This is a genomic window from Microtetraspora fusca (genome assembly GCF_001570365.1).
In the GTDB taxonomy this organism is placed as follows: Bacteria; Actinomycetota; Actinomycetes; order Streptosporangiales; family Streptosporangiaceae; genus Microtetraspora; species Microtetraspora fusca.
Genome location: NZ_BBYK01000055.1, coordinates 1 through 55,204, shown reverse-complemented (window position 1 = coordinate 55,204; position 55,204 = coordinate 1). Strand labels below are relative to the sequence as shown.

59 protein-coding genes (1 of these 59 cut by a window edge) are annotated in these 55,204 nt (G+C 70.3%); 29 read left to right on the top strand and 30 right to left on the bottom strand.

All coding sequences use genetic code 11. The features are described 5' to 3' along the window. The 7 genes from AWQ68_RS24485 to AWQ68_RS24460 form a co-directional block, all read right to left on the bottom strand. On the bottom strand, positions 1–284 hold the 5' portion of the coding sequence (locus tag AWQ68_RS24485; RefSeq protein ID WP_066944081.1) for a hypothetical protein. 190 nt of this gene lie to the left of the window's left edge; 284 of the gene's 474 nt are visible here — the first part of the coding sequence; the start codon lies at positions 282–284; its stop codon lies beyond the left edge, outside the window. A gap of 536 nt (positions 285–820) precedes the next feature. Next, positions 821–1,063 carry a tyrosine-type recombinase/integrase gene (locus tag AWQ68_RS44330; RefSeq protein WP_218007009.1) on the bottom strand — a complete coding sequence of 81 codons (243 nt, stop codon included), beginning with the start codon at positions 1,061–1,063 and terminating at the stop codon, positions 821–823. Between the two features lie 201 nt (positions 1,064–1,264). After that, positions 1,265–2,764, bottom strand: a complete 1,500-nt coding sequence (locus AWQ68_RS44325; protein WP_066944079.1) for an aKG-HExxH-type peptide beta-hydroxylase — start codon at positions 2,762–2,764, stop codon at positions 1,265–1,267. 91 nt (positions 2,765–2,855) lie between these two features. Continuing rightward, positions 2,856–3,059, bottom strand: a complete 204-nt coding sequence (locus tag AWQ68_RS24475) for a hypothetical protein (protein ID WP_157545655.1) — start codon at positions 3,057–3,059, stop codon at positions 2,856–2,858. 51 nt (positions 3,060–3,110) lie between these two features. Continuing rightward, on the bottom strand, positions 3,111–5,735 hold the full coding sequence (locus AWQ68_RS24470; RefSeq protein WP_066944075.1) for an AfsR/SARP family transcriptional regulator: 2,625 nt from the start codon (positions 5,733–5,735) through the stop codon (positions 3,111–3,113). Positions 5,736–5,944: 209 nt separating this feature from the next. Next, a complete protein-coding gene (locus AWQ68_RS24465; protein WP_157545653.1) occupies positions 5,945–6,163 on the bottom strand; it encodes a hypothetical protein in 219 nt (72 codons plus the stop codon). Positions 6,164–6,583: 420 nt separating this feature from the next. Then, positions 6,584–7,012 carry a hypothetical protein gene (locus tag AWQ68_RS24460; protein WP_066944296.1) on the bottom strand — a complete coding sequence of 143 codons (429 nt, stop codon included), beginning with the start codon at positions 7,010–7,012 and terminating at the stop codon, positions 6,584–6,586. Positions 7,013–7,123: 111 nt separating this feature from the next. Here AWQ68_RS24460 and AWQ68_RS24455 point away from each other — a divergent pair, with 111 nt between their 5' ends. After that, a complete protein-coding gene (locus AWQ68_RS24455; protein ID WP_066944071.1) occupies positions 7,124–8,173 on the top strand; it encodes an NAD-dependent epimerase/dehydratase family protein in 1,050 nt (349 codons plus the stop codon). A gap of 63 nt (positions 8,174–8,236) precedes the next feature. Here the strand turns inward: AWQ68_RS24455 and AWQ68_RS24450 are convergent, their stop codons facing one another. Beyond that, on the bottom strand, positions 8,237–8,599 hold the full coding sequence (locus AWQ68_RS24450; RefSeq protein ID WP_066944069.1) for an MmcQ/YjbR family DNA-binding protein: 363 nt from the start codon (positions 8,597–8,599) through the stop codon (positions 8,237–8,239). Positions 8,600–8,882: 283 nt separating this feature from the next. On the opposite strand from AWQ68_RS24450, the gene AWQ68_RS24445 reads away from it, so the two are divergent. After that, complete coding sequence (locus AWQ68_RS24445; RefSeq protein ID WP_066944067.1) at positions 8,883–9,755, top strand: aldo/keto reductase; 873 nt, start codon at positions 8,883–8,885, stop codon at positions 9,753–9,755. A gap of 70 nt (positions 9,756–9,825) precedes the next feature. Here the strand turns inward: AWQ68_RS24445 and AWQ68_RS24440 are convergent, their stop codons facing one another. After that, positions 9,826–10,506 carry a DsbA family protein gene (locus AWQ68_RS24440; protein ID WP_157545651.1) on the bottom strand — a complete coding sequence of 227 codons (681 nt, stop codon included), beginning with the start codon at positions 10,504–10,506 and terminating at the stop codon, positions 9,826–9,828. Positions 10,507–10,703: 197 nt separating this feature from the next. Here AWQ68_RS24440 and AWQ68_RS24435 point away from each other — a divergent pair, with 197 nt between their 5' ends. Continuing rightward, complete coding sequence (locus AWQ68_RS24435) at positions 10,704–12,155, top strand: MFS transporter (RefSeq protein WP_066944063.1); 1,452 nt, start codon at positions 10,704–10,706, stop codon at positions 12,153–12,155. A gap of 9 nt (positions 12,156–12,164) precedes the next feature. Here AWQ68_RS24435 and AWQ68_RS43660 read toward each other — a convergent pair whose 3' ends face one another. Further along, the gene (locus AWQ68_RS43660; protein WP_066944061.1) at positions 12,165–12,614 is read right to left on the bottom strand and encodes a hypothetical protein; all 450 of its coding nucleotides are present in this window, start codon (positions 12,612–12,614) and stop codon (positions 12,165–12,167) included. 95 nt (positions 12,615–12,709) lie between these two features. On the opposite strand from AWQ68_RS43660, the gene AWQ68_RS43655 reads away from it, so the two are divergent. Beyond that, on the top strand, positions 12,710–12,967 hold the full coding sequence (locus AWQ68_RS43655) for a cell division protein SepF (protein ID WP_066944059.1): 258 nt from the start codon (positions 12,710–12,712) through the stop codon (positions 12,965–12,967). A 95-nt stretch (positions 12,968–13,062) separates the two neighbouring features. Here AWQ68_RS43655 and AWQ68_RS24420 read toward each other — a convergent pair whose 3' ends face one another. After that, a complete protein-coding gene (locus AWQ68_RS24420) occupies positions 13,063–13,512 on the bottom strand; it encodes an ASCH domain-containing protein (RefSeq protein ID WP_066944057.1) in 450 nt (149 codons plus the stop codon). Positions 13,513–13,644: 132 nt separating this feature from the next. Between AWQ68_RS24420 and AWQ68_RS24415 the strand changes: the two genes are divergently transcribed. From AWQ68_RS24415 to AWQ68_RS24405, 3 genes are all read left to right on the top strand, one after another. Continuing rightward, on the top strand, positions 13,645–14,541 hold the full coding sequence (locus AWQ68_RS24415; protein WP_066944056.1) for an MBL fold metallo-hydrolase: 897 nt from the start codon (positions 13,645–13,647) through the stop codon (positions 14,539–14,541). Between the two features lie 126 nt (positions 14,542–14,667). Further along, complete coding sequence (locus AWQ68_RS24410) at positions 14,668–14,931, top strand: dsRBD fold-containing protein (protein ID WP_066944054.1); 264 nt, start codon at positions 14,668–14,670, stop codon at positions 14,929–14,931. Positions 14,932–14,933: 2 nt separating this feature from the next. Continuing rightward, entirely contained in the window at positions 14,934–15,212 is a 279-nt protein-coding gene (locus AWQ68_RS24405) for a dsRBD fold-containing protein (protein WP_066944052.1), read from the top strand. Positions 15,213–15,404: 192 nt separating this feature from the next. Here the strand turns inward: AWQ68_RS24405 and AWQ68_RS24400 are convergent, their stop codons facing one another. Then, entirely contained in the window at positions 15,405–15,668 is a 264-nt protein-coding gene (locus AWQ68_RS24400) for a hypothetical protein (protein ID WP_066944050.1), read from the bottom strand. 325 nt (positions 15,669–15,993) lie between these two features. On the opposite strand from AWQ68_RS24400, the gene AWQ68_RS24395 reads away from it, so the two are divergent. Together AWQ68_RS24395 and AWQ68_RS24390 are read left to right on the top strand one after the other, a co-directional pair. Next, positions 15,994–16,797, top strand: a complete 804-nt coding sequence (locus tag AWQ68_RS24395) for an SDR family NAD(P)-dependent oxidoreductase (RefSeq protein ID WP_066944048.1) — start codon at positions 15,994–15,996, stop codon at positions 16,795–16,797. 278 nt (positions 16,798–17,075) lie between these two features. Then, a complete protein-coding gene (locus AWQ68_RS24390) occupies positions 17,076–17,495 on the top strand; it encodes a hypothetical protein (RefSeq protein WP_066944046.1) in 420 nt (139 codons plus the stop codon). A gap of 219 nt (positions 17,496–17,714) precedes the next feature. On the opposite strand, the gene AWQ68_RS24385 is transcribed toward AWQ68_RS24390, so the two are convergent. The 5 genes from AWQ68_RS24385 to AWQ68_RS45200 form a co-directional block, all read right to left on the bottom strand. Continuing rightward, a complete protein-coding gene (locus AWQ68_RS24385; RefSeq protein ID WP_066944044.1) occupies positions 17,715–18,659 on the bottom strand; it encodes a ribose-phosphate diphosphokinase in 945 nt (314 codons plus the stop codon). A gap of 147 nt (positions 18,660–18,806) precedes the next feature. Beyond that, a complete protein-coding gene (locus AWQ68_RS42690) occupies positions 18,807–18,974 on the bottom strand; it encodes a hypothetical protein (protein WP_157545649.1) in 168 nt (55 codons plus the stop codon). Between the two features lie 228 nt (positions 18,975–19,202). After that, the gene (locus AWQ68_RS24380) at positions 19,203–19,502 is read right to left on the bottom strand and encodes a PadR family transcriptional regulator (RefSeq protein WP_066944042.1); all 300 of its coding nucleotides are present in this window, start codon (positions 19,500–19,502) and stop codon (positions 19,203–19,205) included. Positions 19,503–19,642: 140 nt separating this feature from the next. Further along, a complete protein-coding gene (locus AWQ68_RS42685; RefSeq protein ID WP_157545647.1) occupies positions 19,643–19,930 on the bottom strand; it encodes a hypothetical protein in 288 nt (95 codons plus the stop codon). A gap of 145 nt (positions 19,931–20,075) precedes the next feature. Then, entirely contained in the window at positions 20,076–20,201 is a 126-nt protein-coding gene (locus AWQ68_RS45200; RefSeq protein WP_373281541.1) for a LuxR C-terminal-related transcriptional regulator, read from the bottom strand. A gap of 249 nt (positions 20,202–20,450) precedes the next feature. Here AWQ68_RS45200 and AWQ68_RS24375 point away from each other — a divergent pair, with 249 nt between their 5' ends. Further along, positions 20,451–21,401, top strand: coding sequence for an RNA ligase family protein (locus tag AWQ68_RS24375; protein ID WP_066944040.1), 951 nt, complete (start codon positions 20,451–20,453; stop codon positions 21,399–21,401). 115 nt (positions 21,402–21,516) lie between these two features. Here the strand turns inward: AWQ68_RS24375 and AWQ68_RS24370 are convergent, their stop codons facing one another. Together AWQ68_RS24370 and AWQ68_RS24365 are read right to left on the bottom strand one after the other, a co-directional pair. Beyond that, entirely contained in the window at positions 21,517–21,966 is a 450-nt protein-coding gene (locus AWQ68_RS24370) for an archease (RefSeq protein ID WP_066944038.1), read from the bottom strand. A gap of 4 nt (positions 21,967–21,970) precedes the next feature. Beyond that, positions 21,971–23,368: an RtcB family protein gene (locus AWQ68_RS24365; RefSeq protein WP_218007008.1), complete on the bottom strand. Its 1,398-nt coding sequence runs from the start codon at positions 23,366–23,368 to the stop codon at positions 21,971–21,973. A gap of 402 nt (positions 23,369–23,770) precedes the next feature. Between AWQ68_RS24365 and AWQ68_RS24360 the strand changes: the two genes are divergently transcribed. From AWQ68_RS24360 to AWQ68_RS24315, 10 genes are all read left to right on the top strand, one after another. Next, positions 23,771–24,337, top strand: a complete 567-nt coding sequence (locus tag AWQ68_RS24360) for a hypothetical protein (RefSeq protein ID WP_066944034.1) — start codon at positions 23,771–23,773, stop codon at positions 24,335–24,337. Positions 24,338–24,532: 195 nt separating this feature from the next. After that, the gene (locus AWQ68_RS24355) at positions 24,533–26,191 is read left to right on the top strand and encodes a DUF885 domain-containing protein (protein ID WP_066944033.1); all 1,659 of its coding nucleotides are present in this window, start codon (positions 24,533–24,535) and stop codon (positions 26,189–26,191) included. Positions 26,192–26,747: 556 nt separating this feature from the next. Beyond that, a complete protein-coding gene (locus tag AWQ68_RS24350) occupies positions 26,748–28,259 on the top strand; it encodes an NAD(P)/FAD-dependent oxidoreductase (RefSeq protein WP_169808979.1) in 1,512 nt (503 codons plus the stop codon). Further along, positions 28,256–28,531 carry a phosphopantetheine-binding protein gene (locus tag AWQ68_RS24345; protein WP_066944029.1) on the top strand — a complete coding sequence of 92 codons (276 nt, stop codon included), beginning with the start codon at positions 28,256–28,258 and terminating at the stop codon, positions 28,529–28,531. The genes AWQ68_RS24350 and AWQ68_RS24345 overlap by 4 nt, the downstream gene beginning before the upstream one ends. Positions 28,532–28,538: 7 nt before the next feature. Continuing rightward, entirely contained in the window at positions 28,539–32,378 is a 3,840-nt protein-coding gene (locus tag AWQ68_RS24340; protein WP_066944027.1) for a non-ribosomal peptide synthetase, read from the top strand. Beyond that, the gene (locus AWQ68_RS24335) at positions 32,368–32,556 is read left to right on the top strand and encodes an MbtH family protein (protein ID WP_066944025.1); all 189 of its coding nucleotides are present in this window, start codon (positions 32,368–32,370) and stop codon (positions 32,554–32,556) included. The genes AWQ68_RS24340 and AWQ68_RS24335 overlap by 11 nt, the downstream gene beginning before the upstream one ends. Next, entirely contained in the window at positions 32,553–34,037 is a 1,485-nt protein-coding gene (locus AWQ68_RS24330) for an amino acid adenylation domain-containing protein (RefSeq protein WP_066944023.1), read from the top strand. Before AWQ68_RS24335 ends, AWQ68_RS24330 begins: the two co-directional genes overlap by 4 nt. 12 nt (positions 34,038–34,049) lie before the next feature. Continuing rightward, a complete protein-coding gene (locus AWQ68_RS24325; protein WP_066944021.1) occupies positions 34,050–35,318 on the top strand; it encodes an ATP-grasp domain-containing protein in 1,269 nt (422 codons plus the stop codon). Continuing rightward, entirely contained in the window at positions 35,315–36,535 is a 1,221-nt protein-coding gene (locus AWQ68_RS24320; protein WP_066944019.1) for an MFS transporter, read from the top strand. Before AWQ68_RS24325 ends, AWQ68_RS24320 begins: the two co-directional genes overlap by 4 nt. A gap of 175 nt (positions 36,536–36,710) precedes the next feature. Continuing rightward, complete coding sequence (locus AWQ68_RS24315) at positions 36,711–37,673, top strand: phosphotransferase (protein WP_066944017.1); 963 nt, start codon at positions 36,711–36,713, stop codon at positions 37,671–37,673. A gap of 214 nt (positions 37,674–37,887) precedes the next feature. Here AWQ68_RS24315 and AWQ68_RS24310 read toward each other — a convergent pair whose 3' ends face one another. The 3 genes from AWQ68_RS24310 to exaC all read right to left on the bottom strand — a co-directional run bounded on the left by AWQ68_RS24310 (position 37,888) and on the right by exaC (position 42,061). Then, positions 37,888–40,002: a propionyl-CoA synthetase gene (locus AWQ68_RS24310; RefSeq protein ID WP_444543175.1), complete on the bottom strand. Its 2,115-nt coding sequence runs from the start codon at positions 40,000–40,002 to the stop codon at positions 37,888–37,890. Positions 40,003–40,040: 38 nt separating this feature from the next. Beyond that, a complete protein-coding gene (locus tag AWQ68_RS24305) occupies positions 40,041–40,451 on the bottom strand; it encodes a DUF779 domain-containing protein (protein WP_066944015.1) in 411 nt (136 codons plus the stop codon). An 86-nt stretch (positions 40,452–40,537) separates the two neighbouring features. Next, positions 40,538–42,061 (bottom strand): acetaldehyde dehydrogenase ExaC, encoded by a 1,524-nt coding sequence (gene exaC / locus AWQ68_RS24300; RefSeq protein ID WP_066944013.1) that lies wholly within the window; start codon positions 42,059–42,061, stop codon positions 40,538–40,540. A gap of 168 nt (positions 42,062–42,229) precedes the next feature. On the opposite strand from exaC, the gene AWQ68_RS24295 reads away from it, so the two are divergent. Next, positions 42,230–43,882 (top strand): GAF domain-containing protein, encoded by a 1,653-nt coding sequence (locus AWQ68_RS24295; protein ID WP_218007007.1) that lies wholly within the window; start codon positions 42,230–42,232, stop codon positions 43,880–43,882. Positions 43,883–44,074: 192 nt separating this feature from the next. Here the strand turns inward: AWQ68_RS24295 and AWQ68_RS24290 are convergent, their stop codons facing one another. The 4 genes from AWQ68_RS24290 to AWQ68_RS24270 form a co-directional block, all read right to left on the bottom strand. Beyond that, a complete protein-coding gene (locus AWQ68_RS24290; protein WP_066944011.1) occupies positions 44,075–44,299 on the bottom strand; it encodes a hypothetical protein in 225 nt (74 codons plus the stop codon). A gap of 328 nt (positions 44,300–44,627) precedes the next feature. Continuing rightward, the gene (locus AWQ68_RS24280; protein WP_066944007.1) at positions 44,628–45,392 is read right to left on the bottom strand and encodes an NUDIX domain-containing protein; all 765 of its coding nucleotides are present in this window, start codon (positions 45,390–45,392) and stop codon (positions 44,628–44,630) included. Then, positions 45,389–45,766, bottom strand: a complete 378-nt coding sequence (locus AWQ68_RS24275; protein ID WP_218007006.1) for a hypothetical protein — start codon at positions 45,764–45,766, stop codon at positions 45,389–45,391. Before AWQ68_RS24275 ends, AWQ68_RS24280 begins: the two co-directional genes overlap by 4 nt. Before the next feature lie 47 nt (positions 45,767–45,813). Next, on the bottom strand, positions 45,814–46,599 hold the full coding sequence (locus tag AWQ68_RS24270) for a DeoR/GlpR family DNA-binding transcription regulator (protein ID WP_066944003.1): 786 nt from the start codon (positions 46,597–46,599) through the stop codon (positions 45,814–45,816). Positions 46,600–46,853: 254 nt separating this feature from the next. On the opposite strand from AWQ68_RS24270, the gene AWQ68_RS24265 reads away from it, so the two are divergent. Continuing rightward, positions 46,854–47,726, top strand: coding sequence for a metallophosphoesterase family protein (locus AWQ68_RS24265; RefSeq protein WP_066944001.1), 873 nt, complete (start codon positions 46,854–46,856; stop codon positions 47,724–47,726). 48 nt (positions 47,727–47,774) lie between these two features. On the opposite strand, the gene AWQ68_RS24260 is transcribed toward AWQ68_RS24265, so the two are convergent. Further along, on the bottom strand, positions 47,775–48,383 hold the full coding sequence (locus AWQ68_RS24260) for a chloramphenicol phosphotransferase CPT family protein (RefSeq protein WP_066944294.1): 609 nt from the start codon (positions 48,381–48,383) through the stop codon (positions 47,775–47,777). An 80-nt stretch (positions 48,384–48,463) separates the two neighbouring features. Between AWQ68_RS24260 and AWQ68_RS24255 the strand changes: the two genes are divergently transcribed. Beyond that, positions 48,464–48,646, top strand: a complete 183-nt coding sequence (locus tag AWQ68_RS24255) for a hypothetical protein (protein ID WP_066943999.1) — start codon at positions 48,464–48,466, stop codon at positions 48,644–48,646. Between the two features lie 187 nt (positions 48,647–48,833). Here AWQ68_RS24255 and AWQ68_RS24250 read toward each other — a convergent pair whose 3' ends face one another. The 3 genes from AWQ68_RS24250 to AWQ68_RS24240 form a co-directional block, all read right to left on the bottom strand. Then, positions 48,834–49,406 (bottom strand): hypothetical protein, encoded by a 573-nt coding sequence (locus AWQ68_RS24250; protein ID WP_218007005.1) that lies wholly within the window; start codon positions 49,404–49,406, stop codon positions 48,834–48,836. Between the two features lie 34 nt (positions 49,407–49,440). After that, positions 49,441–49,737, bottom strand: coding sequence for a response regulator transcription factor (locus tag AWQ68_RS45195; RefSeq protein WP_373281540.1), 297 nt, complete (start codon positions 49,735–49,737; stop codon positions 49,441–49,443). Positions 49,738–50,076: 339 nt separating this feature from the next. Continuing rightward, positions 50,077–50,286, bottom strand: a complete 210-nt coding sequence (locus AWQ68_RS24240; protein WP_066943993.1) for a heavy-metal-associated domain-containing protein — start codon at positions 50,284–50,286, stop codon at positions 50,077–50,079. A 147-nt stretch (positions 50,287–50,433) separates the two neighbouring features. On the opposite strand from AWQ68_RS24240, the gene AWQ68_RS24235 reads away from it, so the two are divergent. The 6 genes from AWQ68_RS24235 to AWQ68_RS24210 form a co-directional block, all read left to right on the top strand. Then, positions 50,434–51,654 carry an NAD(P)/FAD-dependent oxidoreductase gene (locus AWQ68_RS24235; RefSeq protein ID WP_066943991.1) on the top strand — a complete coding sequence of 407 codons (1,221 nt, stop codon included), beginning with the start codon at positions 50,434–50,436 and terminating at the stop codon, positions 51,652–51,654. An 87-nt stretch (positions 51,655–51,741) separates the two neighbouring features. Next, complete coding sequence (locus AWQ68_RS24230) at positions 51,742–52,017, top strand: heavy-metal-associated domain-containing protein (protein ID WP_066943989.1); 276 nt, start codon at positions 51,742–51,744, stop codon at positions 52,015–52,017. Positions 52,018–52,202: 185 nt separating this feature from the next. Then, positions 52,203–53,630 (top strand): MFS transporter, encoded by a 1,428-nt coding sequence (locus tag AWQ68_RS24225; protein ID WP_066943987.1) that lies wholly within the window; start codon positions 52,203–52,205, stop codon positions 53,628–53,630. Between the two features lie 105 nt (positions 53,631–53,735). Next, positions 53,736–54,017, top strand: coding sequence for a metal-sensitive transcriptional regulator (locus AWQ68_RS24220; RefSeq protein ID WP_066944293.1), 282 nt, complete (start codon positions 53,736–53,738; stop codon positions 54,015–54,017). Positions 54,018–54,054: 37 nt separating this feature from the next. After that, positions 54,055–54,264: a heavy-metal-associated domain-containing protein gene (locus AWQ68_RS24215; protein WP_066943985.1), complete on the top strand. Its 210-nt coding sequence runs from the start codon at positions 54,055–54,057 to the stop codon at positions 54,262–54,264. Continuing rightward, positions 54,264–55,204: DUF8832 domain-containing protein (locus AWQ68_RS24210; protein WP_066943983.1), on the top strand; the 941-nt coding region annotated here is incomplete at its 3' end. The genes AWQ68_RS24215 and AWQ68_RS24210, both read left to right, overlap by 1 nt.

Here is a 55,204-nt window from a genome sequence, read left to right as displayed (position 1 = left end):
AGTCCCAGCACGGCGGCGCCGTCACGGGTAACCGTGATGATGGCTTGATAATGTTCGCGACCTCGTAGGTATAGCGTGAAGGCATCGTCGGCGGGGTCGAACCGGAGTTCGTTAACCTCCTCGGCGTCGGCCTCGCTTCCGGTTCCTATGACGTGCAACCGTGTGAAGGCGTGTAACCGGTCGTCCCCAGGATCAGCGGCGTTGACGTAGCTTTCGATGAACCGCATGAAAGTCTCAGGTCTGCGCTCGGATATCCAGACGTAGACGTCGAGGCAGGGGTACATGAGCCAAGGGTAGGGCTCAGCTCCACACTGCGCAGTAGGGCTGAGTGACGAACTGGGTGACAACCGCAGCGCACAAGCCCGAACGTGTGCGGACTCAGGCGGACTACGTGTCCAGGCCAGATGCTTTCCCACCGCAGTAGGGATTCAGTGGTAGGTGGCTTCGCATCGAAGGGGTCTGGGGTTCAAATCCCCATAGCTCCACCAGGCCGAAGGCCCGCCAGGTGAATCCACCTGGCGGGCCTTTCTACTGCTCAAGCGGCGTGCAGGTCGTCGGTGGCCGGGATCATGCGGCGTGGTGTCCGCTGAGGGCTCCGGGGCCGGAGCCAGCGAAAAGTCAGCGGATCTCCTCGGAGTGGGTGAGCCGCTGCACCGTGACGAGGAGGCTCGCCGGTGACCGGGTCAGGCATCAGGGTTGTTGAGGATGACGACGGGTGCGTCCTCACATCCAGCCATTCACTCTCCAGGCCCATGCCGGTGGCCGCTAGATGAAGGCCCGACTCCAGATGGTGGAGTCGGGCCCTCTGTCTGATCAGGAACTATGCGGTTGGTTCTGCAGAAGTGGACGGTTCGGCTGTTGTCGCTTTCTCCGTGGTCGGGTTGAGGGAGAAGCCGGCGAACACCGCCCGAGCGCGGCCGTTGCGGTCGCGGGAGGCGTGTGTGTAGCGGTTGAGCGTGGTCGAGATCTGCTCATGCCCGATGAGCCCCGCCACGTCGTTGACGGGGACTCCCTCGGAGACGAGCCAGTTGGCGTAGCAGTGCCGTAGGTCGTGGAACCGCAACCCCTCGCCCGCGTGCTGGGCGGATGGGAGACGGCCTCTTCCCAGGCCGGGAACCGCTTGCTGGTGCCTGTCTTGTCGGTCCAGGTGCCGAGGAAGTCGTTCCCGAGATCGGTGACCGAGCCGAGCAGGCCAGCCCGGACGAGGGACGGCCACCAGGCACGGGGCTCCCTTTGAACCTGCTGGAATGCCGGGCTGTTGCCCTCACGCGGGCACGATGAGTCCCGCGGACACCAGGGCCGCAAGGCCCGTTTCCAGACGTTCGTCCGTGACGTCCCCCGTCGTCGCGCGGTATCGGCTCCGGATGGAGTCAATGTCTCCGCCATCGCAGAGGGCGTAGATGAACCAGGCATGCTCGTTGAGCCAGCGGAACCGCGGGGGATCCGGAGAGAACGCGAGCAGTTGCCGGTGCTCGGGAATCGGGCACACGGAGACCGGCTCCGCCTTCCGGTATCCCGAAACCGCCGGGACCGGTTCGTCTGCCATCGGGTGCCGAGCCGGTTCCAGGAGCGCTGCGTCGGCCGCGTCCCCGGGCTCCTCCGTTCCAGCGGCCACCGTGGGTTCGCTCGCTGATTCGGGCCTCGGCGTGAGGGTGTCCAGCGCCGCCAGCAGCCAGTCCACGAACCGCCTGCCCTCGGCGGTCAACCGCTCGCGATGCGTCTCGGCCGCCTGCTGGCCGAGGTACCGCGCGCGCTGCAGGCTGGTGAGGAAATCGCCTGTCTCCGCCGCCTCGCTCCCTTCGGTCGGCGCGTCGACGACCTCGGTCGCCGGCGGCTCGCCGTACCGGCCGCGCAACTCGGCCGAAGCATCGGTCGCCGCCGCGCGGAAGAGCACCATGTGGACATACACATGCAGGGCGAAGAGCACCCGGGTCAGGGTCCACGAGGTGATCCGCCACGGAATGGGCACCAACTGGTCGGGGTCGCGCACCAGGGAACACGTCCGCAAGACGTCGAACAGCTTGAGATGCAGGCCCTCGTGGAGCAGGATCTCCGCGGTCATCCACGGATCGCCGAGCCGTTCCGGCGTCATGAGGACGGCGGACGGCAGCGGGTCGCCACCCGCGAGCGAGTTGAACGGACCGTCCGCCATCTCGCCGCGCGCGAATCCCACGAGCGAGATGTGCGGGAAGATTCCGGCGGCCGCGTTGGGCAGGAGATCGGCCAGTAGCGCCCGGCCCCGATGGAGCGCCGCGAGCATGCCCTCATCCGGGACGACCCTGCCGGCGTCACGGGCGTCCGCGAAAGACCCGGCGAAGAGTTCCTCCAGCCGGTCCGCCACGGCCTGTTCGGCCGGGGAGGACGGCCGCAGCTCGGTCCACACCCACGCGATGCCCTGGCCAGGGGACAGTCGGACCGCAGGGGTGGTCAACCGCTCGCACGGCCCCTGGCCGTCAGCGGAGACGTCCAGACCGAGGGCGAGGTAGTGCGCGAGCGCGCCGGGCTCGGCGACCCCGTTCTCCAGAGCGGCGACGTCATCCTCGAAGGCGTTCCGCAGGACAGGGTCGTACATCATCGGGCGCAGTCCCGCGTCGTCCATCTCGGCGAGCTGCTTGAAAAGCGGCGCGGCGTCGGGTACGCGTCGTCCGGCCAGGACGGCCAGTCCCAGGCGGTAACGGGCGATGTTCTTGGCTTCGATGACGGTGCTGGCCCCGAACTGGGGGTCGGATGCCAGCGCCAGGTCGGCCTGTTCGGTGAGGTTCAACGTGCCGCACGTCCTCCGGAGCTTGCCAGGGTGTTCTGGGACGGCGGTACGGGGATGCCATACCGCCGCCGATTGAGTCGTTTCTGGCGGGCTACTGCTGCGGCGACGCCGGCGCCCAGTAGGCGGGCACCCAGGCACGCTCATACGAGGAGTCGGTCAGCACGATCGGTCGTCCGTCAGATCTCAAGGGGAAGGCAGGCAGGTTCACGATCTGGGTGGGCATGGTTCCTCCGTCGGTATCGGTGCGGACCACGGTCGCCGCACCGTGTTCCCGGTGCGACTTGGCCAGGCTCACCCACCGGCGCATAACGGGCGCATAGCCTCATGCTGGCTCAGACGGCCGCTATCAACGCCCCGACCGCAGGACGGCGACAGCCTGCTCGAAGTAGCTCAGAGCGTCGCCGGGCCGCCGCAGGCCCTCGTGCGCCTTTGCCATGCAGTCCAGGCTGTAGCCCTCTCCCCGCGGATCCTCGATCGCGCGCCAGATATCGAGCGACTCGCGGGACCAGCGGAGTGCATCCTCGAACTCGTTCTGATCCAGGCACACGTACCCCAGGTTGACGAGCGCCGAGGCCTCGCCGTACCGATCCTCGTCCGTTCGTACCTGGGCGAGTGCCTCATAGAGCCGTTCTTTAGCCTCGTCATAGCAGCGGATCTGAATATAGGTGATCGCCAGTCCGATAATCGCTCTCCCCGAGGCTTCTCCTTCTCCCATGCTCCGCTGGAGGTCGATCGCCCGTCGGATGGCGTTGATGGCCTGGCTGTATTTCCTTCGCTCGCGCAGCGCGCTCCCCATTGCGATCAGGATCGCCGCCTCGTCGGAGCCTCGACCGCTGCGGCGCGCGGCGTCGGTGCCGTTCCGATAGACCTCCATCTGCTCCGCCCAACGACTCTTGATGTAGAAGTAGTCGAGCATGTTGCGCGAAAGCAACGAGACGAGCGTGAGATGCCCGACCTCGACGCCCGTGCGCACCGACGCCACGAGGTTCACTCGTTCGAGCTCGTACCAGGCCAGCGCTTCCTCGCGGGTGGTGAAGACGAGGGCCGGGCACCGGCCGGGCTTGCCATCGGGAAGACGTCGCTGAGCGTCGGGGGTGAGCATGGATCTTCCTGCGGCCGCCGTGCGCAGGTACCAATCCAGGAGCCGGTGGGTGGCCGCCGCGCGCTCGCTCGGCTCGTCCTGCGCCATGCTGTGGGCGGCGTAAACCCGTACCAGATCATGGAATCGATAACGGCCGTCATGAGTGACTTCAAGCAGATGGCAGTCGGCCAGCGCATCGACGAGCGGCCCGGTCTCATCCGGAGTCAGATCACAGAGGGCTGCGGCTGCTTCAAGGCCGAACTCGGGGCCGGGGTGGAGGCTCAGAAGCCGGAACATCCTGGCGGCTTTCGTGGGGAGCGCCCGGTATGACCAGGAGAGAACGGCGCGGATTGAGGTGGCGCCGTCATCGTCGACCTCGAGTACGTCGAGGCGATTGCGCTCGTCGGCCAGATCGTCGGCCAGAGCCGTGAGGGACAGCCTGGAATCGATCATGGCCCTCTCGGCCGCGATCCGTAGCGCCAGCGGAAGATGGCCGCACAGTCGAGCGATGCGGTGCACGGCGGCGGGCTCGGCGTCCAGCCGATCTCCGCCGATGATCCTGCCGAGAAGTTCCACGGCCTCAGCCGGCGACAGCGCGCCAAGGGTCAGGCGGTGTGCGCCGTCCCGGGCGACGAGGCCCGCCAGGCGGTTGCGGCTGGTCACCACGGTCAGGCAGCCCGGTTTGCCCGGCAGCAGCGGGCGGACCTGCTCCGCGTCGACGGCGTTGTCGAGGACCACGAGCATCCGTTTGTCCGAGAGGAGACTGCGGTAGAGGGCGGCGCGCTGGTCCTCCTGCTCGGGGATCTTGCCGGAGTCGACTCCGAGAGCCTGGAGTAGGTACTCCAGGGCATCGCCGGCGGACGTCGGCGGACGGGACGGGTCGAAGCCGCGCAGGTTCACGAAGAGCTGCCCGTGTGGGAATCGCCCGACAGCGTGGTGCCCGAAGTGGACCGCCAAGGCGGTCTTGCCCACCCCGCCGCCTCCGGCGATCGCAGAGATCACCACAGTGCCCGCGTCGATCCGCCCTGCCACATCGGCGAGCCGGTCCAACTCGGCGAGATGGTCTGCTCTCCCGGTGAAATGGCTGACCGCTCTCGGCAAATGCCAGGGCGCCGCGACGTCCTCTTGCTTCCGCGGAGTCGGACGCGGTCCCGGCAACCCCGATTCGGCGGCCAGGATGCTCATGTGCAGCTCCTGGAGCTCCACGCCGGGGGCGATACCGAGCTCTTCCGCCAGTGTTCTGCGGGCCTGAAGGAACGCTTTCAGAGCGTCGCCCTGCCGTCCGGCCTGGCACAGGCCCCGCATCAGGAGACCCCACAGGCGTTCCCGTAGCGGGTGCTCGACAACCTGGGCGCGCAGCTCGGGCAGAACGTCTTCGTGGTGGCCCAGGCTCAGCCGGGCATCGAACCACTCCTCCAGTGTGGCGATCCTGTACTCGCGGAACCGCGTGGCCGCGGCCGTGAAGATCGGGTACGGAAGAACATCCTGCAGGGGTTCGCCCCGCCAGAGCGCCAGCGCCTGGCTGAGCAGGTCGACGACCTCCTCGGGCTCGGCCCGCCCCCGGGCCTGCTGGACGAGGCCGGTGAAGACGTCCAGGTCGAGCTCTCCCGGTCGGACCTCGATCAGGTATCCCCGGCCAGGCCGCCCGACGATTCGCGACGCCTCAGTGCCCAGCCTTCGGCGCAGCGCCGTCAGATGTTGGCGAAGGTTGGGCCCGGCGGATGCGGGTGGTTCCTCACCCCAGACGGCATCGACCAGATGGTCCACCGTGATGGGGCGATTCGCCGACAACAGCAGCGCGGCGAGCAGCGCCCGCTGTCTTGGTCCAGGTAAAGGTACGGTCGCGCCGTCGATGAGGACTTCCGTCTGCCCTAGTAAACGAAACTGCATCGCCCGTTCCTCCGATCAATTGCGCCTGCAGACGGATGGCACCGCACGTTGACGGCACGACTGATCGCCGTGGTGGTCTGAGTGCTTGCGCTTCAACACACGGCCCTGCGCGGTCACCCCCGGCGCGACGCGGTCGTTTTCGCTGCCCGGAACACAGATTTCGGACTGGTCTATTGGCCAAGACAAGATATGGTCCTTACGCCACTTGATCAATCGTCTTGGCGCGCACCGGATCTGCGGTCGACGTGCTCCTGCTCATCGGCCGCACTGTCGTGAACGGTTGCGGCGCCCGCCGCAGACGGGCCGGTATCAGGGGAGGTCAGCGCGCCGCCCCAGGCATCACGGATCACGGACTCGCGGGCGCTCGCGTCGCCGGTGAACAGCAGGTTCAGCACGAGCCGCGTCGGACCGTCGGCATACCGTTCCACGGATCCACTGGCCGACAACTGGTCGGGGTGATCGGCCGGGCACGTCCTGCTGTGGTGTCATCGCACTTCGCCATCTTGCGTGTTGAGGTCGCATGAAGACGGTCACCACGCTCGCCCATGCCCTTGACGCGCCTAATGTTTGGCTCTGCTCCTCCAGGAAATCAACCAGCTCATCCTCTACGACGAACGGCAAGGGATGGTCCCCGGCGACCGCGATCGGCTCACCGCACTCGTCGAGGCGTTCGCTCGGTGCACGAGTGACTCCTGCCGCTTTGCAAGCTCCACGCTCACCGGAGCCCTCGCGTCGTCGGACGGCAGGTCGCGCATCCTCCGAAGCGGTGAGAAGACCGACCACGGCTGCGCCGGCAGGCCGTCGAGCGCGGTGATCCAGAGCACGCCGCGCGTCTTCCCGAGCGGACCTCAGGGGCGGATGAGGTGGTTGACCGTGGCCACGAGGACCGTTCCGTACAGCACGTGGCCGGCGGCGAGCACGGCGGCGCGGCAGGAGTCGTCGCGGGTGTCCGGCGGCAGGATGCCGATGCGCGGCACCCAGCCGCGCTGGCTCGCGGCCCAGGCCGCCAGCGCGTACCCGATGCCCAGCGGCAGGTTGGCGCGCCCGCGCGACAGGGCGCAGAACACGGCTCCGGACGCCACGCCGAACCCGAAGTGGGCGAGGGACTCGCTGGGCCGAGCCCGGTGGCGCACATGTCGGGGAGGCGGGCCCGGAACGACGCGTCCGGACGGCCGGTCACGCATGACCCCGGCCTGATCTCCGGCCAGCGACACCGCGGTCAGTGCCACGGTGGCGAGGGCGCCCCCGGCAGCACCGCGTACCAGCATCCTCAGCATGATCACCCTTCTTCCCCAGAGATCGGCTCATGCCCGTACACGGCGCGCGGGAAACGGGTGACTCCGCAGGCAGGAGGGTTTTGACGGCCTTCCCTCGGGCAGCGGGGGCGCATGCGAGTAGTCGTGGTCGGAGCGACCGGCAACGTAGGGACGAGCCTGGTCTCCGCGCTGGAGTCGGACCCGGGCATCAGCTCGATCGTGGGCGTCGCCCGGCGGTTTCCCGGGTGGCGGCCCGGCAAGACGGAGTGGCGGGAGGCCGACATCGCGACGGCGGACCTGGCCAAGATCTTCACCGGCGCCGACGCCGTGGTCCATCTGGCCTGGCTGTTCCAGCCGACCCATGATCCGGTGACGACCTGGCGGGTCAACGTGATGGGCAGCGAGCGGGTGTTCCGCGCGGCCGGAAAGGCGAGGGTGCCCACGCTGGTCTACGCGTCGTCCGTCGGGGCGTACTCGCCGGGGCCGAAGGAGCAGGCCGTCGACGAGACCTGGCCGACCCACGGCTGGCCGGACGCCGCGTACGGACGGGAGAAGGCCTACGTCGAGCGGCTGCTGGACATCTTCGAACGGGACCACCCTGACATCCGGGTCGTCCGGATGCGGCCGGGCTTCATCTTCAAGCGCGAGGCGGCCAGCGAGCAGCGGCGGATCTTCGCGGGCCCGCTCGTGCCGGGGCGGCTGGTCCGTCCGGGGCTGGTTCCGTTCGTGCCGGACATCCCGGGGCTGCGGCTCCAGGTGCTGCACACCGAGGACGCGGCGGAGGCCTACCGGCTCGCGGTGACCCGGCCCGTCATCGGCGCCTTCAACCTCGCCGCCGACCCGGTCATCACGCCGCGGATTCTGGCGGACATCTTCGGTACGCGTGCCGTGCCGTTGCCCGCCCGGCTGGCGAGGACGGCGCTGGCGGCCGGCTGGCACCTGCGCCTGGTGCCCGCCTCGCCCGGCCTGCTGGAGATGGCGCTGAAGATCCCGCTGATGGACGTCTCCCGGGCCCACGACGAGCTCGGCTGGCACCCGCTCAGGAACGGGCGGCAGGCGCTGGAGGAGTTCCTCGAGGGCCTGCACCAAGGTGGAGGGATGGACACGCCCCCGCTCGCACCCGAGGAGGGCGTGGCGGGCCGCGTCAAGGAGCTCGCCAGCGGCGTCGGACAACGCCCCTGACCCGCCTGACACCCGGCGACGTTCCCGCCGACGGCGGGAACGTCGTGGGATCGCCGAGCAGGCTCACCTTCCGGCTTCGTACTCCTCGACCAGGCGCCGAGGGGCGGTGAGGCACCACGCTTCGGTGACGAGTTCGGCCAGCTCGTCCGGCGGCACCCTGTCCAGCCGGATCTCCACCCAGCCGAAGCTGTTCGACGTGTAGGAGCGGGTGAAGACCTCCGGGGCCTGCCCGACGAGCGCCTCCTGCTCTTCCAACGTCGCCTTCACCATCGCGACGCCCGTGTCCTCCTTGAGATAGGCGAACCCCTTGCCGCGTACCTTCACACCGACGTGAGTTCCCGGGGCGCCAAGCTCGGCCTCCGGAAGCCCCCGCACGATCCGCAGGAACTCCTCCACACCGGCGGCCTGATCAGCGAGACTTTCCATGCCGCAGGTCTACCAGTCGGGACCGACATTCTTCCCGCCACGGATCGGCGGGCGTGGGCACAGCCGGTCCCGCCCGCACCCATGAGGCAAGCGGCGGTGCCGGGGTGCCGCCGCCCGGTCCCCGTCGAACGTGATCTGCCTGACCGCCCGCGTCCCCGGTGCCTCACCCGCTGCCCCGCCGGTCGCCGCCGAGACCCGGTCTCCGCCGGGGGCTCCGGCATGTCCGTTTCGGGGCACACGGAGACTGGTGGGGAACGTCTTACGACCTTCTTGGGGGTGGCACATGGCAGGACAGGGGGAGCGCCTTCCGGCGCAACGCAGCGGCACCTTCCGTCTCGGCGGGGATCTGCCCGTGGTCCGGCTCGGATACGGCGCGATGCAGCTCACCGGTCCGGGCGTCTGGGGCGAGCCGCGCGATCGGGGCGAGGCGCGCGCGGTGCTGCGCCGGGCCGTGGAGCTCGGGGTCGACTTCATCGACACCGCCGACTCCTACGGCCCCTACGTCAGCGAGGAGATCATCGCCGAGGCGCTGTATCCGTACGGCGACTCGCTGGTCATCGCGACCAAGGCGGGTCTCGTACGCACCGGTCCCGGGGAGTGGCACCCGGTCGGCCGGCCGGAGTACCTGCGGCAGGAGGTCGAGATGTCGCTCCGCCGGCTGCGGCTGGAGCGGATCGACCTGCTGCAACTGCACCGGATCGACCCGGAGGTGCCGGCCGCCGACCAGATCGGCGTGCTGGCCGACATGAAGGCCGAGGGCAAGATCCGGCACATCGGGCTGTCCGAGGTCTCGGTCGACGAGATCGAGCAGGCCAGGTCCATCACCGAGATCGTCTCGGTGCAGAACCTGTACAACCTGGCGAACCGCAAGTCGGAGGCGGTGCTGGAGTACGCGGAGCGGCAGGGGCTGGGCTTCATCCCCTGGTTCCCGATCGCGACCGGTGAGCTGGCCAAGCCGGGCGGCCCGCTGGCGAGCATCGCCCAGGAGCACGGCGCGACTCCCGCCCAGCTCGCGCTGGCCTGGCTGCTGCGCCGTTCGCCCGTGGTGCTCCCGATCCCCGGCACGTCACGCGTCGCGCACCTGGAGGAGAACGTGGCGGCGGCGGAGGTCGAGCTGACCGACGACGAGTTCGAGAGCCTCAGCAAGGCTGTCTGAGGGGCGCTGTCCTCTCATGGGGGAGACCACGGCGGCCGCTTGACGGCGCTCTCCGCGGAGCTGTGCTCCGTCACGCCTGCTGTACGGGCGCGGCCCAGGGCCTGGTCCAGTCGAGGTCGCGCCCTTCCAGGCGGATCGTCGGCGTGCCCTGCACCCCGCGCGCGAACGCGAGCCTCGACAGCGCGTCGGCGCGGGCGGAGGCCTTGTCCGAGTCCAGACAGGCGGCGAACTCCTCCTCGGCGAGGCCGACCCCCTTGGCGTACCGCACCAGTTCCGCGACGGGGAAGCCGCCTTCCTGCGTCTCCTCGGGCTGGTGGGCGTACAGCTCGTCGTGATAGGCGAGCCACTTGCGCGGGTCGGTGACGCACAGAGACGCCATGAGCGCCCGGCGCGAGTTGTCATGGGTCACGCCGGAACTCTCGCCGAACACCGTGAAGGGGTGGATGACCAACGCGACCTTGCCCTGCGCCGCCCACTCCCTGGCGACGCCGCCGTTGAGCCGCTCGAAGTCGCGGCAGTACGGGCACTGGTAGTCCTCGTACACCTCAAGGACAGGGGAGGTCACACCGGGGAGCGCCATGAGGATGGTCCCGTCGGGGCGGAACGAGATGAGATCGGATGGGGAGACGGCGCCTCCCTCCCGGCGGCCTTCCGGCGCCAGCGTGATGGCGCCCAGCACGATGAGGGCCACGGCCGCGACGGCCAGTTTGACCATGCGCGTACGGATCGCCTGGAGGCGGGAGGTTTCCACGATCGATTGCCCCTAAGAACGGCGCACGGCTGCGCTGTTGATCGTATCGGCGACCGGGGGCCGGTCTCGCTGAGTGAGGCCCGCCTGAATCCTGACATGAGCGATTGTGCATGATGCATATGACATGTACGACCGAGACTGCGGTGTCGGGATATAGGCCCCTCCGCCGGATTCGCGAGCGGGGGCTCTTGAACGCGATGTCACTGACCGGTCATGAAGAAGGCGCCGAGATCGGCTCGCGGCGTGCCAGAGGTGTGATCGCCGTACTGTCCTGCGCGGGCATCCTGGTCGCCCTGATGCAGACCCTCGTGCTTCCGCTGCTCGCCGAGTTGCCCGTCCTGCTGCGGACCACCGCTTCCGACGCGTCCTGGGTGATCACGGCGACGCTGCTGGCGGGCGCGGTGGCCACGCCGGTCATCAGCAGGCTCGCCGACATGTACGGCAAGCGGCGGATGCTGCTGCTCAGTCTGGCGCTGCTGGTCGCGGGGTCCGTGGTGTGCGCGCTGAGCGGCTCGCTCGTGCCGATGGTCGCCGGGCGGGCGCTGCAGGGGTTCGGCATCGGGGTGATCCCGCTCGGCATCAGCATCATGCGCGACGAGTTGCCGCCCGCGAGGCTGGGTTCGGCGATGGCGCTGATGAGCTCCTCGATGGGCATCGGCGGGGCGCTCGGCCTGCCGGCCGCCGCCGCGGTGGCACAGTACGTCCACTGGCATGTGCTCTTCTGGGCGTCCGCAGGTCTGGGCGTGGTGGTGCTGGCGCTGGTGGTCGCGCTGGTGCCGGAGTCTCCCGTACGCAGCGGCGGCCGTTTCGACGTCGTCGGTGCGCTGGGGCTCTCCGCCGGGCTGATCTGCCTGCTGCTTGCCGTCTCCAAGGGCGGGGACTGGGGCTGGTCGAGCCCCGTCACGCTCGGCCTCTTCGGCGCGACGCCACTCGTGCTGCTCGTATGGGGCCGGTACGAGCTGCGCGCCCGCGGCGCGCTGGTTGACCTGCGGACGAGCGCGCGTCCCCAGGTCCTCATGACCAACCTCGCCTCCATCGTGGTCGGGTTCGCCATGTACGCGCAGGCGCTGGTCCTCCCACAGCTCCTGCAACTGCCGGAGGCCACCGGGTACGGCCTGGGCCAGTCCATGGTGGCCGCCGGGTTGTGCCTGCTGCCCGGCGGCATGGTGATGGTGGTGGTCTCGTCGCTGTCCGCGCGCATCTCGGCGGCCCGTGGCCCGAGGACCTCGCTGTTCATCGGCTGCCTGGTCATCCTCGCGGGGTACGCGATGGCGCTGGGGATGACCCGGCAGGTGTGGCAGATCGGCCTGATCTCCGCGGTCATCTCGGCGGGGATCGCGTTCACTTACGCCGCGATGCCCGCGCTGATCATGTCGGCGGTGCCGGCCTCGGAGACGGCGGCCGCGAACGGATTGAACAGCCTCATGCGCTCGATCGGCACGTCGAGCGCCAGCGCCGTCGTCGGCGTCGTGCTCAGCCACATGGTGGTGCCTCTGGGGCCGGCTTCGGTGCCTTCGATGGCCGGGTTCCGTACCAGTTTCATGATCGGCGGCAGCGCGGCGCTGGTGGCGGCGCTGCTGGCCCTGGCGATCCCGGCCCGTCGGCGGGCCCCGGTGGGCGTGCTCGCGGGTGAGAACGCGGTCGGCTGAACGGAAGTCTCAGGGATGGGCACGTGGCGGCTCGGCGAGCCACGGCTCCGGCGGCATGAGGGCGATGGCACGGTCGGCCAGCTCGCGCACCGAGGCCCAGGTGGGGTGCAGGCACAGGCCCTCCTCGCTCCAGGGCGCCTCGCCTTCGTCGGAGAGCTGCGAAAGGCGCCGGTCGATCTCGTCGAGGTGCCGCGACAGCTCCGCGGAGATCCACCCCATCTCCTGCGCGGCCCACGACACCTGATATCTGTCGTCGAAGTCGAGGGCCAGCTCGTCCACGCACATGCGCCCGATCCAGCGGATCTGCTCGTGGGCGGGTAGGGCGAGATGACGCAGCGCCTCCAGCAACAGGGGCCAGATGCCCCGGGCGATCGCCTCGATCTCCACCTCGTCGGGGTCGCTCCGCTCCGCGCGCTTCCGCGGCAGGTGGGCCGCGATGGCGCTCCAGAATCTCCTCACTCCCGCATAATGGCGGCAAACGCGGCGGTTCGGCCCCACGTACGCCCGTGGAGGACGCCCTTGGCGGCTCACCACCCCAGGGGCAGACTGGAGCGGTGATCAAGAAGCTGCGTCCGCGGGACTACAACGAGGCGCTGTACGTCGGGCACTACTTCCGTACGGGCACCCCGGTGGTGATGGATCTGACGGGATTGCCCGACGGCGAGGCCAAGCAGTTCGTGGACTTCGCCGCCGGACTGGTCTTCGGACGGCGGGGCAGGATGGATCGCCTGGAGAAGAAGGTCTTCCTGCTGCTGCCCGCCGGAATGGCCGGCCCGACGTATCCCGCCGGCGCCGGCGAGCCGCAGGAATGATCGAGCCCACTCGGTGACCGTTTCCGCGTACCAGAGGGGGAGCGGAGCCCGGGCCACGGGAGCCCGGGCCGGAAACCGCCGAGGTCGCTTCGCCGTCAGGGCGTACGGAGGTCGGCGACCATGCGGAAGCGCTCCAGGACCGCCGGGGTGGTGTCGTCCACGGTGAAGGCGGCGTCGCCGAGCTCCGAGCGCATCGCCTGACTGTGCCAGAACTCCTCGTGGGCGGCGCGCCACTCCGCGACCGTGGTGTGCCCCTCGCCCTCGTCTCTCGCGTGGAGTTCGTCCACCTCTCCCAATGGCGCGACGCGCACGTCCGTCACCTCGATGACGGCCACCGGACGGTCGGCGGAGTCCACCACCGTCGCACGCGCGCCGACCTTCGGAAGGTCCTCGCCCGCGCGCTCGTACTCGATGAGCAGGGCGGTCGTGGCGACCTTGCGGCCGTCGATGATCGCCGCGACAAGCTGGTCCCGGAGCGGGCCGGGAAAGGCGAACGCGGCCCTGGGCAGGGAGCCGGGATCGATGATCTCGGGGGAATGGGGCATCACATCAGACTATGACCGGCTCGCCCTGACTTGTCCGCCGCCGGTCATGGTTCCTGGGGCATCCCTCAACCATGTTTTGGGGCGGAACCGTCAACCATCTCACCGGACGACACGAGGACGCTTGGGGGAGACGTGTACGAGCCGAGACAGGGGGAGCCGGTCCGCCGCTTCGCGGTGGGGGACCTCTCCTGCGTTGTGATCAGCGACGGCCGGTTCGCACCGCCGTGGGAGCCGTCACTGTCCGATTTCTTCACCCCCGCCTCGGGCGTACCGGAGCGGGAGCTGCGCGACGCGGTGGAGGCGGAGGGCGTCGGCAGGACCACGGTGCCGTGCGGCTACAACTGCCTGTACGTCGAGACCTCGGCCGGGTCGGCGCTGATCGACACCGGACTCGGCAGGAGCTTCCTCGGCTACGGTCCGGAGGTCTCCCCCATGGTCGGCAGGCTCGACGAGAGGCTGGCCGCGGTCGGGCTCGCGCCGTCCGACCTGGCCGCCGTCGTGTTCACGCATCTTCACGAAGACCACGCGCGGGGAGCCGTGTGGCCGGGGGAGCCGGCGTTCCCGGGGGCGACCCCGTACGCGCACGCCGCCGAGGTGGCGTTCTGGTCGGACGCCGCCTGCTCGGCCCCGGCCGACCAGCGCGCACCGGCTCGGGAGGCGATCAGGGTCTTCGGGGAGAGGCTGCGTGCGTTCGAGTACGGCGCCGAGATCCTGCCCCACGTCCGCACCATCGAGGCGGCGGGCCACACCCCGGGGCACACGGCCGTCCTGCTGGAGTCCCGGGGGGAGCGGTTGCTCTGCGTCGGCGACTCCTTCCACGACCGACTCCAGTTGAGCCACCTCGCCTGGCGTACGCCGTGGGACCTCGACGCCGAGCGGTCGGTGCTCAGCCGCCGCAGGCTCCTGGCCTGGGCGGCCGACGAGACCATGCTCGTCCACGCCTACCACCTGCCGTTTCCGGGGCTGGGCCTGGTCAGGCGCCGCGGCGACGCCTTCGAGTGGCGTCCCGTCCCGTCCCCGGCCGGTTGACCGGCCATGCCGTAGGGCGGGACCTTCGCCTCTGGGGGACGCTGTCCGTCAGGGCTTGGGATGGAGACGTGAGAGCCGCGGGCGCACAGTGTCGGCGACGGAGAACACCATGGGACGGGGGCGACCATGGAAGCAGAGCAGCGCGGCATCCAGATCTACGTCGACGAGGACGACGACGACACCACCGCTCGCGCCGTCCTGTCCACCGGGGACGACGCCCATGTGGTAGGGGTCGGCCGCGCGCGCCGCAATCCGACGGACGCTTCCGTCCCCGAGATCGGCGAGGAGCCGGCGATCGCCCGGGCACTGGCCGACCTGACGCGGAAGTTGTCCGCCATCGGCCCGGAGGACATCGCCGGCCACGCGGCCGATCGGGGCGAAGGAGTATGAGGATGAGCGACAAACGGTGGAACGTCGTCATCGACATCAGCGAGCACGGTGACGACACCCATGCCCGTGCCGCGTTGGCCGTCGCGGACGGCGTCAGCGTCTCCGGCGCCGGCCACGCCCACCGGAGTCCGGACGACCGGCTCGTTCCGGAGATCGGCGACGAGTTGGCCGCCGCCCGCGCCCTGGCCAGGCTGAGCCATTGCCTGTACCAGACGGCGCTCAAGGAAATGGTCTCCCGAGGGATGGCGATCGAGGAGATGCCCGGCCTGGAGCAGCGGTGAGACCGTCCGCCACCGTACTGCCGAACATGCAGCTCGAATGCCAGGCTCCCGGCATCGTCGTCGGCCCCTCGCGGAGCGAGGCCGACCGCCTGACCTACGCGCCCGTGTAGTCACCGCCGACCCGGACGCGCCATGTCGGCCGCGGCCGGTGTGGTGCCGATCATGGGCGGTACGGACACCGAGGCCGGCCGATCACTCCGGTTCGGCCTTCGGGGGCACGAGGCCGGCGGCGAGCAGCAGTTCGTGGGCGAGCCGGGCGCTGTGCTCGGGACGTGTCTGGTCGGGCTCTTCCAGCGGGTTCGCCTCCATACCGCGGGCGAGGGCCAGGTTCGCCTCCGCCAGGGACCGGACCTGCTGTTCCAGGCGGCTCACCCGGGCCTTGAGAAGGTCCAGTTCGACCGCCAGCCGATGCGTCTCCTCGGCCGCGGTCCCCGTACCGGACTCGTGAGGTGTCATCGGATCCCACCCCCCAATGGGACATGTCCTGTTCTCCCCAGCCTCATGCGCGGTCGGCCGCCGGCCCAGGGACTTCGGTCCCTACAGCGCGGGACCTTCCGACTTCCCCAGGTCGGAGGCGCCGCTCCGCCGTGGGAGGGTCCGGGGCCGTCGCCCACGTCGTCCGTTCGAGACGTAAGCGCGGAGGAGCCGAATTGCCTGTCCGATTTCCGCTGCGATTAGTCGTCTGAATCGCGCCGGTCCTCGTCACGCGACCGCTCGTACCGTTTTCACGACGAAACCGTCCGCCATTTTCCGGACGGAAATCACGACGAGGGAATGACATATGGATCTCCAGCTTTCCGGCCGGGTCGCCGTCGTAACGGGCGCGTCCAAGGGCATCGGCCTGGCCGTCACGCGCACTCTCCTGGGCGAGGGCGTCCGCGTCGTGGCCGCCTCGCGGAAGAGCACCCCCGAGTTGGACGCGCTCACCGGCGACCTGGTCCACGTTCCGGCCGATCTCATGGACCCGGAGGCTCCCGGGCAGATCGTGGAGAGGGCCGTTTCCGAGTTCGGCGGGCTCGACATCCTGGTGAACAACGCCGGCGGGCCGCCGCCCGGCGTGGCGCTGCCGCGCTTCTCGTTCATGGCCCCGACCGACGAGGACTGGCGGGTGATGTTCGAGTTCAACCTGTTCTCCGTCGTACGCGCCGTCCGGGCGGCCATCACGCCGATGCTGGCCCGGGGCGGCGGGTCGATCGTGAACATCTCCTCGGGCAGCGCCCGCCTGCCCGCTCCCATGAACGTCGACTACAACGCCGCCAAGGCGGGGCTCAACAACCTGGCCAAGGCCCTCTCCGAGGAGTTCGCTCCCCAGGGCATCCGGGTGAACACCGTTTCCCCGGGTCCGGTGCGTACGGCGTGGTGGACGGAGAGCGGCGGCGCGGCCGACATCATCGCCGCCCAGGCCGGAACCGACCGCGACAGCGTCATCGAGCAGGTGGCGCCCGAAATGATGAAGTTGTCGACCGGCCGTCTGGTCGACCCGCAGGAGATCGCCGACGTGGTCGCCCTGCTCGCCTCACCCCGTTCTGCCAGCACGACCGGAGCGGACTTCGCCGTCGACGGCGGGTTCCTCAAGCAGATCTGAGCCCCGATCAACGCCTCCTGTCGTCCGAACGCGCGGCAGGGGGCGCAGGGTCCGGTCGGTGACGCCTGGCACCGTAGGGCCCAGGCGACCGTGGCCCGGCGGCCCCGTCTCATACGGCGCCGCCGTCAACGGTGAGCACCGTGCCGGTGGAGAACGGCGCTGTCATGCCGGCTCAGGAGTGATCGGCCGTACGAGCGCGCCTCAGCGTATTGATCTTGCATGCGCCGATGACGGAAGATGCAGGGCCTGAAGGAGATTTCATCGGAGGAAAACGCATCATGCTCAAATCGCTGGCGATCGCCGCCGGCCTCGCGCTGGGGGCACTGGCCATCCCCGGCGCGGCCCACGCCGCGTCCGTCCCGTCGAATGCGACCGACTACTACCGAACCCGAATCATCGGGTTCGACGCCGGTCCGGAGCCGGTGAAGAAGGGGCGGCCGCTGACCGTCCACGGAACGCTGCAGTGGAAGGGGAAGACCTGGCAGCCGCTGAAGGGGGCCAAGGTGAAGATCGGATTCAGCCCCGGCTTGAAGAAGCCGCTGACCGTGGTGGCAACGGTGACCACCGACCGGTACGGGCGGTGGCACAAGACGTTCAAGGCCAAGAAGTCCGGCACCTGGTACGCCGTGGTTTCCTTCAAGGACACGGACCGCTACCTGTCGATCGCCACGAGCGGCGACTACGTCGAGGTCAGGTAGCGCGGACTCCGGTCGCCGTACCCCTCTGCACCGGCCCGGAAGCGGAGTGCCTGTCACTTATGTGACGGGGGATCGGCCTGCTTCCTGGAGAAACGCCGCAGGTTGATCCCGTCCAACGGGCCGTTGTGATCGGGAAGGATGCGGCCCAGGTCGAGGACTGCCCGTGACCTGGGCCTTCGGCGGGATGGCCGGGATCGCGCTATGGCGTGATTTATGTCGTCAAGGTGCGTCGAACAGGGCGCTGACCGATTCGCCGTCGTGGATGCGACGCATGGCCTCGGCGAGGGCGGGCGCGATCGACAGGACGCGGAGCTTGGAGCCGGGCGCGACCACCGGGACCGGCACCGTGTTGGTGCAGACGATTTCCGCCACGTCGGACTGGCTGCCGAGACGGTCGACCGCTCCGCCGGCGAACAGGCCGTGGGTGCAGGCGATGCGTATCGAGCCGACCTTGCGTTCTCGGAGCCGGTCCAGCAGCTCGATCACCGTCGTACCCTTGGCGATCTCGTCGTCCAGGACGATGACGTCCTTACCCGTGACATCGCCGATCACCGAGCTGATGGTGACCCGGTCGTCGCTCAGCCGCTGCTTGGCTCCCATCGCGACCTCGACGCCCAGGAGCCGGGCGAAGGCCGCGGCCTCCTTGGCGTTGCCCAGGTCGGGGGAGACGATGACGGTGTTGGAGAGGTCGTACTGGCGGAAATGCGCGGCCAACTCGCGCAGGGCGTGCAGATGATCGACCGGGACGCTGAAGAAACCGTGGACCTGGGGCGAGTGCAGGGTCATCGTGAGCACGCGGCTCGCCCCCGCGGCGACCAGGAGGTCGGCGACCAGGCGCGCGCCGATGGAGATGCGCGGAGCGTCCTTCTTGTCCGACCGGGCGTAGGCGAAGTGGGGCATCACCACGGTCGTCCTCGCGGCCGAGGCGCCCCGGGCGGCGTCCAGCATCAGGAGCAGCTCGACGAGGTGTTCCTGGACCGGAGGGACGAGAGGCTGGATGAGAAACACGTCGCGTTCTCGGCAGTTGGCCTGCAACTGCACTTCCAGGCAGTCGTTGGCGAAACGCTTGATTTGGACCGGATGCAGCGGGGTTCCCAAATGGGCGCAGATTTCGGCCGCGAGTTCGGGATGGGCGCTACCGCTGAATACGGTGATGTCTCGCACGAGGCGCTCCTTTTGTGGAGTGGTGCTCGACCGATTGGGCCAGCGGCATGCTACAGGTGGCCGCCGTCCGGTCCCCGCGCGCTTTGAAGCGTGATCTCCGGGCACGGACCCGCTTCGTGAAGGTCGTCTCCCGAGCCCGAACGTCGCCTATGCGTTCAGGCCGTTCAGGTCGTTCAGCGTCCACTTGTACGCCGACATGGGCAGGAGCAGGCCCGCGCTCACCAGAGTCGGTGAGGGGCCGAGGTGCCCGTTGGCCGCCGAGAGGGAGAGGACGACCGCCGCGGTCATCGCGGAGGTGGCGGTGAGCGTCCACATGCCCAGCCGGAGCCGCCGTCACCGCCGCCGCAGTCGTGGCCGCCCGCGCGTGCCGCTGAGAACGCGAGTCGGCGGGCCAGATGGCCGGATGCAGCCACATGGCGGCCACGCTCACCGCCAGATTGGGCCACGACCGTGCCCCCGCGGCCCTGATCTCGATCTCCAGGTCCGGCCCCCATCGCTGCCGGAAGGCGGGCGGATAGAGTCCGGCCAGCCGCCGGGCCAGGCTCATGCCGTACGCACCCCCAGGCTCTTCAGTCCGGCCGCGGCCACCCGCGCCATGGTGCGCAACTCCTGCTCCAGCACCTCGCGGCCCTGCGCGGTCAGGCGGACCGGGCGCTGGCGCCCGGTTCCCTCGACCGGCTCGATGAGGTTCTTGGCCTCCAGGCGGGTCAGTGCGCCGTAGAGGCTGCCCGGCCCCAGCCGTTGTCCCGTGAGCCGCTCGATCGCCGCGTTGATCGCGTACCCGTGCATCGGCCCGTCGGCCAGCGCGCACAGCACGAGCGTCTGCGAGTCGTTGGCTTGCATGGCTCTCAGGTTACTACGCGACAAGTAGTACGCGCTGTGTACCTATGCGCTTTATGAGGGCGGCCGTCCCGACTGAAAGAGAGCGGCACCGCCGAGGGGAAACTCGACGGTGCCGTCCGGTCGCTTATGTCGGCGCGTGGTTAGACCGGCTTCCAGTGCCAGGTGTTGCTGGGATAGCGGACGCACTTGTATCGCTTGGCGTGGGCCCTGGCCCGCATGGAGTATCCGTAGGCGTTGTGCTGGGCTTTGGAACAGAAGGCGCCGGGCGAGACGCAGTCCCAGTGTTTGTTGTGCAGGTAGTAGTACCTGCCTGACGGTTGCCTTTTCTGACACCAGCCGGCCGAGCTCGTGTGCGAATGCGTACCGGTGGCCGCGAAGGCGGGGGCGCCGGAGGTGAGCAGCAGTGTTGCCGCGGCAAAAGCCGCCATGATCGTTTTCCGCACATTGATCACATTAGTAATGGACGATCACATTTGGGGGACAAAACCGCAGCCGACCATCACCCGGGGCTCGCCGGAAACCCGCGCTCGGCGAGGTCGCCCCGGCACGTCGTATGACCGGTCCGTGGGCCGATCAGAGCCACCCCTTGCCCTCCGCGATCTCCACGGCCTCGGCCCTGGTCCGCGCGCCGAGCTTCTGGATGGCCGCGGACAGGTGGTCGCGCACCGTGCCGGCCGAGAGGTGGACGTCGCGGGCGATGTCCGCGATGGTGCCGTGGCCGCGCTGCCAGGGGATATGGGGTCACGTCCGCATCGGGAAATCGTGAGCGGTTCTCCCGGCGACGGGGCGGAAACGTAGCGCTCTACATTTTGATCTTTTTGCGGATAAGGTGCCTCTGGTCTGGTCCGGCGGCGAGGAGTCGGCTTCATATGTGGCGGTCACAAGCTGCCCGCCGAAGTGTCCCGGCCGGGCAGCAGGGCGCCCGGGCATGGAACGGAGGTCGGAACCGTGTGGTACCCGAAGATCCCGCAGCGGTTCGGCGACGGGCCGTTGCCCGGCGGGAGCTGGGTGGCCGAGGAGAAGGTGCACGGCGCGCATCTCGCGCTGGTCAGCGACGGCCGGACGGCACGGGCGGCCGGGCGGCGCGGGCTGTTGGACGAGGATCGGCTTGAGACTTTCTTCGGGCTGACGCGACTGTGGCCGGTGCTGGCGACAGCGGCGGCGGCAGCGGCCCGGGCCGCCGGACAGGACGTGATCCTGTACGGGGAACTGGCCGGCGGAGGCTATCCGCATCCGGAGGTGCCGCCGGTCGAGGACATCAGCCCGGTGCAGACCGGTGTGTGGTACAGCCCTGACCTGGTATGGCTGGCGTTCGACGGCGCTCTCGAAACACCGTCGGGACCACGCTGGATGAGCCACGCCGAGCTGGCGGAACTGGTGTCCGGTGTGGGCTTGGAGTGCGTGCCGCTGCTGGGGCAGGGCCATCGGCAGAAGCTAGGGGAGTTGACGGTGGGCTTCCCGACGCTCGTGCCCGGCGCACTGGGCCTTCCGGAACTCCCCGACAACCGCGCCGAAGGCTACGTCCTCAAGCCCGCCGGGTCTTGGCATACAGGCGAACGGGGACCACGGCCGGTACTGAAGGTCAAGCATCCCGACTTCGCCGAGGACGCCCGCTACAACGGCGCCCGGCCGTTCGTGCCGCCGCCCGGAGGAGTGACGGGAGTGCCGTCCTGGCTGGTGGCGGCCGCAGTAGAGCGGCTCACCCCGCCGCGGGCGGACGCGGCCCGCAGCAAGCTCGGCCCGGCCGCCGGCATCGCGGAGTTGGCCGCCGAGGTGGTGGCCGACCTGATCGCCGACCTCGACGACGACCTCGGCGGCCTGCCCGAGCCCGACCGCCGACGCCTGGCCGCCGCGCTCACGCCCGCAGCCCGCACGCTGGCCACATTCCACGATCACTGACGGTCCCTGCAGAACAGCCGTCCCCCTTGCCAGGGGCGGACCGCCCCGCTGAATCTCCCCGCCCCGGCACCGCTGCGGCCGCCGCTCGATCCAGCGGAACGAACGTTGCCCCCGGCTATACGTCAACCGTCACCGTGCAGACCCATCCTTCGGGTGAGCGGTCGAATCGCAGGTCATGGAGGGAGACTCCCTTGGGAACCGCCCCGATCTGGAGGACGGTCGCGACGTCGGTCATGCCCAGGGTCAGATGGAGCCCGTCCTCGTCCTCGTGGACGTCGACGCTGCAGGGAACGCGCGCGCCGGCGTCCAATTCATAGATCACTTCGTCGAGTGCGGCCAGGAGCTGGTCCTCCGGGGGCCCGACGTCGATATGGAGCGACCGAGTGCCGCACTGGACGGCTTCGGAGAGGTCGGCGAAGCCCTCAACCATCGCGCGTACGGCTTCCGCGACGCACTGGGCACGGGTTGGCGCCCACGCCCTGATGCGTACGTCCGCGGTGTGCGGCAGGGTGGTGTGGCCCTGGGTCGGGGGCGGTCCTTCATCGGGTTCGGGGTGCCGTTTCATATGGTCAGCCCTTCACCACGCCGAGCGGCACCAGTTTGGCGACGTTGCCGCACAGCCCGGCGCCGACGCCGGCGGCGACCACGGAATCGACGTCCTTGTAGGCGGTCGGAGTCTCCTCGGTCAGGCCGCGCCACGACGACGCTCGTACGGCGATGCCCCGCGCCTCCAGCCGGTCGCGCAGGTCGCGGCCCCGAACGGAGCGCGCGGCCTGGTGGCGGCTCTGGACCCGGCCCGCGCCGTGGCACGTGGAGTGGAAGGCGGGCCCGTCGGCCACCCCGGTGAGTACGTACGAGGCGGTGCCCATCGTGCCGGGGATGAACACCGGCTGGCCGAAGGGCGCCAGGTCGGCGGGGAGGTCAGGATGGTGTGGCGGGAGCGCCAGGGTGGCGCCCTTGCGGTGGACGCACAGCCGGTGGCCGTCGTGCTCCTCCAGCTTTGCCATGTTGTGTGACACGTCGTACACGAGGTCGAGGGCGGCACCGGTGACGCGGTCGAAGACGCGCCTGGCCGCCTCGGACAGCAGTTGGCGGTTGGCCCGGCCGTAGTTCGCGGCGGCGGCCATCGCCCCCAGATACGCCCGGCCCTCTGGTGAGTCGACGGGGGCGCAGGCCAACTGCCGATCGGGAACGTGGATGCCGTACCGTGCCATGGCCTTGTCCATGGCACGGACGTGCTCGCTACAGATCTGGTGCCCCAGGCCGCGCGAGCCACAGTGGATCATCACGCACACCTGCCCGAGCCGGAGGCCGAACGCGGCGGCCACCTCGGCGTCGTAGATCTCGGCGACGGCCTGGACTTCGAGGAAGTGGTTTCCCGAGCCGAGACTGCCGACCTGGGCGGCGCCTCTTTCGACGGCCCGGCTGCTGACCTGCGCCGGGTCGGCACCGGCGACCGCGCCCTGATCCTCGCACCGGTCGAGATCGCGGGGAACCCCGTGCCCCTGTTCCACGGCGTAGCGCGCCCCCTCGCGCAGCACACGGTCGAGCTGCGCGGACCCGGGCAGCGGCCACACGCCGCCGCGTCCGAGCCCGCGTGGCGTGGCCAGGTCGAGCTCGTCCATCAGCCGGTTCAGCCGAGGAGCGAGCTGATCACGCAGCAGGTCGGCGGCGAGGAGGCGAACCCCGCAGGAGATGTCGAATCCGACCCCTCCAGGGGAGACGACGCCCCCCGCCGCCACGTCCGTCGCGGCCACGCCGCCGATCGGGAAGCCGTACCCCCAGTGCAGGTCGGGCATGGCGTACGACGCCCGGACGATGTCCGGCAGAGTCGCCACGTTGGCCACCTGCCGCAGGGCCTCCTCTTCAGGAAGGAGGTCAGGGGTGGTGAACACGATCCCCGGCACCCGCATCGGCCCGTGCCGCTCGATCCGGAATCGGAACGGTGTCTCCTGAACGAGTTTCACGACTGGCCTGGTCCCATCGGTGAGTGATCGCCCCGGCCGGCTGTCTCCGTACTGCCTCTCCATCCACCCTCCGCCGAGCGCGGGCCGCCGTCCGCTGGCCAGAGGCCCGGATCGTCGGGACGAAAGTCCCTTCACAACGCCGTCTGGAGGCCGGTGCCGACGGCGCTCCGGCATCTCACGACTTGGGCTTGGCCGGCACTTCGCCGTCGACGAGGATGATGTGATGATCTCCCCCGAGCCACGCTCCACTACCGAGATTCGCGACTACCTCATCGGCGAACTGAATTCCGCGCTTCGCCGCCGCCGCCGGTTCGGACCCATCGTGGCCCCCTCCTTGATCGACGCTGTGGCCTGCTCATAAGGGGTTGACCTCCTGACGCCGACACCCGGCATCATCACCAGATGTTCGACTTCGGGATCGCCGGTTACAGGCCGGCATGGCTGAGTGGTCGTTTGGCGGTCGCTGCCGCTCATGGGCGGAGACTTGCCATGTTGGAAGGACGGAAGCTGACCCACGCCTTGCTGGTTTGGGACCTCGACGAGGACGCGTGGTTCTCCGACGGTGTGGTCCTCCTGGATTTCGACGGCGAACAGGTCGAGATCGTGCATCAGAAGTTCGACGAAATCTCGATCACATGGAACACCGTCGATCCCGGTCAGCCGCTCGATTGGGCCGGAGAGGCGTTCCGGCTCGCATGGCGTGAGGGTGTGCTCGACGAGTTGGCGCAGTTCAAGGGGCAGAGGTTACGGGCCGTGGAGCTTCTTGAATGGACCGATGAGAACGACATCGCACATGGGACGGTGGCCGTCGGCTTCGTTTTCCCGCATGGCCGCATGACGATCTACAACGCCCTCGATGAGAACGGAATGGAGTTCGGGCTTCCTGACCGACGGTGGGCGCGCCACAGGCTCGATCTGCCCCCTGGTGGCTCCACCGAGCCGGCCGTCGGGCCGTCGCGGCCGGAATAGCCGGAATGGATCGACCGCCGGTCCGCCCGCCGGCGCCGTTCTTACGGTGGCATCCATAGGCGCCCAGGGGCGCTGGCGGCCGGTTGGAGAGGCGTCGAGGATCGGTTCCGGAGACCTGTTCCACGGGTCTGATCGTGTTGTGCGGCACGGTTTTCCCGAGGGCCGGGCCGGGGGCGCTTGGGTATCGTCCAGAGAATGATCCCCCCAACTGTGCACCACATCTGCGACAGCTACGTCGACGACTACGCGCGGTTGAATCCGATCGCCGCCACCGAGTCCGGCATCCGCGGCCACGACGACCGACTCCCCGACCTGTCCCCCGACGGCCACCGCGCCCGTGCGGAGCTGGCCAGGAGCGCGCTGGCCCGGATCTCCGCCGCCCGCGCGGCCGACGAGAGCGAGCGCGTCGCGCAGGCCGTGTTCGCCGAGCGGATCGGCCTGCGAGTGGAGGAACACGAGGCCGGCTCGCCGCAGGCGGAGCTCAACGTGATCACGAGCCCCGTCCAGAGCATCCGCTGGGTGTTCGACCTGATGCCCACGGCGACGGCCGAGGACTGGGCGGTCATCGCCAGGCGACTCGGCGCGGTGCCGGACGCGCTGGCCGGATACCGCGCGTCGTTGTCGGCGGCGGCCGACGAGGGCCGGGTGGCCGCGGCACGGCAGGTACGGCGGGCCATCGGGCAGTGCGAGACCTGGTCCGCCCCCGACGGCTTCTTCGCCGTCTTCACCCGGTCGGCCGAGGTGGGGGACGCCCTGCGCGCCGAGCTGGAGACGGCGGCGCGGACGGCGGCCGCGGCCTACGCCGAGCTGGCCGCCTTCCTCCGCGACGAGCTGGGGCCCAGGTCCCGGAGCGAGGACGCGATCGGCGCGGAGCTGTACGGACTGGCGTCGCGGTCGGCCCTCGGGGCGAGGCTGGACCCGCGCGAGGCGTACGCGTGGGGCTGGGAGGAGTTCCACCGCATCGAGGCGGAGATGGCCCGGCTCGCCGACCGGATCCGGCCCGGGGCCGGTCCCGCCGAGGCCGCGGCGGCGCTGGACGCCGATCCCCGCTATCGCGTGCTCGGCCAGGACGGATTCCAGGCGTGGATGCGGGAGTTGTCCGGCCGGGCGCTGGACGACCTTCGCGGCACCCATTTCGACATCCCGGACGAGCTAATGCGGCTGGACTGCCGGATCGCGCCGCCAGGCGGCGGGACGGGCGCCTACTACACGAATCCCACCGAGGACTTCAGCCGGCCCGGCACGATGTGGTGGTCGCTGCCGGAGGGCGAGGAGGAGTTCTCGGTCTGGCGCGAGGCCAGCACCGTCTACCACGAGGGCGTGCCCGGACACCACCTGCAGATCGGCACGGTGGTGGCGACATCCGGCCTCAACCGGTTCCAACGGCTGCTGTGCTTCATCGACGGTCACGGCGAGGGATGGGCGCTCTACGCCGAGCGGCTGATGCGCGAGCTCGGCCATCTCGACGACGCTCCGCTGCTCGGCATGCTGAACAAGAGCCTGTTCCGGGCCGCCCGGGTGGTGCTCGACATCGGCCTGCATCTGAAACTGGAGATTCCGGCGGGCACCGGCTTCCACGAAGGGGAGCGGTGGACGCCCGAACTGGGGGTGGAGTTCCTGACCACCAGGACGCTGACGGACCGGGTCCGCGCGGCCGACGAGATCGACCGCTATCTCGGCTGGCCGGGGCAGGCGTCCGCGTACAAGCTCGGGGAGCGGCTCTGGCTCGACCTGCGCGAGGAGGTCAGGGCCAGGCGGGGCGCCGCGTTCGACCTGAAGGACTTCCACACCCGGGCGCTGCGCGGCGGCCCGGCCGGGCTCGACACCATGCGAGAGCTTCTCGCCGATCTCTGATATCGGGAACCGCGCCGTTTTCGGGGCGCATCCGAATATCCCGCGCCGCCCCGCCGCCTCATGATCCGAGTCGGCGCCGGGCGCCATGTGACCAGCGGATCCGGTTTTCGGTCGCGAATATACGCGAGTTCTATTCGCCCCCGGATAATGGTGCGAGCCGAATCTGACAAGCGATTTCATCCCTTGCGGGGCGCCGACCCCGTGGTTACAGTTGTCAACTGGTTCAGGAAGTCAGTCAATGTCAATTGTCGAGCCTCCGGGGTGGGGAGAACGGCTCGGCAATCGATCGGGGGAATGACAATCGACATGTAGCGGACGCCGACCGGCTCACACCGAGACTTCCCGTCGCCCGTTCTTTTCCGGGCCATCGACCTCGCCTCCATGTCGGGGAGCACGCGAGAAAGTGTCCCACCGCGATTCATGAAATCGCGGCGAACCGTCGTGCGCGCCTCGTGCCGCACCGCCGAATTCGGGCGGTTGAATTCAAGAACGGCTCTCCGGAATTCGCGCGGCGGTTCGCGATTCAGTCACGACCATTTCCGTGAAGGGGTTCACTGTGCGAAAAGAAGGTGTAAGCAAGACAGAACGACCGACTCAGGCCGACGTCGTCATCGTCGGCAACGGCGCTCTCGGCCTGTTCCTGGCCGACGAGCTGGTCGAGCGCCGGATCGGCTCCGTCGTCGTGGTCGGCCCGAGCGACCGCGAGGCCGGTGCGAGCCAGGCCGCCGGCGCCATGCTCGGCTGCTTCGGCGAGACCACCACGGAGTCGCTGCGCACCGACGCCTCCCGCACCCGGTTCGAGCTCGGCGTCGCGGCCCACGACCGCTGGCCCGACGTGCTCGACCGGCTTGAGGGGTACTCCCGGACCGGCTCTCCGCTGATGGTCACCCCCGAGACCCACGTGGTGCTCAACTCGATCGGCGCCGACCTCGACACGGTCAACTTCTCCGCGATGATCGAGGCTCTCGACGAGTACGGCAAGCCGTGGGAGGAGATCGACCCCAGGGAGATCCCCGGCTTCCGGCCCCGGCTGGACACCCGCGCGCTGCGCGCCGTCCACCTGCCGGCCGAAGGCGCAGTGGACGCGCGCGGCGTGCTGGCCGCGCTGGACGCCCGGCTGCGCGCCACCGGCGCGATCATGGTCGACCAGACGGTCCGCACGCTCGTCAGGAACGACGGGGAGATCACCGGCGTCGAGCTGGACGACGGCCACGTCATCGAGGCGGGCACCGTGGTCGTCGCGGTGGGCGCGCGCAGCGAGGCGCTGGTGCGGACCGCGCTGGACGACCTCGACATGGTGCCGAGTTTCCCCGGGCTGGGCTTCGCCATGTTGGCCCGCCGTACGGGAGGGGAGCCGTTCCGCAGCGTGGTCCGCACGCCCAACCGCGGCTTCGCCTGCGGGCTGCACGTCGTGCCGGGCCCCGGCGACCTGGAGTACTACGGCGCCACGAACCGTCTGGTGGACCACGTCTCCAGCGTGACCTGGATGGCCGACGTCCGTTTCCTCGCGCAGTACTCGATGCAGCAGCTCGACGAGCGGGTCGCCTCGCACGAGGTCACCAGATGGCTGGCCGGGAACCGCCCGGTGACGCTCGACGGCTTCCCGTTGATCGGGTGGCTGCCGTTGGCCGGCCTGTACCTGCTGACCGGGACCTATCGTGACGGTTTCCACTGTGCTCCGCTGCTGGCCGAGCACGTCGCCAACGAGCTGCAGGGCAAGCCGGGGACCATCGACCCGATGTTCAAGCCGACCCGGCGGCCGATCGAGACCCGCACGATCGAGTGGTCGATCAACGAGTACGTCGAGCACAACCTCGCCGGCTGGTTCGAGACCGGCGCGGAGGCCGCGCCGCAGATGACCACGGCGCAGATCGCCGACTACTACCGGGTCATGGCCACGAAGTTCTACGACACGATGGGCATCGACTACGCGCTCGGCCCCGACATCCTCTGGTACGCGCAGGGCAGCCTGCTCGGGGCGCGGCGGGTCGCGCGCTACTTCCACCGGCTGGCCGGAGGGAACGGCTCGCAGCCGGCGGGCACGGCGACGGGGGAGGCGCGGCGATGACCGTCTCCCAGGAGCCGGTGGCGGAGACCGTCCGGCTGATCGTGGACAAGCAGCTCAACCTGTCCGCCCACGGATACGAGTTCGGCGCGGACGACGACCTGTGGGCGCTGGGCATGACGTCCCTGACCTGCATGGGGCTCATGCTCGCCATCGAGGACACCTTCCGGATCGAGCTGCCGGAGGAGGCGCTGAAGGAGGGCACCTTCCGCACCGTCGGCACGATCACCGCGGCCGTCGAGGCGGCGCGGCCCACGTCCGGGACGAAGGTGTAAGAGGAAGATGCCGAGGTTCGAGCCGCGCCCGACGAATCCGTTCCCGTTGCTCGCCGACCGCACGGAGGGCAACCGGGCGGCGCGCGACTTCCCGCTGTCGGCGGGGCAGGAGCGCCTGTGGTGGCTGCGCCAGCTGGATTCGTCACACGACCAGTACCACATCACCGGAGGCTGGCGGTTTCCCGCGGGGCTCGATCCCTCGGCGATCGCCACGGCGCTCGCCGGTCTGGCGCGTCGCCACGACATCCTGCGCACCCGGTTCGTCCTGCGGCCCGACGGGACGACCGCGCAGGAGGTCGCGGCGGAAGTGGAGATCCCCGTCGTCTGGGCGGGGCGCGAATGGCGGGCGGCCGTCGAGCGGGCCGCGTCCGAGCCGTTCGACCTGTCGCGGCCGCCCCTGATACGGGTGGTCGCGGCGGAGTCGGAGGACGGACCCGGCCTGTTCGTGGCGCTCCACCACATCGTCACCGACCGGTGGTCGATGGACGTGCTGGCCCGCGACCTGTTCGAGCTGTACGACGCGGCGCTGGCCGGGCGGGCGCCGCGTCTGCCCGAGCTGGCCGTGCAGTACGGCGACTACGCCCGCTGGCAGCGGCGCCTGCTGGACTCCGACCTGCTCCGGCCGGGCCTGGAGTACTGGCGGCGGACGCTGGCGGGCTGCGAGCGGCTGGAGCTGCCGACCGACCGGCCGCGTACGGCGGCGGCCGACGCGACGGGCGCGAGCGTGGTGGTCGAGCTGCCGGAGGAGGCGACGGCGGCGATGACGGCGGTCGCCTGGCGGGCCAGGGCGAGTCCCGGCGTGGCGGTGACGGCCGCGCTGGTCGCGGCGCTGAGCGCCTTCACCGGCCAGGACGACGTCGTCATCGGGGCGATCGTCTCCGACCGTCCCCGCCCCGAGTTGCAGGACCTGATCGGCTTCTTCGTGAACACCGTGGTCCTGCGCGTGGACGCGTCCGGCCGGGAACTGACCTTCCGCGACGTGGTGGCCCGTACCCGTGACATGTGGATGGCGGCCGACGCGCACCAGGACGTGCCCTTCGAACGGATCGTGGGCGCGGTGGGTGCGGGGGCGGAACAGCAGCGGAACCCCGTCTTCGACGTCGTGGTCAACCACGCGGGGGACCGCACCGCGCTGGCGGAGGCTCCCGGCGCGCCGACGTGGTGGTATCCGGCGCTACCGGTGACCGCCCGGTTCGACCTGTCGCTCACCACGCAGCTCCTGGACGGCCGGTTGCGCGCCACGTTCGTCTACCGGCCCGCACTGTTTGACGAGACGACGATCGCCGCGCTGGCGGACCGCTACATCCGGCTGCTGACCCAGGGGGCCGCGGCGCCCGATCGGCCGCTGCACGAGCTGGCCCTGGCCGGGGAGTCCGGGGTGCCGCTCGGCGGCGAGGACCCGGCGCCGCGGGCCACCGTCGTCGAGCTGGTCGAGGCGCGGGCGGCCCTCCACCCGGACGACGTCGCGGTCGTCGGCGCGGGAGGCGAGCTCTCGTACGGCGAGCTGAACCGGCGGGCGAACCGGCTGGCCCGGCACCTGATGAAGCGCGGCGTGGGACGCGAGCGGGTGGTGGGCGTCTGCCTGGACCAGACCGTCGAACGGTTCGTCGTCCTGCTCGCCGTCGCCAAGTGCGGCGCCGCCTATTTCCCACTGGATCCGGATTTTCCGCCCGACAGGCTCCGATTCATGCTGTCCGACGCGGGCGCGGTGCTCACGATCGTCGGCCCGTCGCTCGGTCACCGGCTCCCCGCGGACGCCACGCCGCTGCTGGTGCTCGGCGAGCCCGACCTGAGCGACTACGACGACGGGAACCCACCCCTGGCCGCGCGGCCGGGCGATCTGGCCTACCTGATCTCCACCTCGGGCTCGACCGGCGCCCCCAAGTCGGTCGCCGTCCCGCATCAGGCGCTCAGCAGGCTCGTCGCCGGCGCCCCGCGGTACCTCGACATCGGCCCCGGCGCGACCTTCCTTCAGGCGGGACCGCTCACCTTCGACGTGTCGGTGCTGGAGTGGACCCCGCTCGCGCACGGCGGGCGCGTGGTGGTGACCGGCACCGGCGCGCTCCTGGAGGACCTGGAAGCCGTCGTGCGTGACCACGGCGTGACCACGCTCAAGCTGGTCTCCCCGCAGCTCGACCTCCTCGTCGAGCGGGACCTGTCGGCGCTGTCCGGCCTGCGTCAGCTCGTCGTCGGCGGCGACGTGGTCAACCCAAGGAGCTTCCGGACCGCGAGCGAGCTGCTCCCCGGCTGCCGGGTCATGGCCTCGTACGGCCCCACCGAGTGCACCGTGCTCGCCACCGTCTTCGGCGGGGACTCGTGGAGCGGGCGTGTGCCCATCGGCCACGCCATCCCGCACACCCGCGTGTACGTCCTGGACCGCGACCTCAACCCGGCCCCGGTCGGCATGCGGGGCGAGATCTACCTCGCCGGCGACGGTCTGGCGCGCGGCTACCACGGCCGTCCGGGGTTGACCGCGCAGGCGTTCGTCCCCGATCCGTACGGCCCGCCGGGGGCGCGCATGTACCGCACCGGCGACGTGGGCCGCCGCCTGCCCGGCGGCGCGATCGACTTCCTCGGCCGGGCCGACCGCCAGGTGAAGGTCCGCGGCTACCGCATCGAGACGAGCGAGATCGAGCACGCCCTGCTGCGGCTCGGCGCCACCTCGGCCGTCGTGCTCCGCGCCGAGCTGGACACCGGCCCCGCGCTGGTCGCCTACGTCGTCACCGACGAGTCCGTGGACGTCCCGGCGCTGCGCGGTCGGTTGCGCGCCACGCTGCCCGCCTACATGATCCCCGACCATCTCGTCCGGATCCCGCGCGTCCCGCTGACCGCCAACAACAAGGTGGACCGTACGGCGCTGCCGCCGGTCACGCCGACGCGGTCCGCCGCGGCCGCGCCGGCGGAGAGCGGGCTGGAGGCGCGCGTCGCGGAGGCGTGGTCGGACGTGCTGGGCCGGGCCCTGGCGGCAGGCGAGGACTTCTTCGACCACGGCGGCCACTCCCTGCTGGTGCCGCGGGCGACCGCGGCGGTCAGGCGGCTGCTCGGCCGGGAGGTGCCGCTCCGGCTCATGATGCGGCACCGCACGCCCGCCGCCTACGCCGCCGCCCTGCTGGCGGGGAGCCTGCCCGGCCTCGGCGCGGACTCCCGCCTGGAACGGCGGACCTGGCACAGCCGGACGCTGGGCGGCGAGCGCCGGGTGGACCTGTTCGTCCCGGCCGGAGCGTCCGGCGAGACGAGGATCCTGGTGGTGCTCGACGGCTCGGAGTTCGTGGACGTCATGCGCCTGCCCGCCATCGTGGACCGGCTCGTCCGCGACCGCCGCGTCCCCCCGACCGCGGCGGTGTTCATCAGCCCCGCCGACTGGTCGTCCCGCAGGCGGGAGCTGCTCGACGAGGCGTACGCGGACGTGCTCGCCGACGAGCTGATCCCCCAGGCGCGGACCTGGCTGGGAGAACGGTGGCGGCCGGGTGGGGCGACCGCCGTCGGCGCGAGCCTCGGCGCGGTCGCGGCCCTGCGCGCCGCGTTGCGCCGTCCGGACTCCTTCGAGGGGGCGGTCGCCCTGTCCGGCCCGCTGAGCGAGCACCGGCTCGGCCCGGCGGCCTCCTCCTCCGTCTCCCCGGCCCGGCTGTTCCTTTCCGCGAGCCGGGAGGAGGCCGACATCGTGCTCGACGACGGCCTCAGCCTGGTCGAGGCCGTCAAACGCACCGGGGAGGAACTGGCCGGCCGGGGTCACGAGGTGCGGTGCGCGTACGGCGACGGCGGCCACACCTACGCCGCCTGGGAGTCGATGCTCCCGCACGCCATCTCATGGGTGTTGAGAGAGGACCGAGCGCGAGATGTTCGATGACGGCGAGTTCCACGTCGTGATCAACGACGAGGAGCAGTACTCGATCTGGCCGGTCGGCCGGGACATCCCGGTGGGCTGGCGGGTCGCCGGCCCCACCGGGCCGAAGTCGGAGTGCCTGGCCCACATCGACGCGGCCTGGACCGACATGCGGCCGCGGAGCCTGCGGGAGGAGGCGTGACGCCGACCGTATGCGACCTGTTCGAGCGGCAGGTGCGGGACCGGCCGGACGCCGTGGCGGTCAGGACCGCCGACCGGTCGTGGACGTACGCGGAGTTCGGCGACCTCACGGCCCGGCTGGCCGTCCGGTTGAGGCGCGGCGGCGCCGGTCCCGGGAGCGTCGTCGGGCTGATCGCGCCCCGCGGGCCGCAGGCGCTGACCGGCATCGTGGCCGTCCTGCGCTCCGGCGCCGCCTGCCTGCCGCTGGATCCCGCCGACCCGCCGCTGCGCAACCGGGAGATCCTCGACGACACCGGATGCGAGCAGGTGCTCGTCGCCTCCCCCGCCGACTGGCTGCCCGGCGCCCAGCTCATCGACGACCCCACGCTGGCGGACGAGGAGACGGGCCCGCTGGGCGCGCCGAGCCCGCTCGACCTGGCGTACGCGATCACCACCTCGGGCTCGACCGGACGTCCCAAGGTCGTGGGCGTGCCGCACGAGGGCATCGCCAACCTGCTGGCGGCCTCGTTCGAGGACCTCGACCTGATCAGGCCGGACGACGTCATGTTGTGGACGCTCCCGGTCACCGTGGACAGCACGATGCACGACGTGCTGATGCCGCTCTGTTGCGGCGGCTGCGTCGCCGTTCCCGACGGCGGCGAGCTGCCCGCCACCCGGATGGTGCACGCCGTACGGGCCCTGGGCGCGACCGCGCTGGAGATCCCGGCCGCCGTGCTGGGGCCGTACGGCCGGTCCCTGCTGCCGCGGCTGGCCGAGGCCGGGGTGCGGCTGGTGATAACCGGCGGTTCACAGCTCGACGGCCCCGGTCTCGCCGACGCGGACCCGCTGGTGGTCTACAACGGGTACGGCCCCACCGAGACTTCGGTCGCGCCCCTGTGGCACAGGTGCGACAAGGCCACGCCCCGCTGGGCGCCGATCGGCCGGCCGATCCGCGGCATCCGGGCCCACGTCCTCGACGAGGAGCTGAACCCCGTCCCCGACGGCGCGGACGGCCAGCTCTACATCGCCGGTGCCGGCCTGGCCAGGGGCTACCTCGGGTTGCCGGGCCGTACGGCGGCGGTGTTCCTGCCCGATCCGTTCGCCGACGCCCCCGGCGGGCGCATGTACGCCACGGGGGACCGCGTACGGCGGGGGCCCGACGGCGAGTACGTCTTCCTCGGCCGCGTCGACGACCAGATCAAGATCAGCGGGTTCCGCGTCGAGATCGGGGAGGTGGAGCACGCCCTGCGCGAGTGCCCGGGAGTGGTCGACGCCGCGGTGCTGCCGCGCCAGGACGCGCCGGGCGGCGCCGCCGTCGTCGCCTTCCTGGTCGGCACCCCGTGCCCCGACGACGAGATCGCCGGCCACCTGCGCGACCGGCTGCCGCACCACATGGTGCCGCGTTTCTACGTCTGGCTGGACCGCCTTCCCCTCAACCGTCCGGGGAAGATCGACCGCGCGGCGCTCGCGACGATCCCGTTCGTGAACGCGCCGGCCACCTGAGGAGGATCGACGATGTCGCGTGAATCCACGCACGCCGCACCCCGGCCGACGGGGCGGCCCACGATAGCCGTGGTCGGCGGCAAGCCCAAGCTCGTGCGCAAGGCCCATGAGCTCGGCATGGGCGTTGTCTACATCCAGCACCCCGACCAGTACGACCGGGCCCACTGGCCGTACGTTGATCAGGCGTTGCTCATCGACTACACCGACACGGAACGGCTGCTGCCGCTGGTGCGGGCGCTCCACCAGGTTCATCCGCTCGACGGCGTCGTGTCGCTGTACGAGCTCGGCGTCCAACCGGCGGCGCTGATCGACCGGATGCTCGGACTGGGCGGCTACTCGGTGGAGACGGTGGACCTGCTGCTGGACAAGTGGCGGATGAGACAGCGGCTCAACGCGCTCGGCATCAGCCCGGTGGCCGCCGCCGTCGGCGAGACCGAGCGGGACCTGTGGAACTTCGCCGCCGACCACGGGCTGCCGTTCTTCGTGAAACCGATCTGCGAGGCGGGCAGCATCGGCGTGTTCGCCGTACGCGACGAGGCGGACCTGGTCGCGATCCCGGCGCGTTTCCGCGAGCTCGAAGCGCGGTTCGACCGGGCGGACCTGGCCGGCCCCCTCGACCGGTTTCTCATGGAGGAGTTCCTGGACGGGCCCGAGATCAGCGTGGAGACGTTGAGCTTCGACGGACGCCACGTCCTCGTCGGGGTGACGGACAAGGTGCTCGGCGGGCCGGGCTTCGTGGAGGTCGGCCACTCCTCTCCGAGCCGTCACCCGGCGGCGCTGCTGCGCGAGGCCGAGCGGCTGGTCATGACCTTCCTCGACGCGGTCGGCCTGCGGCACGGCCCCGGGCACACCGAGATCAAGCTGACCGGCCGCGGCCCCCGGATCGTCGAGTCGCACACCCGCATCGGCGGCGACCGCATCAACGAGCTGACCGAGATCGCGTACGGCGTCGACATGGACCGGTACGCGCTCGGCGCGCGGCTCGGGATGGTCGAGCCGCTGGCCCGCTCGCCCCTGCCTCGGGCCGGGGCCGCGATCCGCTTCCTCACCCCTCCCCCCGGAAAGGTGGTCGAGGTGGCCGGCGCAGACGCGGTCCGGGCCGACCCCGCGCTGGTCGAGCTGGAGATCTCGGTCGGGCCCGGGGACGAGGTGCCCCGGCTCACCTGGAGTGAGGAACGGGTCGGGCACGTCATCGCGCGGGGCGAGACGGCGGAGGAGGCCGTCGCCAACTGCGAGCGGCTGGCCGCCGCGGTACGCATCCGCACCGAGGCCGCTTCGTGAGCGTCGAGGCGCCGCCGGAGGACGAGAGCCGGCCACGTTTCCGCGACACCGTACGGCGACTGCCCGCGACGGTGTGGATCGTCAGTTTCGGCATCCTGGTCGTCCGGATCGGCAACTTCCTGCCGATCTTCATGGTCCTCTACCTGACCAGCCGGAACATCCCGCCGGCGGCCGCCGGGCTGGTGCTCGGCGCGGCCGGGCTGGGCAACGTCCTCGGGAACACGATCGGCGGCTACCTCGCCGACCGGATCGGACGCCGCTGGACCATCACGCTGTCCATGGTGGCGACGGCGGGGCCGACCGCCGTCATCCCGCTGTTCGACTCGCTGCCCGTGCTCATCCCGCTGGCCTTCCTGACCGGGATGGCCTCCCAGATCTACCGCCCCGCGTCGGCCGCGCTGCTGGTGGACGCCACGACGACCGACCAGCAGCGGCTGGCCGCCTTCGCCGTGCACCGGTTCGCGATGAACATCGGTGCCGCGGTCGGCGGGGTGCTCGGCGGCTTCCTCGCCACGGTCTCCTACCAGGCGCTGTTCCTCGGCAACGCCGTCGCCTGCCTGCTGTTCGCCGCGATCGCGGCCGTGATGCTGCGGAACGTGACCCTCGCCCGCGCCGGCCGGGGGGCGGGCCCCGCCTCCGACGCGCCGGAGCCGAGCTATCGTCAGGCGCTCGCCGACCGCCGCCTGCGGCGCTTCCTGGTCATGACGTTGATCGCGGAGTTCGTGTACATCCAGTCCACCGTCGGCCTACCGCTGCACGTGGACGCCCACCACATGTCTCCGGCCGATTTCGGCCTCCTGATGGGCCTCAACGGCGTGCTGGTCCTGCTGCTCGAACTGCCGATCACCGGCATGGTCTCCCGCCGCCCCCCGGGGCCCGTCCTCGCCCTGGGCAACGTCCTGACCGGAGCCGGCCTGGCCATGACCGGCCTCTTCGGCGACATGCGCTGGCTGGCCGCCACCGTCCTGCTGTGGACCCTCGGCGAGATGCTGTACGCCTCGATGGCCAGCGCCTACCTGGGCGGCCTGGCCCCGCCGTCCATGGGCGGCCGCTACCAAGGTCTGTACGGCGCGGCCATCACGGCGGGCACCGGCGTCGGCCCCGTCGTGGGCGGCGCGGTCTACGCCCTCGGCGAGTGGGCCCTGTGGGCCGTCTGCGCGATCGGCGGCCTGGTCTCCGCCTGGCTCTGCCTGCCGAGCAGGAAAGCGGCGGCATGACCGGACTGGCGCAGGCGGGTTTTCCGAGGTCGGTGCTGTGACCCATTGGTTCAGTCACGGCTGGGCGGGGAGGAACAGCCGATCTTAAATCGATGGCGCTCCCGGAAGGGCGCCGTTAGCCTGGCGCCCGATTCTGACCCCGGCTTCCGGGCCTGCCCGACCCATGGGAACAACGATGAACTGGAACGCCGCCCTCCCTGACGATTGGGAATCACGGGTCCGCTCCGCGCTCGCGAGCGTCCGCGACGATCTCGCGCATGGTGCGCTGCGCCCGCTGGGCGCGGGAATGGAAAGCGTCGCCCTCCGACTCGACGCCCCAGGCGGCGATGGCGGCACGCCGTTCGTCCTGCGCTTCCCACGCAACGAGGACGGCGCCGAGGGGATCGCCTGCGAGGCCGCCCTCCTGCCAGAACTCGCCGGACATCTCCCGCTTCCGATCCCGCAGTTCGCCTTCACCGCCCCCAATCCGCTCGGACCCGGAGAGTTCTGCTGCTATCCCGCCGTACCGGGTGAATCGCTGCCGGAGGAGGAGTGGCACCGGCGCGGGCTGCTGGACGAACCCGCGCCGATCCGCCGCGTCGCCGCACTCATCGACGCGATTCACGCCTTCCCGACCGGACGCGCACGCGAGCTCGGCGTCCCTGAATGGGATCCGCGGGCGGAGTTCGGTGAGAGCCTGGCCCTGCTGCGCGCCGAGGTCGTCCCCGCGCTGCCGTCGGGCGAGTCCCGGGTACTGCTCGCCGCCTTCGAGACCTACCTCGGCGACGACTCCTGCTTCGACTACGAGCCGGTGCTGATCCACGCCGACATCAGCCTCGACCACCTCCTCGTGACCGGCACGGACGTCACCGGCTTGATCGACTTCGGTGACACCGCGATCGGCGACCCGGACTACGACCTGTGTTACCTGTGGTCCGAGACGGGGCCGGCGTTCATCCGGCGGCTTCAGGAGCTTCGCGGCGTGCCGTTCACCGACGGTCTTGAGCGCAAGCTCCGCTTCTGGGAGCTGGCGGACGCGGCCGAGGACGTCCTGCACGGCATCGAGCACGGCCTTTCCGAGTTCCGCGACCAGAGCCTCGCCCTGCTCCGTGGCCTCCTCGCGGAGAGGGCGTCGTCCGGGCGACCGGATGAATCGTGACCAGGGCCGGCAGCGTAGACGGAGTGACCCGCCTGAAGGCGGCGCCGGAGGCGCGGCGGGATCGGACGCAGTCTCAGGCAGGGGTGAACGCCTGTGCCCGGCTCGCCGCGCTTCGACCACCGAGACGAACAGCGCCATGAGTCCGTCTCGCACGCCCGGCACGCCGCTGCCTCCGATCCCGCCGCCCGGCTGACAATGCGGACGTACGGTCGCGTCACCCCCGGCGCAGGTGGGGGCGTAGCGCGTCCAGCACTCCCGGGTCCTCGATCGTCGAGGGCACGGGCTCGTCGTGGCCGTCGGCGATCGCGCGCATCGACTTGCGCAGGATCTTCCCGGAGCGGGTCTTCGGCAGGCCGTCCACGATCGTCACCTCCTTGAACGCGGCGACCGGGCCGATGTCGCGGCGCACCGCCGCGACGAGTTCGGCCTGGAGGGCCTCCGGCGCGATGTCCACGTCGGCCTTCAGCACGACGAAGCCGCGGGGCACCTGCCCCTTGAGCGAGTCGTGCACGCCGATCACCGCGCATTCGGCCACCGCCGGATGCGCGGCCAGCACGGCCTCCATGGAGCCGGTGGACAGGCGGTGCCCGGCCACGTTGATCACGTCGTCGGTCCGCCCCATGACGAACAGGTAGCCGTCGGAGTCGACGTAGCCGCCGTCGCCGGTCAGGTAGTAGCCGGGGTACTGGGACAGATACGACGACAGGTACCGTTCGTCGTCGCCCCACAGCGTCGGCAGCGTGCCGGGCGGCAGGGGCAGCTTGATGCAGATCGCGCCCTCGGCGTCCGGCGGCACCTCCTGCCCCGACGGGTCCAGGATCCGCACGTCGTAGCCGGGCACCGGCACGGTGGGAGAGCCGGGCTTGATCGGCATCGGCTCCAGGCCGCGGAGGTTCGCCGCGATCGCCCATCCGGTCTCGGTCTGCCACCAGTGGTCCACGACCGGCACGCCCAGCTTCTCCGAGGCCCACCGGTAGGTCTCCGGGTCGAGCCGCTCGCCGGCCAGGAAGAGGGTACGGAACGCCGACAGGTCGTACTTCGTCGCCTCGTGGCCCTGCGGGTCGACCTTCTTGATGGCCCGCACCGCGGTCGGGGCGGTGAACAGGGCCTTGGCGCCGTACTGGGAGACCACTCGCCAGAACGCGCCGGCGTCCGGCGTGCCCACCGGTTTGCCCTCATACAGGACCGTGGTCGCGCCGACCAGCAGCGGTCCGTACACGATGTACGAGTGGCCGACGACCCACCCGACGTCCGACGCGGTCCACCAGACGTCGCCGGGCCCGATGTCGTAGATGTTGGACATCGACCAGGTCAGCGCGACCGCGTGGCCGCCGTTGTCGCGTACCACGCCCTTCGGCTTACCGGTGGTGCCCGAGGTGTAGAGGATGTACAGCGGGTCGGTCGCCGCCACATCGACGCAGCCGACCGGCTCGGCCTCCGCCATCAGCTCGTCCCAGTCGACGTCGCGTTCGCCCATATGTGCCCGTGCGCGGTCGCGCTGGAACACGACGACCTTCTCCGGGGGGTTCGGCGTGGCCGCGATCGCCTCGTCCACGATCGGCTTGTACTCGACGACCCGGCTGGGCTCGACCCCGCAGGAGGCGCACACCAGCACCTTCGGCGCGGCGTCGTCGATCCGGGCGGCCAGCTCCTTCGGGGCGAACCCGCCGAACACCACCGAGTGCACCGCGCCCAGCCGCGCGCAGGCGAGCATCGCGATCACCGCCTCAGGCACCATCGGCATGTAGATCACCACACGGTCGCCCCGCTCGACGCCGAGCCCGCGCAGCGCCCCGGCGAACCGCGCCACCTGGTCGCGCAGCTCGGCATAGGTGTAGCGCGCGGACGCGCCGGTCACCGGCGAGTCGTAGAGCAGGGCGGGCCGATCCCCGTGCCCCGCGTCCACATGCCGGTCCAGCGCGTTGTGGCAGGTGTTCAGCTCCCCGTCCGGGAACCAGCGGTAGAACGGTTCGCGGTCGGCGTCCAGCGCGCGCCGAGGGCGGCGCGACCAGGTCACCGCCTCGGCCGCCGCGAGCCAGAAGGCTTCCGGATCTTTCATGCTCGCCGCGTAGGCGTCCTGGTAGTCACCCATCATCGATCCCGTCAGTGGTTCATAGCCGACGCATCGCTCCGTCGGCAGCCGGGGGTAGCGCGGCAGGCGGGCGTCCCAGGAGGCCCGCCCGCAACGCAGGTACGCAGTGCCTCGCCGGGTCTCGTTGACCAGGCGATGTCGGCAGACGCCGCAGAGGCCGGGCGCGGCGCCGAGCTTCGGCCACACCTCGTCGCCCGGTCGTACGCGGTCCGGAGGCAGGCCGGGCGTGTCACGCACGCCTCCTTCGCCGGACGGGGCAAGCGGGCCGGACACGCTCACCCCTCGCCGGCCGGGACGGGCCGCTCCTTGTGGCCGTCCAGTTCGGCGAGCTCCTGGTCGGTGAGCAGCCGCGAGCGGATCAGGAAACGCACGCCCTCCGGGGCCTCCAGCGAGAAGCCGCTCCCTCGGCCCGGCACCACGTCGATGGTGAGGTGGGTGTGCTTCCAGTACTCGAACTGCGACGCGGACATCCACACCGGGATCGGCTCGCCGACGCCGTCCACCCGGAGATCTCCGAGGCGTACGTCCGCGTTCCCGGTGCGGAACTCTCCGGCCGGGTAGCACATGGGGGAGCTGCCGTCGCAGCATCCCCCCGACTGGTGGAACATCAACGGGCCGTGCCTGCCGGCGAGGCGGCGCAGCAGGCCGGCCGCGTCGGCGGTGACGTCCACCCGGTTGACTGCCATGGGTGAGGCTCCCTGCTTCGGGGGTGGCCGGTACGCGAGGGGCGGCTGGGAAACCCCGGCGTGCCCCTCGCGCACGGGCCGCTCGATCAGAAGAATCCCTGGGCGTTTTGAGAGTATGACACCAGGATGTTCTTCGTCTGCTGGTAGTGGTCGAGCATCATCTTGTGGTTCTCGCGGCCGATGCCCGACTGCTTGTATCCGCCGAACGCGGCGTGCGCCGGGTACGCGTGGTAGCAGTTCGTCCACACCCGGCCCGCCTGGATGTCCCGGCCGGCCCGGTACGCGGTGTTGCCGTCCCGCGACCACACCCCGGCGCCCAGGCCGTAAAGGGTGTCGTTGGCGACCTTGATGGCGTCGTCGTAGTCGTCGAACCTCGTCACCGAGACCACCGGCCCGAAGATCTCCTCCTGGAAGATGCGCATCTTGTTGTCGCCCTCGAACACCGTGGGCTGGACGTAGTAGCCGCCGGACAGGTCGCCGCCGAGGTCGACCCGCTCACCGCCGGTGAGGATCTTCGCGCCTTCCTTCTTACCGATGTCGATGTAGGAGAGGATCTTCTCCAGCTGGTCGTTGGACGCCTGGGCGCCGATCATGGTGTCGGTGTCCAGCGGGTTGCCCTGCTTGATCTTCTTCACCCGCTCCACCGCGTCGGCCAGGAACGACGAGTAGATGGACGACTGGATCAGCGCACGGGACGGGCAGGTGCACACCTCACCCTGGTTCAGCGCGAACATCGCGAAGCCCTCCTGCGCCTTGTCGTAGAAGGCGTCCCGCGCGTCCGCGACGTCGGCGAAGAAGATGTTCGGGCTCTTGCCGCCCAGTTCGAGGGTGACCGGGACGATGTTCTCGCTGGCGTACTGCATGATGAGCCGCCCGGTGGTGGTCTCCCCGGTGAACGCCACCTTCCGGATCCCGCTGTGCTGCGCGAGCGGCTTGCCCGCCTCCACGCCGAAGCCGTTCACCACGTTGAGGACGCCGGCCGGGATCAGGTCGGCGATCAGCTCGAGCAGCACGTGGATCGACGCCGGGGTCTGCTCGGCCGGCTTGAGCACCACGGCATTGCCCGCGGCCAGCGCCGGGGCCAGCTTCCAGGTGGCCATCAGGATCGGGAAGTTCCACGGGATGATCTGCCCGACCACGCCGAGCGGCTCATGGAAGTGGTACGCGACGGTGTCGGCGTCGAGCTGCGAGATGCCGCCCTCCTGGGCCCGGATCGCTCCGGCGAAGTAGCGGAAGTGGTCGATGGCCAGCGGGATGTCGGCGGCCAGGGTCTCCCGTACCGGCTTGCCGTTCTCCCAGGACTCGGCGACGGCGATGGCCTCCAGGTTCTGCTCGATCCTGTCGGCGATCTTGTTCAGCACCTCGGCGCGCTCCGCCGGAGAGGTGCGGCCCCACGCGACCGCGGCGCCCTCGGCGGCGCGTACGGCCCGATCGACGTCCTCGGCGGTTCCCCGGGCGACCTCGGTGAACGTCGCACCCGTGACCGGAGTGGGGTTCGCAAAATATTCACCACCGGCCGGCGGCACGTACTCCCCACCGATGAAGTGGTCATAACGTGGCCGAAACGCGACCACGCTGCCCGAATCTCCTGGCGCCGCATATGTTGCCATGTGTTCGCCCTCCTGGGTCCTGGACCGACGAGATGCGGCAAAAAGTAAAAGTTTCGACGTTGCACCGCCGTTGCAGAGGCGTGAACGGGGGATATGCCGCCCTTGTCGGTGACGGAACGGCAAGGCATGCTGCTGTGAGCAAGACCACGTACGGGGGCGCTCGCTCGGGTGGACGCAACCGCCCTCGCCGACGTCGCCGCGGAGTGCACCTTGGACGCTGAGATCGAGAAGGCCGCGACCACCGTGGATGTGGCATCCGATCCGGCCGCGCAGTTCTCCGTGTTGCAGCAGGTCCGCGAGGCCATGCTGAGCGGGGACCGGCCGCGGGTGGCGCCGCGCTCGGTGATCCTGGATTCCTGGCGGCGCTCCCTCGCGGCGCGGGTCGATCCGGAGCATTTCCGCCCGCCGGTGGTGTACAAGCCGGAGGACGTACCGGACGTGCGCTCCGCGCATCCGCTGCGCGACGTGCTGCCCCTGCTCCGCGAACTGCTCGTCAGCATCGCCGACGAGTCGTCGTACGTCATGATCGTCACGGACGCGGACGGCACCATCCTGTGGCGGGAGGGGCCCGCCGGGCTGTGCCGCATCGCCGACCCGGTGGGGTTGTGCGAGGGCGCGGGCTGGGCGGAGGGGGCCATCGGGACCAACGCGATGGGCACCGCCCTCGCCGTCGACGCCCCGGTGCAGATCTACTCCGCCGAGCATCTGGTGCGCACCTATCACCCGTGGACCTGCGCCGCCGCGCCCGTCCACGACCCGGACAGCGGACGCGCGCTCGGCGTGATCGACATCAGCGGGCTGCTGCACGAGCTGCACCCCGCCGTCGTCACCCTGGTCTCCGCCAGCGCGCGGCTCGCGGAGAGCCATCTACGCAGGCAGATGGAGATGCGGGACGAGCGGTTGCGGGTGAGGCACCTGCCCCGCCTGATCGGACTGCGCGGCGAGCCGGGCGCGCTGGTCACCGCGACGGGGCGGGTGATCGCCGCGGAGCCGTTCGGCGGGCCGTGGCCCGAGCGGCTGGCGATACGGCCCGGCAGCGACCGGGTGCTGCTCGCGGACGGCCGCGAGGCCCTGGTCGAGACGTTGCCCGAGGGCTACCTGATCCGCCTGCCGCGGTCGGCCACGGCGTCGCGGCGTCCCGTACTGTCGCTGTCTTTCCTGGGAGATCGGCCGGCCGCGGTGCTGGACGGCCGGGAACTGCCGCTCACCCTGCGGCGCGCCGAGCTGCTCGCGCTGCTCGCGCTGCGCCCCGCCGGGCTGACCGCCGAGCAGCTCGCCCTGCAGCTCTACGGCGACGACGGCAACCCGACAACCGTGCGCGCCGAGATCCACCGGCTCCGGGCCCAGCTCGGCGAGGCCGCCATGACGGCCAAGCCGTACCGGCTGCGGGCCGAGGTCGAAGCCGACTTCCTGACCGTGCGCGACGCGCTGCGTGCGGGCGACATCCGCGCCGCGGTGGCGGCGGCGCACGCCCCGCTGCTCGCCCGGTCGGAGGCGCCGGCGATCAGGGCCGAGCGCGACCAGCTCGTCACGGCGCTGCGGTCCGCGGTCCTCGACACCCAGGACCACGAGGCGCTGTGGACGTTCGGGCAGAGCGAGCCCGGCAGCGAGGACATCGAAGTGTTCGAGCACCTCGTCGCGGAGTTGCCCGCTCGCGATCCGCGTCAGGCGGTCGCCGCGGCCAGGCTCGCATGGCTGCTCACGGAGGACGAGGACACGCCCGCGACCAACCGTCACGCGGGGTCGCGGAGAGCCCGGACCCGCCCAACGATCCGCCCGTCCACGGGCCGGTCGGCGTGCTCGTCGGACCGGAGGCGATGATCGTCACCCTCTCGGCCGAAAGCACGGCCACGGTGGTTGCCTCCTCCTTCCGGGGCTCGACCGCGCGCCTATGCGCCCGGCGTGACCGTGACTGCCGCCCTCGTCGGCCGCCCGGTTCTGGTGTCGTCACCGCGAGAGTCACAGACGCCGTGAACCCGGCCGGCCGAGCGAGGGTGCGTACCTCCCCCGGGCTCAGCCGGTACGTGACGCGGCGAGGCGGCGGAGGGCCTGGGCGGCAGCCCACTGGCCGGTGTTGACGACGCTGTCGGTGAAGGGCAGCCCCAGATAGTCGCCTGCCAAGATCACACGCGGTGCGGCTGCGGCGACCGACTCCCGGTACGCGGCGACGCGGGCGGCCTGGCCGACGGGCGTCCAGGGCAGCGCGGCGCTCCAGCGGTGAACGGTGGCGCCCGTCACATGGGCACGCCGTGGGCCAGGCCCGCGCCGACCACCACGACGCCGGTGGCGAGCGTCCCCCCGATCATGACCCACCTGCGGTCTCGGCCCTGGAAGAAAGCCGGCTGGCGCTCTCGACGCCGGCCGAGGTCCGGGCCATGACGGTGGCGTCGTTCGTGGGCCGGTGCCGGTCCGTCGCCGCGGCGGCTGGCCGCCGGTGTCGCCGATCACGCTGGGTGACGGTCTCGAAGGTGCTCGCGGTTCCCTCCCCCCACCAGATCGACCACGTGGGCCGGTCCGCGACGTCGGTACGGATCTGAGCCAACCTGAGTTTCGTGGAAACCGTGAGTCATGCCACGCACTCCCCGGCCGATGTCCCTGAGCTGCCATTCCTCTCGCGCTGAGGATCAACCCGCGGCCGCTCCTCTTCGGCCGCCACCGGGAAGAGACCATCCCTGGGAGGGCGGAAGGGGCCGTCGAGGGCGGCCCATTGGAGCAGCATGATGGTCTTGGCGTCAACGATCTCGCCTGCGCGGATCATGCCGAGCGCATCGGCGAAGGGGAGTTCCACAGTGGTGATGTCCTCCCCTTCGGCGGCGATGCCGCCCACATTTGCGGTGAGCGCCGAGGGGTCGTAGGGCGCGGCGAAGAAGTGCAGGCGCTCGGTGACCGAGCCGGGGCTCATGTAGACGTCAAAGACGCGCTGCGCTGTGCCGATGTTGTGTCCGGTCTCCTCGGCGGCTTCCCTGCGGATCGCTTGCTCCGGGTCGTCTCCGTCCAACAGTCCGGCCGCGGTTTCCAGCAGCATGCCGTCAGGATGTCCGTTGACGTAGGCGGGGAGGCGGAACTGTCGCGTCAGCAGGACGGTTTCACGGTCGGTGTTGTAGAGCAGGATGGTCGCGCCGTCGCCGCGGTCGTAGGTCTCGCGCTGCTCGCGGCTCCAGTGCCCGTCGCCGTGCTCGTAGTCGAAGGTGGTCTTGCGCAGGATGTACCAGTCGCAGGAGAGCACCTCCACATCACGGATGCGGACGTGGGGGTTGCCGGTCAGGTTGCGCCCGTGCTGGTCCAGGTTGGTGCGTCCGCGGCGGTCGGGTGTGTCGATGCCCGCGGTCATCGGGCGGCCGGTATGTCGGCGAGGCTGGTATAGACGTCCTTGCCTTGGGCGCGGGCCTGGGTCACCATGCGGTCCGCGCCGGCGGAGGGGCCGCCGATGCGCAGCACCGCGTCGCATCGGGTGAGCAGTCGCTCGGCGATCGGGTGGAAGATCTCCTGGAAGAGGGGGTCGCCGGGGCGCGTGCTGCCTGCCGTGTCAAGGAGTGGCAAGGCGAGGGCTTCGCCGGTGACGGGCAGATGTCCGGCGCGGAAGAGGGCGAGAGCGGTCTGGTTCATCGCTCGGACGTTGGCCTCCAGCAGGGCGGGGTCGTCGCCGGTTCCCGACCGGTAGGGGCCGGCAACGAGGATCATCAGCGGGCGTGGTGTGGTGGTCACGAGGCGCAACTCCCTTTGGGGGCAAGGCGGTTCAGGGGCCGGAGTGGTCAGGCGAGAAGGGTCTCGACGCCCGCGTCGCGCAGGGCGTCCAGGGTCTGCGGGCCGCTGGGGTGGGTGGCGGTGTCCGCTGCGGCCGTGTCGGTGACGAAGCGGTGCACAGCGTTGAGGGGGGCGACCTGGCTGAATGCGCGCACGCCGAGCTTGGTCGCGTCCGCGACCGCGATCGTTTGGGCGGCTTGGCGGAGTCCGGCCTGCTTGACGGCCGCGTCGTCCAGTGAGAACTCCGACCAGCCGTGCTCGGCGTGCACGCCGCCGATGGACATCACGAAGCAGTCGAACGCCAGGGACTCCAGCGTGCGCAGCGCCAGCGGCCCGACGAGGGAGCGCTCGCCCGGACGGGAGCGGCCCCCGGCGACCAGCAGTTCGATCCCGGGCCGGTCGGCCAGGCGCGTCGCGGCCTGCAGACTGAGCACCGCGACGGTCAGGGGGGCCCGCGCGGCCAGATGCTCCGCGACGTGAACCGTGGTAGTTCCGGCGTCCAGCAGCACTCGCGACCCCGGCTCCACGAGCTTGGCCACGGCCGCCGCGAGGCGATCCTTCGTAGCGGCCTGCCACCCCTCCCGTGCGGAGAACCCGGCTTCTTCCTCACGCGCGCGGGTGGAGACGGCGCCACCGTGCACCCTGCGGACCAGACCCTGACGTTCCAGCGCGTCCAAGTCCCTGCGCACGGTCATCTCGGACACGCCCAGGCGATGGGAGAGCTCTGACACGGACGCACGGCCGGAGCCCTGCACCAGCCGCAGGGTCAGGTCCAGACGATTGGCGACACCCATGGGTCCTGTTTCTAACACATCAATGTTTGAATGAACATCTATTTGAGCGAACCGTTGCCGCCCCGATCGCTGGCGTCGAGCACCATGGATACGGCAGCTGTAGATCGTGAGTACTCCAGCCGTAGTTCTTGATCATGTCTCGTTGACGGCCTGTCGCAGGTAATGGCTGATCTGGATGCGACTTCCGGCGTGAACGGTGGTCGCTTAACGCGATATATCGATCGATTGGCTCATTCATGCCTAGGATCCTCACCATGATCTCCTCGCCGAGGTTGCTCGCCATCAGCGATCTGCACGTGCGTTACCCGGAGAACCGCGAGATCGTCGAGCGGCTGCGGCCGGAGCACGACGGAGACTGGCTGCTGGTCGCCGGCGACGTGGGCGAGTTCATGGCCGACATCGAGTGGGCGCTGCGCCTGCTCAGCGAGCGCTTCGCCAAGGTGGTGTGGGTGCCCGGCAACCACGAACTGTGGACGCCGGCGGACGACCCCGTGACCTTACGGGGTGAGGCGCGCTATCGGCACATCGTGGAGCTCTGCCGCTCCCTCGGCGTGGTCACCCCGGAGGACGCCTACCCGGTGTGGCGCGGCGCGGGCGGCCCGGTCACCGTCGCCCCGCTGTTCATCGGGTACGACTACACCTTCCGGCCGCACGGCGCCACCACCATGGCGCAGGCGCTGGACCGCGCCGACGACGCCGGTGTCATGTGTACCGACGAAATGCTGCTGCGCCCGGACCCGTACCCGAGCAGAGAGGCGTGGTGCGCCGCCCGCATCGTGGAAAGCGAACGCCGGTTGTCCGGCCGCGACCCGGCGCTCGCCACCGTCCTGGTCAACCACTATCCGCTGGTCCGGGATCCGACCTTCGTGCTCAGGTATCCGGAGTTCGCCCTCTGGTGCGGCACCGAGCGCACCGCCGAGTGGCATCTGCGGTTCAACGCCGCCGTCATGGTCTACGGCCACCTGCACATCCCGCGCAGCACCTGCTACGACGGGGTGCCGTTCGAGGAGGTGTCCCTCGGCTACCCGAGGGAGTGGGGCCACCGGGCGGGGCCGCCGCCCCGCCCACGTGCCGTCCTGCCCCCAGAGACGCAGGCCCCGCCCCTGAAAACGGCGGCAGATGAGTGAGCGTGGTTGACCGATATGGCGGACGAGCCGACGTAGGACACTCCGCGATCAGCCGGGAGCCGGGGCCTCCTTGCCGGAGGCGTCGAAGGAGGTCAGCACCCCTCGGGTGCCCCTTGAGCGCCAGGCGGTTGCTACCGACCGCACAAGTACGGGTGATACGCCCTCCGTGGTGTCCACCTCGTAGTCGTACGGTCCGAACGTATGTATGCCGTTGATTTCGACGTGTTCACGGCCCTCGCCGATGCGGCGATCCCCGCGCTCGCGTTCTCTCCGGTCGACCTCCGCGAGATCACAATGCACTCCGACGAGGAAAACGTCGAAGTCGGCCAGTAGGTGGGCCAGATATTCGCGCCACGTCCGGAATTCGATGACGTGCTCCACGATCAGATCGTTTCCTGCGCTTGCCAGGGCCGGCAGGCAGTGGTGAAACCCTTGGAAGAAGCGGGGCCTCATCTCATTCCACCAGGAGAAGCGCCCCTCGCTCTCGCGCCGTTCCGGCAGCATGCCACTCGCCACGAACTGGTCGGAAGAGACGTGAAGAAACGGCTCATCGAGTGACCGCTGGAGTGTCTTGGCCAGAGTTGATTTCCCGGAGCTGGACGCTCCGTTCAGCATGATGATGCGGCCTCGGCCGCGATTCGGCGGGATGGGTTCCATGTCCACACGATGGCAGAGCTTCGGAACCCTTCAGAGCAGGCGCCCATGTCAGCTCCGTTTTCTCTTCCTGGGGTGTCGCCTTGTTGCTCGTCGTGGTGCCGGGCGCGGACTGGGCGTTCACTCTCAGCGCGGGACTCCGCGGGCGGTCGGTGGTCCTTCCTGTGGGGGGGCTCGTGCTCGGCCACGCGGCCATTACTCTCATCGTCGCGGCGGACAAGTCCTGCGACCTGCTCGGGACGCCGAAGCGGTGCGGTCCGGCCTGACGACCTTGTGATGTGCCGTGTCGACGGGGCCGGCGACGAGTCCCCGGAAGAGCGGCCCCTGATCCTGCCGCGCAACGAGTGTGGGGCAGGCAGGGGCAACCGGCCACGAGCGCTGGACGCCTCTCCTGGCCCGCATCCGGCAGGAGGAGCGCTGAACCGGATGGGGCCAGAACGACGCCCATGCTGCTTAGGCCGTTCGAGCTGTCACCGCACGCCAGCCAAAGGCGACGCTGCCGGTCAGCAGCACTACTCCGGACAGGACCCCGCTGACGAACGGCACCCAGACGACGGCGGTCGTCGAGGCCAGGACAAGACCGGCCGCGCCCAGCACGGTGAGGAGCACACCGGGTACGGCGATGCCCCATTCTTTCCAGATCGGCGCAAGCGCGATGAAGTGAACGCCGACCACCAACGCCACCCAGGCCACGTTGCCCTCTTCGGGACGCCCCCATATCGCCAGCATCCTGATCCCGCCGAAGAGAAGGATCACCTCGGCGGCGACGACGACCAGGTATCCACGGCTAAACATGTTCTGCTGCACTCCGTCGGCGGATCGCTCCCTCCGGGCGGAGACGAACCACATGGCCAGAACACCTGCGGCTGCCAGGCAGGCAGCCACTTTCAGAAGAATCACGGCCACGGGATTTAGTGGGCTCTGTGCGTTGACGACAACGAAAACTGCGCCGAAGACCGCACCGATCAGCAATCCAGTCATTTTCTGCATGCCGTTTATTGAACCGGGCGCCGGATCGTCGAGCAATGGGCGGCAAGATGAGGAAAAGGTAGGCCTGGCACTACCTCGCGGTGCCCCGCAGATGGGCGAGCACGGCCGGCACCCGCCGGTTGTCATCCTCGGTCGCCGGTAGCTCAAGCTTGGCGAACACGCTGGCCACATGCTTCCCGACAGCCGCCTCAGTGATCGACAGCGCGCGGGCCACCGCGCTGTTGGAGCGCCCTTCGGCAATGAGTCCGAGCACCTCGCGCTCACGCGCGGTCAACCGCTGCACCGGCTCGGCGACATCCCTGGCCCTGCTCCAGATGTGCTCGAACAGGTCGACAAGAGTGGTGATCAGGCCCGGCTGCCTGATCATCCGGATCACCCCGCCGCCTCGTATAACCGGCGATCGGACGCTTTCCATGATGCGGCCTGCTGGGACGTCCGGCGTTCTATCCCGCTTCGGAAGCTCAAGTAACCGTGCCTGACCTGGGCCTTCGCTCTTGGATCGGGTGACCGGAATCCGACTGAAACGAGCCGCCGACCTGCCTGGCGAAGCGTCCCGCCGCCACCGCCTTGGGCGTCGGCGTGCCTCCTACCTCGTCGGCTGAGCATGTGGCGAGCGCCTGGGAGCAGTTGACGCTGTCACGGGCACGGCCGAGCCGAGGCGGGGATTCCCGCCTCGGCTCGGCCGTCGGTTGCCGGTATGGCGCGCTCAGTTGGCGGCGACTTCGTAGCCCGCCTCTTCGACGGCGTCCCGCACGAGGGCCTCGTCCAGCGGGCCGTCGCTCGTCACGGTCACCTTGCCGGTCGCCAGCTCGACCTCGACCCCGGTGACTCCGGTGACCTTACCGATCTCGGACGTCACCGTGCCCACGCAGTGGCCGCAGGTCATGCCGGTGACGGTGTACGTGCTGACGCTCATGTCGCTCCTTCGCAAATACCCCGGGTGGGTAACGTCCAGGGAAAGATAGTCATGCGGGTGGCCGAACCGCAAGCCATACCCCCCATGGGTAAATTGAGATCCACATCACATCGTCAGTCATACCCTGCCCCAGTATGGTTCGGCGTCATGGCAGACATCAGCAGAATCGCGGTCGTCGGCGCGTCACTTGCCGGATTGCGCGCCGTGCAGACCCTGCGCAGCGAGGGATTCGCCGGTGACATCACCCTGATCGGCGAGGAGGCGCACCGGCCGTACAACCGTCCGCCACTCTCGAAGAGCGTGCTGCGCGGCGACGACGACGTGACCCTTCCCGGCGCCGAGGAAATCGGCGGAGAGTGGCTCCGGAACCGGCGGGCCGTACGGCTGCGCCTCGACGGCGCGGGAGGCGGAGCGGGGGCCGCCGCTGCGGGCGCCGGGGGTGGCTCCGTAACTCTGGACGACGGCGCGGAGATCCCGTTCGACGGCCTGGTCATCGCGACCGGCGCCAGACCGCGGAGGCTCGCCGAACGGCCCGGGGGAGTCCACGAACTGCGCACGATCGACGACGCGCTGGCGCTGCGCGCCGACCTTGCCGGGCACCGGAACCTGGTCATCGTCGGCGGAGGATTCATCGGCGGTGAGATCGCCTCGACGGCCAGGGCGCTCGGCCTGACCGTGACGCTCATCGACGCCGGGCCCTACCCGATGCACCGCGTCCTCGGGACGGACTCGGCGCGCTGGCTGGCCGCCCACCACCGGAAGAACGGTGTCGAGTTGATCTCCGGCGTCCGGGTGGCCGGTTTCGAGGGGGGCGGCCGGGTGACCGGCGTACGACTCGAAGGCGGGCGGTCGATCCCGGCCGACCTCGTCGTCGCGGGCATGGGCATCGTGCCCAACGTCGAGTGGTTGGAAGGCAGCGGTCTCGCGCTCGACGACGGAGTGGTCTGCACGCCGTCGCTGTTCGCCGAGGGGACGTCGACCATCGTCGCGGCCGGTGACGTCGCGCGCTGGCGGCACGAGTTGTACGGGGGTGCGCTCGTGCGTGTGGAGCACTGGGCCAACGCCAACGGCCAGGGGGCGGTCGCCGCGCGCAACCTCCTTGCCGGCCCCGAGAGCGCCGTGCCGTATGCGGACGTGCCCTCGTTCGGGACGCACGCGCATGGGGCGCGGATCCAGACCGCCGGTCTGCCACACCTCGCCGACGAGGCGCGAACGGTGCACGGTGCGCCGGAAGAGGACAGCTTCGCCGTGGCCTTCCTCAGGAGTGGTGTCCTCGTGGGCGCCGTCGGCGTGAACGCTCCGAAGGAGCTGAACCGGCTGAAGCGCGGGATAGCCGCCGGGGATGTGCTCGAGGTCGCCGCATCGTGACCCGCACCACTTGAGAAACCCCTTGGGGGTATGTTACGTTCTCGTCGCTGGATACCCCCCATGGGTATTCGCCAAGGAGGGAAGCTCATGTCCACGGCATGTTCCTGCTGTAGCGGAGAGGCCGCTGCCACGACCGTGGCGATCGGCGACGACGCCACGCGGGTCTATTCGGTCAGCGGTATGACCTGCGGTCATTGCGTCTCGTCGGTCTCCGGTGAGATCGGCAAGGTCGCCGGGGTGACCGGCGTGGCCGTCGATCTGGCGACCGGCGCCGTCACCGTCAGCGGGGCGGGCTTCTCCGACGAGGAGATCCGCGCCGCGGTGGAGGAGGCCGGCTACGAGCCGGCCGGGACGCCGGCCTAGCGAAGGCCACGCGGAAAGCCCTCGAGGGACCGCGAAGTAGTGGCCCGTCGGGAGCCGGGAGAACGTCCCGGGACGTAAGGGGTGGGCGTGCATTGCCGTGCACGCCCACCTGGGGGCCGGTCGGACTCGTCATCACACCCAATCCCCGTTTCGCATCCTATGGTGCGAAGAACCAGGAGACAGGCATGAATGCCGTCAATCCCCGCAGGTGGCAGGCGCTGATCGTGCTCGCCGCCGCGCAGTTCATGGTCATCATGGACACCTCGATCATCGGAGTCGCCTTACCGGACATGCAGCGCGACCTCGGCTTCTCCCAGGGCGACCTGCAGTGGGTCTTCAACGCCTACGTCGTCGCCTTCGGCGGGCTGCTGCTGCTCGGCGGGCGGCTTTCCGACCTGCTCGGCGCGCGCAAGGTGTTCACCGCAGGCTGGGTCGTACTGATCGCCGGATCCGTCGTCGCGGCGGTGGCGAGCAGCCCGGCGGTGGAGATCATCGGCCGGGCGGTGCAGGGCGTGGGCGGCGCGCTCATCGCGCCCGCCGCGATGACCCTGCTCATGATGCTCTTCGGGCACGACCAGCGCGAACTCGGCAAGGCCATGGCCCTGTACGGCGCGGCCGCCCCGGCGGGCGGCACCGCGGGCGTCTTCCTCGGCGGCGTCATCACCGAATACCTGAGCTGGCCGTGGGTGTTCATCGTCTACGTCCCGATCGGCCTGGCCACGCTGGCCGCGGTGCCCGCGCTGCTTCCGGCCGTCCGGGGCAGGCGCGGATCGGTCGACCTGCTGGGCGCGGTCGCGGTCACCGCCGGCATCGCCCTCGCCGTGTTCGCGATCGTCCGGGCACCCGAGCAGAGCGGCGGCGCCACCGCCGCCCAGGCCGTCGGAGCCGTGGCGCTGCTGGCGCTGTTCCTCGTCGTCCAGCGGTCGGTCCGTGAGCCGCTCATGCCGCTGCGGATCTGGCGCACCCCCGGGCTCGCCACGGCCAACCTGGCGATGGCGCTGCTCGGTGCCGCCTGGATCCCGATGTGGTACTTCCTCAACCTCTACCTGCAGCAGGTTCTGGGATACGGGGCGTTCCCGAGCGGTGCGGCGCTGGTCCCGATGACCGTCGCGATCATGATCTTCATGATCGGCATCACCGCCCGGCTGCTCGGCCGGTTCGGGGCCAAGCCGCTCATCGTGATCGGCCTGCTCGTCCTGGCCGCGGGCGTCGGGGGGCTGTCCCTGGTCCGGCCCGACGGCTCCTTCGCCGCCGACGTGCTGCCCGCCTCGCTGGTGGCGGCGGTCGGCATGTCGCTGGCCTACATTCCGGCCATGATGTCGGCGATGTCCGGCGCCCGGCCGGAGGAGAGCGGCCTCGCCTCGGGCATCGTCAACACCACCTACCAGGTGGGCTCGGCGCTCGGTCTGGCGGTCATGACCGCGATCGCCACGTCGCAGGGGGCGGCCGAGCTGGGAAACCTGCCCAGGATGACCGACGGCTTCCAGGCCGCCTTCGTCGGCGCGGGCGCGGTGGCCGTGCTCGGCGCTCTGCTCTCCCTCCTGCTGATGCGCGGCCGGAAGGCCGCCGCCGTGAAGAGCGGGGAGCGGGAGGCGTCGTCGCTCGGGGCGTGACGTGGGGACCAGGCGCGCTTCATCCGGAGCGCGCCCGGGTACCGGAGGAATACCCTAGGGGGGTATGGTGTTAGCATGGTCAGCCTGAGCGAGAGGAGCGGGGAGATGGCTGGATACAGCGACACCAGGCAGGAGCACCTCCGGCGGCTGCGCCGCATCGAGGGGCAGGTCCGGGGTCTGCAGCGGATGGTCGAAGAGGACAAATACTGCATCGACATCCTCACCCAGGTGTCGGCGGCCAGCCGGGCCCTGCAGTCCTTCGCCCTCGCCCTCCTGGACGAGCACATGGCCCACTGCGTGGCCGACGCCACGGCGAAGGGCGGTGCGGAGGCGGACGCCAAGATCAAGGAAGCCTCCGACGCCATCGCCCGCCTGGTCCGTTCCTGAACTTCACCGACATTCACGAATGACAGGAGTGATCGTTATGACCACCACCACCTACACCGTCAAGGGCATGACCTGCGGCCACTGCGTCAGCTCGGTCAAGGAAGAGGTCGGAGAGGTCGCCGGCGTCACGGGCGTCGAGGTGGACCTCGCCACCGGCCTGGTGACAGTCGAAAGCGAGGGCCCCGTCGACGCTGCCACGATCACGGCAGCGGTCGAAGAGGCCGGATACGAAGTGGTGGATCGATGATGAACACCCCCGCCAAGCTCGGAGCCTACGCCCTTGGACTCGCGGTGGTCTTCGGCGCGACGTTCGGGGTCGGCACCGCCGTCGGCGGCGTCGGTACCCCGCCGGCCCCCAAGGGGCACACCGCACACGGCGACTCCGGCGGTGTCCCCACCGCCTCCGGTCAGGCAACTCCCGCCGACACGGCGGCCATTCCAGGAGGGCTTCAGGTGTCCCAGAACGGCTACACGCTCACCCCACTGACCACGACGGTCGAGCCGGGCAAGAACACGGAATTCCGGTTCGCGGTGACCGGCCCGGACGGCAAGCCGGTCACCGGCTACCAGGTGCAGCACGAAAAGAAGCTGCACTTCATCCTGGTCTCCCGGGACCTCTCCCACTTCCAGCACCTGCACCCGGCCGAGGCCGGCGATGGTGTGTGGTCGGTGCCGCTGACCCTCCCCGCGGCCGGCGCGTACCGGATGTTCGCCGACTTCGCCCCCGAAGGCGGCACCGGCATGACTCTCGGCGCCGACCTGTACGCCGCCGGCGACTACGCGCCGAAGGCCCTGCCGGGCGTGAGCCGTACCGCGACGGTGGACGGATACACCGTCACCCTCGACGGCGATCTGGTCCCCGGGCGGGCGAGCCGGATCACGCTCAAGGTCAGCAAGGACGGCAAGCCGGTCACCGACCTGCAGCCCTACCTCGGCGCCTACGGGCACTTGGTGGCGCTGCGGGGAGGTGACTTGGCCTACCTGCACGTCCACCCCGACGGTGAGCCGGGCGACGGCACGACCCAGCCGGGCCCGGAGATCGTCTTCTACGCCGAGGCGCCCAGCCGTGGTGACTACCGGCTGTTCCTGGACTTCCAGCATGACGGCACGGTCCGCACCGCGGACTTCACCCTCCACGCGGACGGCGCGGCGGCGGCCGGCGAGCACGGCGGCCACGAGGAGTCCGG

What these genes read in the sequence shown, in the direction of transcription:
- AWQ68_RS24470 (WP_066944075.1), bottom strand. Translation starts at nt 5,735, where the DNA reads ATGCAGTTTCGTTTACTAGGGCAGACGGAAGTCCTCATCGACGGCGCG.
- AWQ68_RS24460 (WP_066944296.1), bottom strand. Translation starts at nt 7,012, where the DNA reads ATGCTGAGGATGCTGGTACGCGGTGCTGCCGGGGGCGCCCTCGCCACC.
- AWQ68_RS24455 (WP_066944071.1), top strand. Translation starts at nt 7,124, where the DNA reads ATGCGAGTAGTCGTGGTCGGAGCGACCGGCAACGTAGGGACGAGCCTG.
- AWQ68_RS24450 (WP_066944069.1), bottom strand. Translation starts at nt 8,599, where the DNA reads ATGGAAAGTCTCGCTGATCAGGCCGCCGGTGTGGAGGAGTTCCTGCGG.
- AWQ68_RS24445 (WP_066944067.1), top strand. Translation starts at nt 8,883, where the DNA reads ATGGCAGGACAGGGGGAGCGCCTTCCGGCGCAACGCAGCGGCACCTTC.
- AWQ68_RS24435 (WP_066944063.1), top strand. Translation starts at nt 10,704, where the DNA reads ATGTCACTGACCGGTCATGAAGAAGGCGCCGAGATCGGCTCGCGGCGT.
- AWQ68_RS24420 (WP_066944057.1), bottom strand. Translation starts at nt 13,512, where the DNA reads ATGCCCCATTCCCCCGAGATCATCGATCCCGGCTCCCTGCCCAGGGCC.
- AWQ68_RS24410 (WP_066944054.1), top strand. Translation starts at nt 14,668, where the DNA reads ATGGAAGCAGAGCAGCGCGGCATCCAGATCTACGTCGACGAGGACGAC.
- AWQ68_RS24405 (WP_066944052.1), top strand. Translation starts at nt 14,934, where the DNA reads ATGAGCGACAAACGGTGGAACGTCGTCATCGACATCAGCGAGCACGGT.
- AWQ68_RS24400 (WP_066944050.1), bottom strand. Translation starts at nt 15,668, where the DNA reads ATGACACCTCACGAGTCCGGTACGGGGACCGCGGCCGAGGAGACGCAT.
- AWQ68_RS24395 (WP_066944048.1), top strand. Translation starts at nt 15,994, where the DNA reads ATGGATCTCCAGCTTTCCGGCCGGGTCGCCGTCGTAACGGGCGCGTCC.
- AWQ68_RS24390 (WP_066944046.1), top strand. Translation starts at nt 17,076, where the DNA reads ATGCTCAAATCGCTGGCGATCGCCGCCGGCCTCGCGCTGGGGGCACTG.
- AWQ68_RS42690 (WP_157545649.1), bottom strand. Translation starts at nt 18,974, where the DNA reads ATGTGGACGCTCACCGCCACCTCCGCGATGACCGCGGCGGTCGTCCTC.
- AWQ68_RS24380 (WP_066944042.1), bottom strand. Translation starts at nt 19,502, where the DNA reads ATGCAAGCCAACGACTCGCAGACGCTCGTGCTGTGCGCGCTGGCCGAC.
- AWQ68_RS42685 (WP_157545647.1), bottom strand. Translation starts at nt 19,930, where the DNA reads ATGGCGGCTTTTGCCGCGGCAACACTGCTGCTCACCTCCGGCGCCCCC.
- AWQ68_RS24370 (WP_066944038.1), bottom strand. Translation starts at nt 21,966, where the DNA reads ATGAAACGGCACCCCGAACCCGATGAAGGACCGCCCCCGACCCAGGGC.
- AWQ68_RS24360 (WP_066944034.1), top strand. Translation starts at nt 23,771, where the DNA reads ATGTTCGACTTCGGGATCGCCGGTTACAGGCCGGCATGGCTGAGTGGT.
- AWQ68_RS24355 (WP_066944033.1), top strand. Translation starts at nt 24,533, where the DNA reads ATGATCCCCCCAACTGTGCACCACATCTGCGACAGCTACGTCGACGAC.
- AWQ68_RS24345 (WP_066944029.1), top strand. Translation starts at nt 28,256, where the DNA reads ATGACCGTCTCCCAGGAGCCGGTGGCGGAGACCGTCCGGCTGATCGTG.
- AWQ68_RS24340 (WP_066944027.1), top strand. Translation starts at nt 28,539, where the DNA reads ATGCCGAGGTTCGAGCCGCGCCCGACGAATCCGTTCCCGTTGCTCGCC.
- AWQ68_RS24335 (WP_066944025.1), top strand. Translation starts at nt 32,368, where the DNA reads ATGTTCGATGACGGCGAGTTCCACGTCGTGATCAACGACGAGGAGCAG.
- AWQ68_RS24325 (WP_066944021.1), top strand. Translation starts at nt 34,050, where the DNA reads ATGTCGCGTGAATCCACGCACGCCGCACCCCGGCCGACGGGGCGGCCC.
- AWQ68_RS24315 (WP_066944017.1), top strand. Translation starts at nt 36,711, where the DNA reads ATGAACTGGAACGCCGCCCTCCCTGACGATTGGGAATCACGGGTCCGC.
- AWQ68_RS24305 (WP_066944015.1), bottom strand. Translation starts at nt 40,451, where the DNA reads ATGGCAGTCAACCGGGTGGACGTCACCGCCGACGCGGCCGGCCTGCTG.
- exaC (WP_066944013.1), bottom strand. Translation starts at nt 42,061, where the DNA reads ATGGCAACATATGCGGCGCCAGGAGATTCGGGCAGCGTGGTCGCGTTT.
- AWQ68_RS24280 (WP_066944007.1), bottom strand. Translation starts at nt 45,392, where the DNA reads ATGACCGCGGGCATCGACACACCCGACCGCCGCGGACGCACCAACCTG.
- AWQ68_RS24270 (WP_066944003.1), bottom strand. Translation starts at nt 46,599, where the DNA reads ATGGGTGTCGCCAATCGTCTGGACCTGACCCTGCGGCTGGTGCAGGGC.
- AWQ68_RS24265 (WP_066944001.1), top strand. Translation starts at nt 46,854, where the DNA reads ATGATCTCCTCGCCGAGGTTGCTCGCCATCAGCGATCTGCACGTGCGT.
- AWQ68_RS24260 (WP_066944294.1), bottom strand. Translation starts at nt 48,383, where the DNA reads ATGGAACCCATCCCGCCGAATCGCGGCCGAGGCCGCATCATCATGCTG.
- AWQ68_RS45195 (WP_373281540.1), bottom strand. Translation starts at nt 49,737, where the DNA reads ATGATCAGGCAGCCGGGCCTGATCACCACTCTTGTCGACCTGTTCGAG.
- AWQ68_RS24240 (WP_066943993.1), bottom strand. Translation starts at nt 50,286, where the DNA reads ATGAGCGTCAGCACGTACACCGTCACCGGCATGACCTGCGGCCACTGC.
- AWQ68_RS24235 (WP_066943991.1), top strand. Translation starts at nt 50,434, where the DNA reads ATGGCAGACATCAGCAGAATCGCGGTCGTCGGCGCGTCACTTGCCGGA.
- AWQ68_RS24230 (WP_066943989.1), top strand. Translation starts at nt 51,742, where the DNA reads ATGTCCACGGCATGTTCCTGCTGTAGCGGAGAGGCCGCTGCCACGACC.
- AWQ68_RS24225 (WP_066943987.1), top strand. Translation starts at nt 52,203, where the DNA reads ATGAATGCCGTCAATCCCCGCAGGTGGCAGGCGCTGATCGTGCTCGCC.
- AWQ68_RS24220 (WP_066944293.1), top strand. Translation starts at nt 53,736, where the DNA reads ATGGCTGGATACAGCGACACCAGGCAGGAGCACCTCCGGCGGCTGCGC.
- AWQ68_RS24215 (WP_066943985.1), top strand. Translation starts at nt 54,055, where the DNA reads ATGACCACCACCACCTACACCGTCAAGGGCATGACCTGCGGCCACTGC.